Annotated in this window: 51 protein-coding genes and 3 pseudogenes (1 of these 54 cut by a window edge); 30 read left to right on the top strand and 24 right to left on the bottom strand. The window is 40.7% G+C overall.

All coding sequences use genetic code 11. The features are described from left to right. Positions 1-136 precede the first annotated feature (136 nt). The 9 genes and pseudogenes from CDC33_RS23330 to cpcF all read left to right on the top strand — a co-directional run bounded on the left by CDC33_RS23330 (position 137) and on the right by cpcF (position 9,663). Entirely contained in the window at positions 137-1,969 is a 1,833-nt protein-coding gene (locus CDC33_RS23330; protein ID WP_109010938.1) for a phospholipase D-like domain-containing protein, read from the top strand. A 296-nt stretch (positions 1,970-2,265) separates the two neighbouring features. After that, complete coding sequence (gene gshA, locus CDC33_RS23325) at positions 2,266-3,405, top strand: glutamate--cysteine ligase (RefSeq protein ID WP_109010937.1); 1,140 nt, start codon at positions 2,266-2,268, stop codon at positions 3,403-3,405. Between the two features lie 840 nt (positions 3,406-4,245). Further along, positions 4,246-4,767 (top strand): C-phycocyanin subunit beta, encoded by a 522-nt coding sequence (gene cpcB, locus CDC33_RS23320; RefSeq protein WP_109010936.1) that lies wholly within the window; start codon positions 4,246-4,248, stop codon positions 4,765-4,767. An 89-nt stretch (positions 4,768-4,856) separates the two neighbouring features. Beyond that, positions 4,857-5,345, top strand: coding sequence for a C-phycocyanin subunit alpha (gene cpcA, locus CDC33_RS23315; protein WP_109010935.1), 489 nt, complete (start codon positions 4,857-4,859; stop codon positions 5,343-5,345). A gap of 420 nt (positions 5,346-5,765) precedes the next feature. Beyond that, on the top strand, positions 5,766-6,578 hold the full coding sequence (locus tag CDC33_RS23310; protein ID WP_109010934.1) for a phycobilisome linker polypeptide: 813 nt from the start codon (positions 5,766-5,768) through the stop codon (positions 6,576-6,578). A gap of 153 nt (positions 6,579-6,731) precedes the next feature. After that, positions 6,732-7,601: a phycobilisome linker polypeptide gene (locus CDC33_RS23305; RefSeq protein WP_109010933.1), complete on the top strand. Its 870-nt coding sequence runs from the start codon at positions 6,732-6,734 to the stop codon at positions 7,599-7,601. Between the two features lie 82 nt (positions 7,602-7,683). After that, positions 7,684-7,896, top strand: a pseudogene (gene cpcD, locus CDC33_RS23300) (rod-capping linker protein CpcD); the annotation flags it as partial. 25 nt (positions 7,897-7,921) lie between these two features. Then, positions 7,922-8,764, top strand: coding sequence for a C-phycocyanin alpha-cysteine-84 phycocyanobilin lyase subunit CpcE (cpcE, locus tag CDC33_RS23295; RefSeq protein ID WP_109010931.1), 843 nt, complete (start codon positions 7,922-7,924; stop codon positions 8,762-8,764). Positions 8,765-8,934: 170 nt separating this feature from the next. Next, a complete protein-coding gene (gene cpcF, locus CDC33_RS23290) occupies positions 8,935-9,663 on the top strand; it encodes a C-phycocyanin alpha-cysteine-84 phycocyanobilin lyase subunit CpcF (protein WP_109010930.1) in 729 nt (242 codons plus the stop codon). A gap of 108 nt (positions 9,664-9,771) precedes the next feature. Here the strand turns inward: cpcF and CDC33_RS23285 are convergent, their stop codons facing one another. Continuing rightward, positions 9,772-10,422 carry an HD domain-containing protein gene (locus tag CDC33_RS23285; protein ID WP_109010929.1) on the bottom strand — a complete coding sequence of 217 codons (651 nt, stop codon included), beginning with the start codon at positions 10,420-10,422 and terminating at the stop codon, positions 9,772-9,774. A 63-nt stretch (positions 10,423-10,485) separates the two neighbouring features. After that, positions 10,486-10,650: a hypothetical protein gene (locus CDC33_RS39010; RefSeq protein WP_181374111.1), complete on the bottom strand. Its 165-nt coding sequence runs from the start codon at positions 10,648-10,650 to the stop codon at positions 10,486-10,488. 92 nt (positions 10,651-10,742) lie between these two features. Here CDC33_RS39010 and pruA point away from each other — a divergent pair, with 92 nt between their 5' ends. Beyond that, positions 10,743-13,748: an L-glutamate gamma-semialdehyde dehydrogenase gene (pruA, locus tag CDC33_RS23275; RefSeq protein WP_109010927.1), complete on the top strand. Its 3,006-nt coding sequence runs from the start codon at positions 10,743-10,745 to the stop codon at positions 13,746-13,748. Positions 13,749-13,981: 233 nt separating this feature from the next. Here the strand turns inward: pruA and CDC33_RS23270 are convergent, their stop codons facing one another. From CDC33_RS23270 to CDC33_RS23250, 5 genes are all read right to left on the bottom strand, one after another. Further along, positions 13,982-14,692, bottom strand: coding sequence for a cadmium resistance transporter (locus CDC33_RS23270; RefSeq protein ID WP_109010926.1), 711 nt, complete (start codon positions 14,690-14,692; stop codon positions 13,982-13,984). 318 nt (positions 14,693-15,010) lie between these two features. Next, on the bottom strand, positions 15,011-15,517 hold the full coding sequence (locus CDC33_RS23265; protein ID WP_109010925.1) for a hypothetical protein: 507 nt from the start codon (positions 15,515-15,517) through the stop codon (positions 15,011-15,013). 362 nt (positions 15,518-15,879) lie between these two features. Beyond that, complete coding sequence (locus tag CDC33_RS23260) at positions 15,880-16,128, bottom strand: hypothetical protein (RefSeq protein WP_109010924.1); 249 nt, start codon at positions 16,126-16,128, stop codon at positions 15,880-15,882. A gap of 72 nt (positions 16,129-16,200) precedes the next feature. Further along, positions 16,201-16,434, bottom strand: a complete 234-nt coding sequence (locus CDC33_RS23255; protein WP_109010923.1) for a hypothetical protein — start codon at positions 16,432-16,434, stop codon at positions 16,201-16,203. A 72-nt stretch (positions 16,435-16,506) separates the two neighbouring features. Next, positions 16,507-16,740: a hypothetical protein gene (locus CDC33_RS23250; protein WP_109010922.1), complete on the bottom strand. Its 234-nt coding sequence runs from the start codon at positions 16,738-16,740 to the stop codon at positions 16,507-16,509. 595 nt (positions 16,741-17,335) lie between these two features. Here CDC33_RS23250 and CDC33_RS23245 point away from each other — a divergent pair. Together CDC33_RS23245 and CDC33_RS23240 are read left to right on the top strand one after the other, a co-directional pair. Then, on the top strand, positions 17,336-17,998 hold the full coding sequence (locus tag CDC33_RS23245; RefSeq protein ID WP_109010921.1) for a cadmium resistance transporter: 663 nt from the start codon (positions 17,336-17,338) through the stop codon (positions 17,996-17,998). 292 nt (positions 17,999-18,290) lie between these two features. Next, on the top strand, positions 18,291-19,232 hold the full coding sequence (locus CDC33_RS23240) for a hypothetical protein (RefSeq protein WP_146195851.1): 942 nt from the start codon (positions 18,291-18,293) through the stop codon (positions 19,230-19,232). Between the two features lie 47 nt (positions 19,233-19,279). Here CDC33_RS23240 and CDC33_RS23235 read toward each other — a convergent pair whose 3' ends face one another. Then, complete coding sequence (locus tag CDC33_RS23235; protein WP_109010919.1) at positions 19,280-20,077, bottom strand: sulfite exporter TauE/SafE family protein; 798 nt, start codon at positions 20,075-20,077, stop codon at positions 19,280-19,282. 779 nt (positions 20,078-20,856) lie between these two features. Here CDC33_RS23235 and CDC33_RS23225 point away from each other — a divergent pair. Further along, positions 20,857-21,489 (top strand): TetR family transcriptional regulator C-terminal domain-containing protein, encoded by a 633-nt coding sequence (locus CDC33_RS23225; RefSeq protein WP_109010917.1) that lies wholly within the window; start codon positions 20,857-20,859, stop codon positions 21,487-21,489. Then, entirely contained in the window at positions 21,476-21,919 is a 444-nt protein-coding gene (locus tag CDC33_RS23220) for an acyl-CoA thioesterase (protein ID WP_109010916.1), read from the top strand. The genes CDC33_RS23225 and CDC33_RS23220 overlap by 14 nt, the downstream gene beginning before the upstream one ends. Before the next feature lie 219 nt (positions 21,920-22,138). On the opposite strand, the gene CDC33_RS23215 is transcribed toward CDC33_RS23220, so the two are convergent. Together CDC33_RS23215 and CDC33_RS23210 are read right to left on the bottom strand one after the other, a co-directional pair. Next, complete coding sequence (locus CDC33_RS23215) at positions 22,139-22,906, bottom strand: DsbA family protein (protein ID WP_109010915.1); 768 nt, start codon at positions 22,904-22,906, stop codon at positions 22,139-22,141. Between the two features lie 173 nt (positions 22,907-23,079). After that, positions 23,080-23,961, bottom strand: coding sequence for a 4-hydroxybenzoate solanesyltransferase (locus CDC33_RS23210; protein WP_109010914.1), 882 nt, complete (start codon positions 23,959-23,961; stop codon positions 23,080-23,082). A gap of 570 nt (positions 23,962-24,531) precedes the next feature. Here CDC33_RS23210 and CDC33_RS23205 point away from each other — a divergent pair. The 3 genes from CDC33_RS23205 to CDC33_RS23190 all read left to right on the top strand — a co-directional run bounded on the left by CDC33_RS23205 (position 24,532) and on the right by CDC33_RS23190 (position 29,806). Further along, positions 24,532-26,181 carry a Ppx/GppA phosphatase family protein gene (locus CDC33_RS23205; protein WP_109010913.1) on the top strand — a complete coding sequence of 550 codons (1,650 nt, stop codon included), beginning with the start codon at positions 24,532-24,534 and terminating at the stop codon, positions 26,179-26,181. A 1,058-nt stretch (positions 26,182-27,239) separates the two neighbouring features. Beyond that, the gene (locus CDC33_RS23195; protein ID WP_109010911.1) at positions 27,240-28,307 is read left to right on the top strand and encodes a DMT family transporter; all 1,068 of its coding nucleotides are present in this window, start codon (positions 27,240-27,242) and stop codon (positions 28,305-28,307) included. A 359-nt stretch (positions 28,308-28,666) separates the two neighbouring features. Then, positions 28,667-29,806 carry a peptidoglycan-binding protein gene (locus CDC33_RS23190; RefSeq protein ID WP_109010910.1) on the top strand — a complete coding sequence of 380 codons (1,140 nt, stop codon included), beginning with the start codon at positions 28,667-28,669 and terminating at the stop codon, positions 29,804-29,806. A gap of 3 nt (positions 29,807-29,809) precedes the next feature. On the opposite strand, the gene CDC33_RS23185 is transcribed toward CDC33_RS23190, so the two are convergent. The 3 genes from CDC33_RS23185 to CDC33_RS37915 all read right to left on the bottom strand — a co-directional run bounded on the left by CDC33_RS23185 (position 29,810) and on the right by CDC33_RS37915 (position 33,190). Beyond that, on the bottom strand, positions 29,810-30,265 hold the full coding sequence (locus CDC33_RS23185) for a DUF2141 domain-containing protein (protein WP_109010909.1): 456 nt from the start codon (positions 30,263-30,265) through the stop codon (positions 29,810-29,812). 380 nt (positions 30,266-30,645) lie between these two features. Beyond that, on the bottom strand, positions 30,646-32,208 hold the full coding sequence (locus tag CDC33_RS23180; RefSeq protein ID WP_109010908.1) for an ammonium transporter: 1,563 nt from the start codon (positions 32,206-32,208) through the stop codon (positions 30,646-30,648). A gap of 790 nt (positions 32,209-32,998) precedes the next feature. Then, the gene (locus CDC33_RS37915; RefSeq protein WP_146195850.1) at positions 32,999-33,190 is read right to left on the bottom strand and encodes a hypothetical protein; all 192 of its coding nucleotides are present in this window, start codon (positions 33,188-33,190) and stop codon (positions 32,999-33,001) included. Between the two features lie 366 nt (positions 33,191-33,556). Here CDC33_RS37915 and CDC33_RS23170 point away from each other — a divergent pair, with 366 nt between their 5' ends. From CDC33_RS23170 to CDC33_RS23155, 4 genes are all read left to right on the top strand, one after another. Continuing rightward, entirely contained in the window at positions 33,557-34,042 is a 486-nt protein-coding gene (locus CDC33_RS23170) for a glutathione peroxidase (RefSeq protein ID WP_109010907.1), read from the top strand. Between the two features lie 157 nt (positions 34,043-34,199). Further along, complete coding sequence (locus CDC33_RS23165; protein WP_109010906.1) at positions 34,200-35,021, top strand: SDR family oxidoreductase; 822 nt, start codon at positions 34,200-34,202, stop codon at positions 35,019-35,021. 22 nt (positions 35,022-35,043) lie between these two features. Beyond that, positions 35,044-35,997 (top strand): alpha/beta fold hydrolase, encoded by a 954-nt coding sequence (locus CDC33_RS23160; RefSeq protein WP_109010905.1) that lies wholly within the window; start codon positions 35,044-35,046, stop codon positions 35,995-35,997. A gap of 264 nt (positions 35,998-36,261) precedes the next feature. Then, positions 36,262-36,996 carry a redoxin family protein gene (locus tag CDC33_RS23155; protein WP_109010904.1) on the top strand — a complete coding sequence of 245 codons (735 nt, stop codon included), beginning with the start codon at positions 36,262-36,264 and terminating at the stop codon, positions 36,994-36,996. Positions 36,997-37,065: 69 nt separating this feature from the next. On the opposite strand, the gene CDC33_RS23150 is transcribed toward CDC33_RS23155, so the two are convergent. Further along, entirely contained in the window at positions 37,066-37,323 is a 258-nt protein-coding gene (locus CDC33_RS23150) for a hypothetical protein (protein WP_244919326.1), read from the bottom strand. Positions 37,324-37,646: 323 nt separating this feature from the next. Here CDC33_RS23150 and CDC33_RS23145 point away from each other — a divergent pair. The 4 genes and pseudogenes from CDC33_RS23145 to CDC33_RS23130 form a co-directional block, all read left to right on the top strand. Continuing rightward, positions 37,647-37,973: pseudogene (locus CDC33_RS23145) on the top strand (hypothetical protein); the annotation flags it as partial. A 92-nt stretch (positions 37,974-38,065) separates the two neighbouring features. Further along, positions 38,066-38,833, top strand: a complete 768-nt coding sequence (locus tag CDC33_RS23140; RefSeq protein ID WP_109010902.1) for a phosphatase PAP2 family protein — start codon at positions 38,066-38,068, stop codon at positions 38,831-38,833. Positions 38,834-39,347: 514 nt separating this feature from the next. After that, a complete protein-coding gene (locus tag CDC33_RS23135) occupies positions 39,348-40,184 on the top strand; it encodes a sulfite exporter TauE/SafE family protein (protein ID WP_109010901.1) in 837 nt (278 codons plus the stop codon). Position 40,185: 1 nt separating this feature from the next. After that, positions 40,186-40,740 (top strand): DUF1634 domain-containing protein, encoded by a 555-nt coding sequence (locus tag CDC33_RS23130; RefSeq protein WP_109010900.1) that lies wholly within the window; start codon positions 40,186-40,188, stop codon positions 40,738-40,740. Between the two features lie 63 nt (positions 40,741-40,803). Here the strand turns inward: CDC33_RS23130 and CDC33_RS23125 are convergent, their stop codons facing one another. Then, positions 40,804-41,076: a hypothetical protein gene (locus CDC33_RS23125; protein ID WP_244919325.1), complete on the bottom strand. Its 273-nt coding sequence runs from the start codon at positions 41,074-41,076 to the stop codon at positions 40,804-40,806. Positions 41,077-41,159: 83 nt separating this feature from the next. On the opposite strand from CDC33_RS23125, the gene CDC33_RS39005 reads away from it, so the two are divergent. After that, positions 41,160-41,333 carry a hypothetical protein gene (locus tag CDC33_RS39005; RefSeq protein WP_181374109.1) on the top strand — a complete coding sequence of 58 codons (174 nt, stop codon included), beginning with the start codon at positions 41,160-41,162 and terminating at the stop codon, positions 41,331-41,333. Positions 41,334-41,570: 237 nt separating this feature from the next. Continuing rightward, complete coding sequence (locus CDC33_RS23120; RefSeq protein ID WP_109010898.1) at positions 41,571-42,032, top strand: DUF7980 family protein; 462 nt, start codon at positions 41,571-41,573, stop codon at positions 42,030-42,032. Positions 42,033-42,281: 249 nt separating this feature from the next. Here CDC33_RS23120 and CDC33_RS23115 read toward each other — a convergent pair whose 3' ends face one another. The 4 genes from CDC33_RS23115 to CDC33_RS23100 form a co-directional block, all read right to left on the bottom strand. Then, positions 42,282-42,575, bottom strand: coding sequence for a hypothetical protein (locus CDC33_RS23115; RefSeq protein ID WP_109010897.1), 294 nt, complete (start codon positions 42,573-42,575; stop codon positions 42,282-42,284). Between the two features lie 523 nt (positions 42,576-43,098). Beyond that, positions 43,099-46,410, bottom strand: coding sequence for a GAF domain-containing protein (locus tag CDC33_RS23110; RefSeq protein WP_109010896.1), 3,312 nt, complete (start codon positions 46,408-46,410; stop codon positions 43,099-43,101). Between the two features lie 252 nt (positions 46,411-46,662). Next, on the bottom strand, positions 46,663-47,850 hold the full coding sequence (locus CDC33_RS23105) for a TRC40/GET3/ArsA family transport-energizing ATPase (protein WP_109010895.1): 1,188 nt from the start codon (positions 47,848-47,850) through the stop codon (positions 46,663-46,665). Positions 47,851-48,026: 176 nt separating this feature from the next. Further along, a complete protein-coding gene (locus tag CDC33_RS23100) occupies positions 48,027-48,857 on the bottom strand; it encodes a peptidoglycan-binding domain-containing protein (RefSeq protein WP_109010894.1) in 831 nt (276 codons plus the stop codon). Between the two features lie 341 nt (positions 48,858-49,198). On the opposite strand from CDC33_RS23100, the gene CDC33_RS23095 reads away from it, so the two are divergent. Then, positions 49,199-49,735, top strand: coding sequence for a Uma2 family endonuclease (locus CDC33_RS23095; RefSeq protein ID WP_109010893.1), 537 nt, complete (start codon positions 49,199-49,201; stop codon positions 49,733-49,735). 32 nt (positions 49,736-49,767) lie between these two features. Here CDC33_RS23095 and CDC33_RS23090 read toward each other — a convergent pair whose 3' ends face one another. From CDC33_RS23090 to CDC33_RS23080, 3 genes and pseudogenes are all read right to left on the bottom strand, one after another. Beyond that, entirely contained in the window at positions 49,768-50,316 is a 549-nt protein-coding gene (locus CDC33_RS23090) for a 2'-5' RNA ligase family protein (protein ID WP_109010892.1), read from the bottom strand. Between the two features lie 16 nt (positions 50,317-50,332). Further along, positions 50,333-53,059: a CHAT domain-containing protein gene (locus CDC33_RS23085; protein WP_109010891.1), complete on the bottom strand. Its 2,727-nt coding sequence runs from the start codon at positions 53,057-53,059 to the stop codon at positions 50,333-50,335. 681 nt (positions 53,060-53,740) lie between these two features. Further along, positions 53,741-54,007 (bottom strand): annotated as a pseudogene (locus tag CDC33_RS23080) (aldo/keto reductase); the annotation flags it as partial. 226 nt (positions 54,008-54,233) lie between these two features. Between CDC33_RS23080 and CDC33_RS23075 the strand changes: the two are divergent. After that, positions 54,234-54,830: a DUF1802 family protein gene (locus tag CDC33_RS23075; RefSeq protein WP_109010890.1), complete on the top strand. Its 597-nt coding sequence runs from the start codon at positions 54,234-54,236 to the stop codon at positions 54,828-54,830. 386 nt (positions 54,831-55,216) lie between these two features. Here the strand turns inward: CDC33_RS23075 and CDC33_RS23070 are convergent, their stop codons facing one another. Then, complete coding sequence (locus tag CDC33_RS23070) at positions 55,217-55,903, bottom strand: hypothetical protein (protein ID WP_109010889.1); 687 nt, start codon at positions 55,901-55,903, stop codon at positions 55,217-55,219. Between the two features lie 573 nt (positions 55,904-56,476). Here CDC33_RS23070 and CDC33_RS23065 point away from each other — a divergent pair. Continuing rightward, positions 56,477-56,740, top strand: a complete 264-nt coding sequence (locus CDC33_RS23065; RefSeq protein WP_109010888.1) for a hypothetical protein — start codon at positions 56,477-56,479, stop codon at positions 56,738-56,740. A gap of 69 nt (positions 56,741-56,809) precedes the next feature. Here CDC33_RS23065 and ggt read toward each other — a convergent pair whose 3' ends face one another. Next, positions 56,810-57,671, bottom strand: the final stretch of a protein-coding gene (ggt, locus tag CDC33_RS23060) for a gamma-glutamyltransferase (protein WP_109010887.1). It continues 914 nt past the right edge of the window; 862 of the gene's 1,776 nt are visible here — the last part of the coding sequence; its start codon lies beyond the right edge, outside the window; its stop codon occupies positions 56,810-56,812.

The following is a 57,671-nucleotide window of genomic DNA, read 5'->3' as shown; positions in this document are numbered from 1 at the left end:
CAGGGAATTTCTTCCACTTGACGGAAGAGGCACAGGACAGGGGGCGCTGAGACAAGAAATAAATGCTTAACTGAACTGTATTGGAGTATGTACTCCAATGTTTCAAATATCGTGCGTCTACATGGAGGTTTCGTTGATGTTTCTCGCCTCTTCTGCTAAACCGATTGATGAAAATCTCAAAAAACTGGTAGACGAAATAGAAGCGCAAAGTCCTAGTTTATCAGTTTTAGCAGCGCGTGAATTCCGTTATAGTTTGCGGCAAACTCCTGTAGAAGTAAATATCAAGGAACCCCGCCAGTTTAACGTACTTGAAGAATTTATTATCCGCGCCGCTATTGAATTTCAACCTCCGCCAACAGAGGATGAATTAGCTTCTGTACTTGGGCTTGATTCTGTATTTATAAAAACTACTACTACAACTCTTCGTTCCTTACAAACTCTATCACCAACATCACCACTTACTGTTACTGCTGAAGGTCGCTCATTTTATGAAAAAGGATCTGTACCGCAGCCGCCATATCCTATACAAATTTATGCTATTACAGACCCTTTAAGCAATAAGATAACCTTTCAATCTGAATCCTTAAACGAGACAACGATAACTTTACCTGACTTGGCAGACTTTATCACTATTGATCATACAATTGCTGATATTGCTTCCTTACCTCTTGAGGAAATTCAAAAAAGTATTCAAGCTTCAGGTTTAGCACTTCATGTACCAGAAGAGGGAAAAATTGTAACTTCCTATAGGGTACTAACTTCGACTCAAAAAATCTGGAGAAAAATATCGCTTTTCGTTATCTTTGATGCTCTTGAAGATAAATTGAGCATTCAGATAAGGAATGGAAAGCAAATTTTAGAGTCAGCATCAAATTGGTTAGAACTGCTACATACTGAAGGTAAAATATCTTTGCAAGCATTATGTGAATTATCAACCGAAACCATCAATTTTGAACGTGAAGCCATTCTCAAGCAGAAAAATACCGAAATAGAAGCTAGACTCGAAAAGATTCGCCAAAAGGCGCTAGAAGCTGCCACAAAAGCTACTAGTGATGGAGATAACTATAAAGCTTTAGGTGAAGCCGTACAGTTACGCGATGGACAAATTAGCCTAGCTTTTTCAGAAGTTTTAAATTCGGCTAAAAATCAGATTCTAATTTATTCTCCTTGGGTGAATCAGGCAGTTGTCAATGAAAAATTTATAACTTTATTACAAGAATTAGCTAATCGCGGAGTTTGGATTTTAATTGGACATGGAATTGCGCGGCGACAAGAAGATGAAGATAAACCAATTCCACCAGAACTAGAGAAAAAACTTCGAGCGATCAAAACACCTAATGGTTTACCATCTGTACAGGTTTTTTGGTTGGGAGATTCCCATGTAAAAGAAGTAATAGTTGATAAAAAAATTCATCTTTGCGGATCTCATAACTGGTTATCCTATCGCGGCGATTACCTACCACGAGGTGAGTCAGTTTATAAAGTTACAATTCCACATCAAGTTCAGGAAGCTTATCAATTTCTCGCTAATCGCTTCCAAAATCACGCTGAAAAATTATGGGGAAATGCTTTAGAAAACCGTGATTCTCAACTGGCTGTAGAGTCTTTATGTGTGTGGGGTGCGCTAAATATGGAAGATATTGCACTCAAAGAGATACAGAAAAATAATTGGTTGGAACTTCTGCCTGTATGGTTGAATGTAGCACTACAGGGGTTAAAGTCTAAAAATTTACCAGGTGAATCAGCAAGTTTTCAAGCTGCACTTTCATTGCTGAGTCAAGTTTCTATCGAAGAAGCTTTTATTGAGGAATTGCAACAGGGGTGGCGTAAAGTTATAGGCGCGATCGCAATTAATAATCCCAAAACTGCTTTAAACTTACTTAGTGATGAAGTATGGGCGCAGTTTATCCGCCTCAATATTGCCCAAAAGAGTGATTCACCTGATAAGTTTATTTCGCAACATACCTAAAATAAATCAGGAGTCAGAATACAGAATACAGAATACTCTACTCATAAAGGGATAGAGTTTTAAGGTGAGAATATTTTGATTTTTTTCCTTTTGACTTCCGCCTTGCGGTACTAGTATATTTTTCATGCTTTAGTAGGAAGTAATAATTCTCCAAAAAACAGCGAATAAATCCGTCGTCCTGATTTGGTATGAATTATTAACAAAATGATTCTTAACCTTTGATTGACTTAAAGATAGATCCAGAGATTCGTCTTATTCGATACAATTTATAGGTAGAGAGAGCCGAGGAGAACAAGGTGGTTTTATTAAAAGGCTTTGAGATTGAGATTTACACTGGCACGCCTCAAGGTGAAATCGTTGGTCTCTCCGACAAAATTGTTGCGGATTTGGATGGATTTATGCGAGAGCCAGATAGCCGCAACGTGGAATATATAACCGAACCATCCCATAATTACGAAAATTTATTATGTGCCTTGCTGCGTCCGAGGCGGGTGTTGCGAAACTACCTCAACCGTTTGGGCGATTATACCCTGATACCAGGGAGTACTTTATCTTTGGGTGGGAGCGATCGCTTTCTCCGTTCCGATCCAGCAAATCCCTATCATGACTACATTGAGAACACCTACGGCACAAAAGTAGTCACCGCCAGCGTACATATCAATGTCGGCATCAGCGACCCAGAAGTATTAATGCGGGCCTGTCGGGTAATCCGTATGGAAGCACCTCTATTTCTCGCTCTCAGCGCCTCATCTCCCTTCCTCGATGGCAAAGCTACTGGCTATCACTCCACCCGTTGGGGCCTATTTCCACAAACGCCTAGCCATGTACCGTTATTTGCCAGCCACGCTGATCATATTCAGTGGGTGGAAGATCAACTCCTTACCGGAACAATGCAAAACGTGCGGCATTTATGGGCATCAGTGCGACCAAATGGCGATCGCCGTCCTTATGATCTAAATCGCCTAGAATTGAGAATTTGCGATTTAGTTACAGATCCCATTGCCTTGCTAGCCATTACTGCCTTATTAGAAGCGCGTTTGTTGCAAATAATCGAAAATCCCAGCATCGATCCCTTAACTCAAAGTACCTTTTCTCCCCAAGAACTCGTTACCCTGACTGCTGAGAACGAAGCGGCTGCTGCTACTGGTAGTCTTGATGCTCATTTGAGGCATTGGCAAGATGGTAGAAGTATCCTAGCTAGAGATTGGATTTCTGAAATGTACCAGGATGTTTGGGCGCTCGCTAAACAACAAGGCTTTAATTGTTTCCTTTCCCCTTTGCACAAAATCCTCCGCGAAGGCAATGAAGCTCAACAGTGGTTACAACTACACGCAGTCGGTTTTGACAGCCAGCGCGTCATCACCCAGGCTATTGTCGCCACCCAAGAACGCGAAATCGAACTTGAAAATAAATTGTGTTCATCCCTACTGGCTTAACTCAAGCAGAATTGGGCATGGTGAAGAGAAAAGACATCTGGTGAAAATGAATGTAGAGACGTTGCAATGCAACGTCTCTACAAGGGTTTCAGGTAACGCATAATTAATTTCTGGAGATATTTATTGCAAATCTAGAGCTTCGGCCAGGCTAATAGTTCTAACGTGAATTTGATTGCTCATATTAATGTCTATTCTATCCAATTTGTTCAATCAAAAAACCTCTAAGAAGGTTTTACTACGCAAAACCGTCCCTCTCCGACTCAAAGAGGGACAGACTTGAACTTTAGTTCAAGGCAGGGAGAGGTTTGTCGAACTCACGTTAATTCTAAGTCTGCCGATTGCATAGTTAACTACCTCTATAGACTGCAATTCAAACGCAAACGTAATAGATAGCTTTTAACAAAGGCACGCACTAGGAAGTAGCCAATAATACAGAACTTAAATATGCAATGCCTGCGCTGGGCCACGCCTACACAGGCTTAAACCGATTTGCCAGATATTGATAATCCCATCTTTTAGGGTGTAAAAAGTGTAAAGTTATGTAAATGAAATTAACAAACATAACAATAATTTGTAATAAATAATGACGCTACAGCATTGTATAAAGGTAACTTAGAAGGAAAAAACAACATCTTAATCAGGTTTTCCAGTCGTTCACAGAAGTTTTAAGTTTTTTAACAAAAGTTTTAATCTGAAAGCCTGGAGATCGTAAACTTATTCCGTGGATGTCTGTTTTAAACCTTTCGTAACTCGTCAGGTAGTGCTGACATCAAAACTAAACTGAACTATTCAGTTTTGAGTCCAATTATTCTTAACCAAGCAAACTAGGAGACAAAAGCAATGGTTTTAGATGCATTTGCAAAAGTAATCACGCAAGCTGATGCACGCGGTGAATATCTCAGCGCTGCTCAATTGGACGCTCTAAGTGCCCTCGTTAAAGATGGCAACAAGCGTGCAGATACCGTAAACCGGATTACCAGCAACTCTTCAGCAATTGTTGCCAATGCAGCTCGCGCTTTGTTCGCAGAACAACCTCAGTTGATTGCTCCTGGTGGTAATGCTTACACTAGCCGCCGAAATGCTGCTTGCTTGCGCGACATGGAAATCATCCTACGCTATGTCACTTATGCAATCTTTGCTGGTGATGCAAGTGTATTAGATGATCGTTGTTTGAACGGTCTGCGCGAAACCTACTTGGCTCTAGGAACTCCTGGTGCTTCAGTAGCAGTTGGCGTACAAAAAATGAAGGACGCAGCTTTGGCTCTTGTTAACGACCCCAATAATATCACTAGAGGCGATTGCAGCGCTATATCATCTGAAGTTGCTAGCTACTTTGATCGTGCAGCCGCAGCAGTAGGTTAAACTAAACCCGCTTTAAGACTATTGACTGACTACTGTCAGTTAGACAAAACAAATTTCAACAAGATTGTAAATAGGGAGATACTAAACCCATGAAGACACCTCTTACCGAAGCAGTTGCAGCCGCAGATTCTCAAGGTCGCTTTCTTTCCAGCACCGAACTTCAAGTCGCTTTTGGTCGTTTCCGTCAAGCTCCTGCTAGCATGGAAGCAGCAAAAAGCTTGACTGCTAATGCCCAACGTTTGACAGAAGGCGCAGCTCAAGCGGTGTACAACAAGTTCCCCTACACCACTCAACAACAAGGTCCTAACTTCGCTTCTACCAACACTGGTAAAGAAAAGTGTGCGCGTGACATCGGCTACTACTTGCGGATTGTTACCTACTCTTTAGTTGTGGGTGGTACAGGCCCCTTGGATGACTTCTTGATTTCTGGTTTAGCTGAAATCAACCGCACCTTTGATCTATCTCCCAGCTGGTACGTTGAAGCTCTCAAGTACATCAAGGCTAACCACGGTTTAAGTGGCGACCCTGCTGTAGAAGCTAATTCCTACATCGACTACGCAATTAACGCTCTAAGCTAAAGAGTGTATTTAGCCCGGAAAGGAAAACAAGCTCTGTTAGCAAATAGCTAGGAGTTGGTTTACCTTTCTGGGCAGTTTTATTTTCAAAAGACTGTTAAAGAAGAATGCAGAATTAGGAACACAGAATTTAGAAATCTTTGAGTGTGGGATTCAGACCCACCACTACTAAAATTGACTACTAATGCATATTTAGGGTGGTGTTTCACCGTTGATTCAGACGCTTCTGGATTCTTTTATGGTGCGTTATCCACCAGTGGTCACTGAGGCTGTTGTACTACTTCCCTTCGGGACGCTACGTAGAAGTGTCGCATAGATTTAAATTCTGGCTCTTGACTCTTGAATTCTTTCTTTTTAAAAGACTAGAAAAAAAATTTTCTAAAAAGTTTTCAGTTTTCCAGTTAAAACTGAGGAGGTTTAAAGATGTCAGCTTTGGGACAAGCAGCAAGGCTAGGAATTGGAGCCTTTGAAAACTCAGGACTGGCAGAACTACGTCTTGATAGAACACAAACGGATGTGGAAGTTATCATCCGGGCAGCTTACCGTCAGGTTTTGGGTAATGAATACCTAATGGAATCAGAGCGTCTTGTCAGTGCTGAATCACTATTGCAGCAAGGCGAGATTTCAGTTAGGGGATTTGTGCTAGCCATTGCTCAGTCGGAACTCTATCGGAATAAGTTTTTCCATTCAAACTCGCAAACTCGCTTTATCGAGTTGAATTATAAGCATTTATTGGGTCGCGCCCCAGAAGATGAGTCAGAGATTTCGTACCACGTTGAGCTTTACAACTCACAAGGTTACGAAGCTGAGATTAACTCATACATTGACTCACTAGAATATCAAGAAAGCTTTGGCGAAAACATAGTACCATACTATCGTGGCTTTAATAGCCCAGTAGGGCAGAAAAACGTTGGCTATAGCCGACTTTTCCAACTGTATCGGGGTTATGCCAATAGCGATCGCGCTCAAGGCAAAAAACAAGGGCGCCTAACTTGGGAAGTAGCTAAAAATCTAGCTTCACCCATCTACCCAGTCTCTACAGGAGCCTTAACGGGCCTCTCATCAGGTGGGAGAGGAGAAACCTACCGAATTAGGGTACTACAAGCAGCTTCTCCAAACTCATCTGTAGTGCGGCGGGGTAGTGCAGAATTTCTCGTACCCTACGAACAACTTTCTAGCAAGTTGCAGCAGCTTAATCGTAAGGGCAGCAAGGTGATTAGCATCACAGCTGTATAAATTAGGGAATCGGGAATTAAGTGAGGAGTTAAGAGTTAGGAGTTAGGAGTGAGGAGTTATGAATTTTGAATTCCTAACTTTACCGCTACTTTTAACTCTTAACTACTAACTCCTAACTTTTCCCAAATACCAATTACAAAAGGAAAATTACCAATGGCTATTACAACAGCAGCATCCCGTTTGGGAACAGAAGCTTTTAGTGATAATGCTCCTGTAGAATTGCGCCCAAATGCAACTAAAGAAGATATAGAGCAGGTAATTGCTGCCGTCTATCGTCAGCTGTTGGGCAACGATTACTTAATGAAATCTGAGCGTCTTACAAGTGCTGAATCTATTCTGCGCGATGGGAAAAGTACAGTACAAGAGTTTGTGCGTCAAGTAGCTAAATCAGAACTGTACAAATCCAAGTTTTTCTACAACAGTTTTCAAACTCGCGTAATTGAACTGAACTACAAACATTTGTTGGGCCGCGCTCCCTATGATGAGTCTGAGGTAGTCTATCACTTAGACTTATATCAAACCAAGGGATATGAAGCCGATATTGATTCTTATATTGATTCGGCAGAATATCAAAGTAGCTTTGGTGAAAATATTGTGCCTTTCTATCGCGGCTTTGAAACCCAAACAGGTCAAAAAACTGTCGGATTTAGCCGGATATTCCAACTTTATCGCGGCTATGCCAGCAGCGATACCTCCCAACTTAAAGGTAATTCCTCTCGCCTTGCCGTTGAACTAGGTCGCAACAGTGCATCTGTTGTTGTTCCTCCATCTGGTGGCCCTTCCGGCTTTTCCTACGTTGCTCCTGAAAAAGGCGTTACCCCCAACAGTACTTTTGGTGGTGCAGGAACTTTTGGTCAAGAAGGCAGACTCTACCGCATTGAAGTGGCAGGCGTTTTTGGAGCTGGGTATCCTAGCACACGCCGGGTCAATCAAGCTGTGATTATACCTTATGAAGGACTATCTGCTTACTTCCAGAGAGTGGTAAAACAAGGTGGCAAAATCGCTAGTGTGAAACCACTTTAGTGTCATTAGTCATTAGTCATTGGTCATTAATTACAGACCAAGGACTAATGAAAACTTTAATTTATAAATTTGGAATTGAGTTATGCTTGGACAAATTAATGGTAGAACTAGTAACCGCACCTTCCGCTATGAAGTAGTCGGTCTGCGCCAAAGCGAAGAAACAGAAAAAGTCAGCTATCCCATTCGTTCTAGTGGCAGTGTGTTTATCACAGTACCTGAGAACCGGATGAATCAGGAAATGCAGCGCATTACTCGCTTGGGTGGCAAAATAGTCAGCATTCAGCCATTGAACGCTGATACAACACATAGCGAACACAACCATGAATCCCAGTCTGGAGAACATTAAAGATTTGTCAGTGACAGTTGACAATGCCGACGGTGGATCTTTAACTGTAGAGCAGGCTCTAGCTAATCTTGAAAGTGCAGATTTAGGCCTGCGATTTTATGCTGCCTGGTGGTTGGGCAGGTTTCGTATAAATGAACCAGCTGCGGTTACAGCACTGATCAAAGCCTTAGAGGATGAAGCCGACAGGACACCAGAAGGCGGATATCCTCTGCGACGAAACGCAGCTAGAGCATTAGGGAAACTTGGCGATCGCCAGGCAGTATCACCTCTGATTAAGTGTTTAGACTGCTCAGATTTTTATGTACGGGAAGCGGCGGTACAATCCTTAGAAATGCTGGGCGATCCGGTTTGTATTCCGGCCCTAATCAAGCTATTAGCAGTAGGTTTGCAGGGAGAGCAGCTCATATCACAGCCTGATTTATCTCAACCCTACGACGCCATCTTAGAAGCTTTAGGAACATTGAGGGCGACTGAATTTGCCCCTTTGGTAAAGGCATTCTTAGAACATCCGATTGAATTGGTGCAATATTCGGCTGCACGAGCCATGTATCAATTAACCCAAGAACCAGTTTATGGAGAACGCCTGGTAAAAGCTCTGGCGGGAGAGAAATTGCAATTGCGTCGAGCAGTGTTAGCAGATTTAGGAGCGATTGGATATCTACCCGCAGCAGATGCGATCGCACAGACTCTTGCTGAAAATAGCCTCAAGCTAATTTCTCTTAAAGGATTACTAGAACATCAAGTAAATCACATAACACCAAGCACTTTTTCAGAAGGTGCGATTAAAGTGATAAATTTGATGGACTCGCTATTGTAGTCATAAATTCTAGATAATCAGTTGTTATTAATACGTTACAACCAAATTTTTATTACACATCAACCCCCAAGCTAACTGCAAAATCAAAGCTAGGGGGTTTATGTATGATGTCAACTACGGATAGCTTAAGCTACAATTGGCTGACGACTCATTACTGAAGAAGAATTATTATGAATAACAGCGATCTGGCCCAAATATTGATCCGTGCTGTAGAAGAAGCAGATTCCTCGGATCGGTTATTAGACGCAGTTCAGGAGTTAGCAGCATGTGGTATGGAAGAAGGTGTTCCTACACTAATTGCAGCTTTGGGCTACAACAATCCGGGGGCAGCAGTGGCGGCGGTAGATGGGCTGATTGCGATCGGGGAAGCCGCAGTACAGCCACTATTACAACTAATTGATGGCTACAACTATGGTGCTAGAGCCTGGGCTATTCGTGCCTTAGCGGGAATTGGCGATGTCCGGGCGCTGGATACCTTGTTAGAGGCAGCAAAGAGCGATTTCTCTCTGAGTGTGCGGCGGGCAGCTGCTAGGGGATTAGGCACTTTGCGCTGGCAGCAAGTACCGCCAGAGAAACTAGAATCTCTTCAGACTCAGGTATTAGAGGCGCTATTACTAATTTCTCAAGATCCAGAGTGGGTAGTACGCTATGCAGCAGTGACGAGTTTAGAAACACTAGCAATTGCCATAGCAGTCACTTTACCCGATCAAGCATCGCGGATTAAAAATCAGCTTCAGCACATGCTCGATACAGATGTTGATCTTGGAGTTCGTACCCGTGTCAAGTTTGCACAGGAAAAAATTCAGCCGCAACAGTTGCAACAACATCAAGAAGTCTTTGCACCTAGAATAAAGCTACAAGACACTGATGTAGCTCATCGTGGCGATGGCAGACGGTAAGAAATTCAAAATTTCTAGCCGATTCCAATTTAAAATACAAGTTTGTCGTAGGGGTGCATAGCTGTGCGCCCCTACTGTGTTTTACATATAAATGAGAACGCTGTAAAACTAATCAGACAATAAAGACTGAATTTCCCCCTGGATATTGCCACGGGCAGATGGTTCGGCGAACTCTGACATTAAAGGCGTAAAGTAGATATGCGATCGCTGTAAAAATCGTTCTAAAACCTGCTGACGACCTGTGATATAATCCGCCTCTGCCATCCAGCCATATTCCTGGCGAATGGCATGGGCGTATTCTCTATACTGGACTTGGTTAGTAGCCAAAATCGCTAAATCGGCATCAAGTAGAACTTGGCTATCATAGTCATCCACCGCAGCTTGGTGGTCTTTAGTATTCAGAATTATACGAGTGACAATAGTTATAGTACTTTCTGGAATACCCAAATTACTCAGCAGATCAAAAGCATAGTCTGCACTTCGTTGTTCATTATCTTGAGCTTGAGTGTCATATACTACATCATGAAACCAGGCAGCTAGTTGAACAGCAGCTAGATTAGTGGTGTAGCCTTGCAAAATCTGAATTGTTTTGAAGACGCGATCGATGTGTTTCAGTGTATGGTAATAGCGACCAGGGGTAGAGTAAGCTGCAACCAAGTCATTAAAAGCTTTCTCAGCCGCTACCTGGTCAACACCAAAGGGTTGGAGTGTGTGTTGCCAGTTAGAAAATAAGATATGCGTAAGGTTTTCTGTAGGCATAAACGTAGTATTCACACTCTTAATATGACTGAGCTAATCTCTTATGTTGCAACATCTGTCTAATCAAATTAGAAATAGATCAACAAAAGGATAACACTTGTTATTGAATTGGGCATTGGGCATTGGGCATTGGGCATTGGGGAAAGAATTCTTATAACTCCAAACTCCAAACTCCAAACTCCAAACTCTTAACTCCAAACTCCAAACTCCTAACTCCCCACTCCCCACTCCCCACTCCCCAGTTGATATATGAAAGCGTCAAAATAGAAGACACAGGCTTTGTACAAAAAGCCTTGCCTTAATTAAGGAGTTTATTATCAGTGGTATTACAAGTACAGACAAGCACCTACGAAGCTAAAACCCAAGAAATTGCTAAACAACTTCTAGCAGCAACGTCCGAAAATCGTTCGTTTTTTTCTTCCCTGCGCGATCAAATGCGCTGGGATGATAAATTACTAGCTTGGGCAATGAGTAATCCTGGGTTACGGGTGCAACTATTTCGCTTTATAGATACGCTACCTGCTTTACACAGTAAATCAGAAATTGCCTCACATTTACAAGAATATTTAGGAGATGAATCTGTAGAATTACCGGCAGCTTTGAAGGGAATGCTAAACTTTGCTAACCCCGATTCGATGCCAGGACAAGTTGCTGCTACAACCGTTGGTACAGCCGTTGAAACTCTTGCTCATAAATATATTTCTGGGGAAAATATTAAACAAGTCATCAAAACAGTTGAACGATTAAGAAAAGAGAAAATGGCTTTCACCATCGATTTACTTGGTGAAGCAGTAATTACCGAAGCCGAAGCGCAGTCTTATCTAGAACGCTATCTAGAATTAATGCAACAATTGGTAGAAGCATCGAAGAATTGGGCAGCTATCCCAGCTATTGATGAGGCTGATGGCGAAGCGATACCAAAAGTTCAGGTTTCTGTTAAGTTAACGGCGTTTTATTCCCAATTTGACCCATTAGATGCTAAAGGTAGTGAAGAGCGAGTTAGCGATCGCATTCGGATTCTCTTACGTCGTGCTAAAGAATTAGGTGCAGCTGTCCATTTTGATATGGAACAGTATGCCTATAAAGACATAACTCTTAGTATCCTGAAAAAACTGCTCTTAGAAGAAGAGTTTCGGCAACGCACAGATGTTGGCATAACCATCCAAGCATATCTGCGTGATAGCGAGCAAGATACTGAAGACGTAATTTCCTGGTTGAAAGAACGTGGCTATCCCCTGACAATCCGCTTGGTAAAAGGCGCATATTGGGATCAGGAAACTATCAAAGCAGCGCAGAAGCATTGGCCACAGCCAGTTTACAACGACAAAGCGGCAACTGATGCTAACTTTGAAACCATCACTCAGTTATTGCTAGAAAATCATCAATATGTTTATTCTGCCATTGGTAGCCATAATGTGCGATCGCACTCTCGCGCCATTGCCATAGCTGAAAGTTTAAATGTCTCCCGCCGTCGCTTTGAATTACAAGTCCTCTACGGTATGGGTGATAAAGTTGCCAAGGCGTTGGTTGACAAGGGTTATCGGGTGAGAGTTTACTGTCCCTACGGTGAATTATTACCTGGAATGGCGTATTTAATTCGTCGGTTGTTGGAAAATACAGCTAATAGTTCTTTTTTACGGCAAAATCTCGAAAATCGACCGATTGAAGAATTATTAGCGCCGCCGATTGTCAAAGAGGAAAAAAACTCTTTAACTCCTAACTCCTCACTCCTAACTCCAAACTCCATTTCTAACTCTCATTTCCTCGGTGCTGCTGATACTGATTATGCTGAGGAAGAGGTGAGAACGAAGGCGACGCAAGCTTTCCAAAGCGTTCGTCAAGAACTTGGTAAAACTTATTTACCCTTAATTAATGGCGAGTATGTTAATCCGCCGGAATTTGTTAATTCTCTCAATCCTTCTAATTTCAGTGAGGTAGTTGGTAAGGTTGGGTTGATTAGCGTTGAACAAGCAGAACAAGCAATGCAAGCTGCCAAAGCTGCCTTTCCTGGGTGGCGGAAAACACCAGCTAAACAACGCGCTGATATTTTGCGGAAAGCGGGTGATTTGATGGAACTCCGCCGCGCTGAACTTTCAGCTTGGATAGTGTTGGAAGTTGGGAAACCTGTTAAGGAAGCTGATGGAGAGGTTTCGGAAGCGATAGATTTCTGTCGTTACTACGCTGATGAGATAGAAAGGTTAGATAAAGGTGTGAATTACGACATACCTGGCGAAAATAATCATTATATTTACCAACCACGCGGTATTGCTGTTGTGATTTCTCCCTGGAATTTTCCGCTAGCGATCGCTTGTGGAATGACTGTCGCAGCTTTAGTTTCAGGCAATTGCACTCTCCTAAAACCTGCGGAAACATCTTCTGTGATTGCAGCTAAACTTACAGAAATCTTAGTAGATGCTGGTTTTCCTAAAGGTGTATTTCAATACGTACCTGGCAAAGGTTCGCAAGTCGGCGCTTATTTGGTAAATCATCCAGATACTCATATAATTGCTTTTACGGGTTCCCAAGAAGTAGGCTGTAGAATTTACGCAGAGGCGGCAATCTTAAAACCCGGACAAAAGCACATGAAACGGGTGATTGCTGAAATGGGTGGCAAGAATGCCATTATTGTCGATGAAAGTGCTGATTTAGACCAAGCTGTTGTGGGGGTAGTGCAGTCGGCATTTGGTTACAGTGGACAAAAATGTTCTGCTGCTTCCAGAGTGATTGTGCTGCAACCGATTTATGATGCCTTTGTGCAACGGTTGGTGGAAGCGACAAAATCCTTGAACATTGGAGAAGCAGAGTTACCAAGTACACAAGTTGGGCCAGTAATTGATGCTAATGCCCGCGATCGCATCCGCGAGTATATTGAGAAGGGTAAGGCAGAAGCACAATTAGCCTTGGAATTACCAGCACCCAAACAAGGATATTTTGTCGGCCCAGTCATCTTTAGTGAAGTATCGCCAAATGCGGTAATTTCCCAGGAAGAAATTTTTGGCCCTGTGCTGGCGGTAATTCGAGTCAAAGATTTCCAAGAAGCGTTAGCAGTTGCCAACGGTACAAACTTTGCTTTAACTGGAGGACTTTATTCTAGAACACCTTCGCACATTCAGCAGGCGCAGGAAGAGTTTGAAGTTGGGAATTTGTACATCAACCGTAATATTACAGGAGCGATCGTAGGGCGGCAACCCTTTGGTGGATTCAAACTTTCTGGAGTCGGTTCTAAAGCAGGCGGCCCTGATTACCTCTTGCAATTCCTCGAACCACGCGCGGTGACAGAAAATATTCAACGCCAAGGTTTTGCACCAATTGAAGGTGCTGAGTGAACTAATTCGCAATGATGCTCTCTACAAGACGCTAAAAGCAAACGCAATTACGTTTTGTAATGGGGATCTAACCCCGATATAAAACTTGCTACCTGTCTTGCTGGGAACTTAGATTCCCATCACTTGTTAAAGCTTGTAAGGTGGGCAATGCCCACCTTATATTATCCAAAGAGCGATCGTTTTTCGTGAAACCGATTTTTTAGATTTTGATGAAAAATCTAAAATTGGCTTGATTATCTACTAGAATTTTCGCCAATTTCATCAATACTTTCATTATTTTTCACCAAAATCATCAAACAGAAACAACTAGCAGCTAGCTTTATTAAGTTCAAAGCTCCGCTTTTTAATACAATAAAAGCGCCTAATCCTATAAGAACAAAAGGTACAATATTATTCCCATAGCGAGTTAATACATCGGCTATTACTCTATAGTTAATTAATTTGTATGCCGCATAACACCATACTCCTAACAAAAGAAAAAATAATCCGATAATTATCACAAAACTCTCTAAATTGCTGCTAGCAAATAACGGCACATAGACACTAATATTATCACTACCATTTGCAACTGTAATAGCTGCTACGCTGTAAGTTTGAGGAGATAGGAAATTAGTAATGTTTGATGCCTCAGATTCTTCAGTTGTAGCTACAACTTCCTCCAAAGAATCTTCTTGCTTATTGACTAAACTACTGATACCTATGGCAATTGGTAGTAAACCAAGTAATCCAATCCAGCTTTTTGATAAAACTAACCCACCAAATAAACCAGAAAGACTAAGGATTAACAGAACTGTAAAACCTAGAAACTGACCGGCAACTATATGCCTACGGCGAAAATTAGCATTTATTTGAGAAAAAAGCAACAATAAAATGACAATATCATCAATGTTTGTGGCAATGAACGCAATTGACCCTGTACTAATTGCAGTAACTAACTCGTTCATATTTTAAGAGAAATATAGACATGCTTTTATTTTGCAAGGAGCATCTCACCTTAGACATTTCCAGAAATTAAATATGCGTTATTCAGAACCCTTGTACAGCCGTAGTAGTGCTACGTCTCTAGATTCTTTTTCACTCCTATGTCTAAGAAAATGTTTAAAAAGTCTTCTTTTAGTAGCAAAATGTTCTAATTACCCTAAAAAAGGGGTACTTAGAAAGGTTTTGCAACCTTTTGAAGGGAGTTGGAGGGATCAATAACTACAAAGATACAGCCAACCACTTTTCAAACAACCTCTTAATAACTACTATAGACCTTTGCTTCACTCCCAAGTATAGTTAGCTAGTTTACCTAGAAACAAAACTGTTCCCATACTATTCACGGCCAAGGCAAAACTATCGCTTAACGAGTCCAAGAAGCGCCCCATAATTTTTTTATGACGTTGTGGAGTTTCTGGTTGAATAGCTACAAAGTCTTCTATTGAAAAAGCATCTATACATTCGTATTTCTCTACTATCTCCTGTTCATAATTTCCTGGTTTGTCTTGCTCATATTGAGTTGGGGAAAACGTGGAAAAAATCTTGCCTGTTTGCTCAAGCTCACCTACAATTTGACTGACTAAAGCCTGACTATTTTCATCGAGGTCAGCTAAACTCGCCCCACTAATCACAATCTCAGGCTCAGAATCTCCTTTGAGGTGAAAAATATTTGTATCCTCTTTTTTATCCTCAGCTTGATGGCAGTTTGTAGGCGGTACTCCCAAGACTTCTATTTCGAGGTCAATAGGTACTTTTAATAGCAAAGAGATATTAAGTTTGCGTTTTTGCATGGAATCAATCACCAGATAATTGAAGAAGAATACATTCGTCAGAAATCAGCAATCTTGAGCGTGGGGTATTCAGACCACCATTGAAAAAATTAAATCCTTACTAAGAGGATGTTTGAAAAGTCCTCTTGTCGGTATTAAAAGTTCTAGACCCCTCTAAATCCCCCGATAAGTTGGGGGACTTTGATTCCGGTTTCACCCTTTTTAAGGGGAGCCAGCGCGGTTTTGGGGTTTCCCCAAGTGGAGCGACTGGCGTGGGTTAGAGGGGATCTAAAAGTGCCTATAGTGACAGTGAAACACTTTTCAAACAACTTCTAAGCAAGGGGTTATAAAATGTATTTCTTGAGAGAAATCCAGGGCTATGGCTATGGTAGTACTTGTAAAGTAGGCAACTGCTGTATGCCATATCCATTTTGAGGAACACAAACGGGTGGAGTCGCCGTTATTTCTGAGTTGAGGTAGATATCTGGTTCGAGATGAACGTGTACTTTCTCCCTCACAGGCTCGACGGGTTTGATTATCAGGGCCGGCTCGATGAAGATGGGAACGTTCAATTTAATAGCAACAGTAAATTCGCAGGCGTTAGGGTAGCATTCGGGGTTGTATGTAGACATAATTTGGAATCCTTTTGCTTGAAAAAAAATTGTGTGAATTGATTATTGCGGTTATGACTATTGCAGAGTCTATTAAACAGGCAATTGCTGTCTGGCATATCCATTTTGAGGAACACAAACAGGTGCAGCCGCCGTCACTTCTGGTCTGAGGTGAATATCTGGTTCGAGATGAACGTGTACTTTCTCCCTCACAGGCTCTACGGGTTTGATTATCAGGGCCGGCTCGATGAAGATGGGAACGTTCAATTTAATAGCAACAGTAAATTCGCAGGCGTTAGGGTAGCATTCGGGGTTGTATGTAGACATAATTTGGAATCCTTTTGCTTGAAAAAAAATTGTGTGAATTGATTATTGCGGTTATGACTATTGCAGAGTCTATTAAACAGGCAATTGCTGTCTGGCATATCCATTTTGAGGAACACAAACAGGTGTAGCTGCCGTTACTTCTGGTCTGAGGTGATAATCTGGTTCGAGATGAACGTGTACTTTCTCCCTCACAGGCTCGACGGGTTTGATTAACAGGGACGACTCGATGAAGATGAGAACGTTCAATTTAATGGGAACAGTAAATTCGCAAGCGTTAGGGTAGCATTCGGGGTTGTATGTAGACATAAGTTGTACATTACTCCTTAGATAATCGATTGTTTGTTAACCCTTTAGTTCTTTGCTCTCCTCGTTAGCACAGCAAAAGACCCTTTTAAACATCCTCTGAGGTTCCTTGAAATTGTTGAATGTTCATACTAGTTATGAATGTGTTCCTAGTTGCTCAGAAAAAAATATGTAGAACTTTTTTATTTGGCAAGGATACAAATTAATATCATCAAAGAGATAAAGCTATGCGACCTTACCTTGTCAGCTAGACTCAGCTTGATAGTTCGATAATAACCACAGCAACATTCTCTGCTATGAGATGAGTAGATATAAATTTCATAAGTGAACTTTTCTTATATTCAATATAGAATAGTTTTTCTTAAATGCAAAATCTATAAATCTCATATATTTTAATCAATATAGATTTAAAAACTCATGCAAATACTAATATCCAGGTTCCTAAAAATATTAGGATTAGCGCATCTCAAAGGCTATTGACAAGCGGACTCGCCCTTCATCGATATTACTGGTAGCAGTAACTTTGTCATTTGAAAGCTTAGTTATGCCAGAAGGTTAATTTGGTATGGTGATAAATCGTAGGTTCTAAAAATCCAGGATGACTAAGCTAGGGACAGCCTTCAGTGAAGGGATAATTGCCTTCATCGCCACTAACATAGATGACATCATTATCTTGTTAATATTTTTTTCACAGGTAGATGTTAATTTTCGGCGGCGGCATATATTACTCGGTCAATATTTAGGTTTTGCAGCCATTACCCTGGCTAGCTTACCAGGATTTTTTGGTGGCTTAGTCGTACAGCGAGAATGGATAGGATTACTAGGACTTCTACCAATAGCAATTGGAATTCAACAATTAGTATCTAGAAAAGAAGAAACTACAACAGTTCAGACAGTCAGTAGTGATTTTACGCAGTCCACACCTAGTAACCCTGTATTGTCTTTGATTTTGAGTATTTTACACCCCCAAACCTATAAAGTAGCAGCAGTAACGATCGCTAATGGTGGTGACAATATTAGTATATATATCCCTTTATTCGCTGGTCACGATCTTACCAGCTTGGGAGTCATTCTAAGTATATTTTTTATCATGGTAGGGGTTTGGTGTGCGATCGCTTATTTTTTAAGCCTTCAACCTACCATTGCTAATATTTTAAGTCGCTACGGTAAAGCTGTTGTACCTTTTGTGTTAATTGGCTTGGGTCTGTTCATTATGTATGAACGAGGTACATTCACTCTACTACCTTGGCTAAGAAGTTAATCAATGTTGGATTTTGGATGCTGGATTTGGGATTAAATGATGAAAACCCTAATCTAAAATCTAAAGTTTTTCATAGAAATACGCACAAAACTGTTCGTGTTCTTTCTTCAAAAAAAACTTTTTGTTTACTAATTCTTAACCTAGACGAGGTATGGCATCAATATAATAGTTTCACCTAATTAGAAGCTGTGTTATGCAATACTCCTTTATACATGCAATTGTGTGTAATTCTATCCATTTTCGCCCAAGCATTCAATCTGTTTTTTGTCTGATTTCAACAATCGCCCCGTTTTTGTGCTTTACTTCAGCACAAGCACAGATAATCGGACAAGATATCACTTCAATCACTACCGATACTGCTTCGTTTCCTACTATATCTATTACCAACGTTGCAGGTGACAGTGAATTTGCAGGCAAGACTTTTACTCTCAACTTCGGGGGGCAAATTCAATCAATTACAGGATTAACCACCATAGAAGGTAGCACAACATTTAAATCCATCCCTGCTGTTGTGCAGATTCGCCGTAACCCTGCTACAGATGATAGAAAGCTAGCTTACTACCAAGGCAGTTTTGACTCTTCCTCTAATACCTTTAACTTTCTCAGTTTGGGCCCACTTCCAGAAAAAACGCTGTTTAGTATCAACAATATCTTGGCAGGCCCAGATAACGTTTTTACTAACACAGGTGCAAATTTAAACGGCACACTTTACAACGGTAACGCTAGTATCGAGCGGCTTGACTTTGTACTTGTTAGACCTGTGAAGGCAAGTAATAAAATTCGCTTTACCGTCTTCGAGCGTGGATTACCTACTGGACACGATGGTTTCGGGATTGCGGCAATTACAAGTGTGGATAAACATGGAAATCCCACTTCCTACGGCCCCATTTACGTGGTCGCAGCTTCCACCTGGGGTAAAACACCGTTACAAGACCCGATTCCACAATATTATTTCCTAAATAATGCTGCCAAAAATAATAGTGGAATTCCCACAAACCCTGCACTCACTATTCCACCGAACCAAGTTTTAGGAGGTCTTCTGATTTGCACCGACGAACTCGTGTCACAGGGGAAAAAAGTCTACGGCTACTCGCTGTTTGCCCCTGATGTTACTTGCACTCCGAAAACACTGCTAAATGTCGCTAATTCTTGTTTTCCTACGAATACTGGAACGAACGGAGGAATAGATTTAGTTGCACCTAATCTGGGTGCTGTCTTTTTGGAGAATGAGTGAGCAGCGAAAAGCTTTTACAACTAAACAAACTCTATTATCAAGTCCTGTCAAACCTGATGAACTAATTTCCAACTCACCATCATTAAGATGGTATAAATGATAAACCGTAGTGGGCGTTGCGGAGCTACTTGGCAGATTTTAGCGCCTACTAACACCCCTGGAACAGAGCCTAGCCATATAGGTACTACCAGACTCCAATCAACTGTTCCCAGGCTGAGGTGTCCGAGAGCAGTAAACAGCAGTAAAATTGCTGCGTGTGAAATATCTGTACCTACTAACTTCCGTGCATCAAGCCGGAAAAATCCAATTAGCACCAGGGCAAACATTGAACCTGATGAGACGCTAGTTAAACCAACCAAACAGCCTAAAATTGCTCCCAAGGTGATTGTTACACACCGACCAGAGTTAGTTTCTAAGTCTAATTTTGGCAGTTCGGGTAAATTAAATTTGGGGAAAAAAGTTAATAGCAGCAATTGCACTAGTGCTAATACCGTGACTAGCAAAATCATCACACCAAGCAAACGCAGCAAGATGTTATCTAGGCTATACTCACCTGTACGTTTAAGAAAGTGCAAAATCCCTACGCCGAACAGTGAGCCTGGAACACTCCCAAATGCCAGCCATTTAACAACTGTTGTGTCAAGGGTTTTCTGTTCCCAATGTTTGACGCTACCAACAATCTTCATCAATGTGGCAGCCACAACATCAGAACTCACAGCGATAGAAGGCGGAACTTGAAAAACAAAAATTAACATGGGGGTGATGAGAGAGGCTCCGCCAATTCCCGTCAAACCAACGATGATACCGACAAAAAAGCTTAAGAACGGTAGTAATAAATATTCCATACTTTTCGGGGGTTTCAACAATCAGTTATGAGTTATCAAAGTCTTGTTGAGTCTCTCACTTTTATTAAGTGAGCAACATAGGGTTTAAATCTCCAAACAAAGCCTTAATAACTGTTCACTGACTTAACTACGAGCAGCTATAACCGAAAATCAGCTAAAGCTTCACTGTTAGAGAGCAGCAATTGTGCCAAACTATAGCCCAGTCGTAGACAGAGCCAGTGATGGCAAGTTATTGTGTTTCTCTAGGGATGAGTTACACAAAGGTTATCCAGCTAAAAGTTAGGGCAGACGATCCCTGGACAACTTAAAACCTGTCTGGAAGTTTTTGGTAGCATGACAACTGGCATTTAGCTGAAACAGGCTGTGATAACTGCTTATGGGTCAGTTGCTCTGCTAAATTCAACTTATAACTGGTTTTTTGCGGTTTTACATGTAAAAACCGGTAAGGCGATGCACTTACCGTATTTTACTTGTAAGCATGAACAAACGTCCAGCGTATTCGTGTTGTATCTTGCGAAATATCTGGATAAAGAGGGAGTGGGGAGTGGGGAGTGGGGAGTGGGAGTGGGGAGCAGGGGAGGTAGGGGGAGAATAATAATGCCCAATGCGTAGTTAAGAACTCAGCGCTGAAAAATACTTGACTTTAAAGCACTTATCGCGCTAAGTTTAAACAAACCATTCGGTCGGTAATATTTTATTTACAGCAATTTTCAATTCAATAAATTACCTTACTCCCCACTTCCCACTCCTCATAGTCCATTCATCTAGAAATCGCTGTAATGTCCAAAGGCGAAGAGACAAAAAGCAGAATTCTCCACCAAGCAGCCGAACTGTTTAACCAACAGGGATATGCAGGCTCATCAATGTCAGACATCATGCGTGTTACGGGATTGCAGAAAGGAGGAATTTACAATCACTTCCAAAGCAAAGATGATCTAGCGCTACAGGCTTTTGACTTTGCGATCGCTCGCATCCACCAGCATACTAGATTTGCATTACGAAGCAAACGCCACGCTGTAGAACGCCTACAAGCAATCATTGGCATATTTAGTAGCTTCACAGAAAATCCACCTATCAAGGGAGGATGTCCACTGCTGAATACTGCTGTGGAAAGTGATGATGCTCATCCGGCGTTGCGGGAACGCGCTCAACAAGCGATGAATTCTTGGCTGCATCTGATTCGTCGAATTGTTGAAACGGGAATTAAAAAGGGTGAAATTCGCTCTGAAGTGAGTGCTGATGAAATCGCTACTATCATAATTGCAACATTAGAAGGAGCAGTAATGATGAGCAAGCTTTATGGAGATTCAATTCACATGCACAGAGTCATTAATCACCTGAATGAACATTTAGAGACTCACCTGAGAATGTATGGCAAAAATCATGAGATAGAAAATAATGCTACTAAATAATAATTTGCACAGACCATTAGAAGTAGTATTAGAAATTCCTGTGAAAACATACGACATTGATTTTATGGGAATCGTAAGTAATATTGTCTATATCAGATGGCTAGAGGATTTACGTTTAAAGTTTTTAGATGAACACTGCCAACTGAATCAACAAATTGAGCAAGGATATGCGCCTGTTTTAGCTGGAACTGAAATTGAATATAAACGTCCGATAAAGATTATTGATCAAGTAATTGGACGTTTATGGGTGAGTAATTTAGGACGGTTGAAGTGGACTGTGCAAGCTGAAATTTTATCTAACAATAAGTTAGCAGCAGTAGCTACCCAAAAAGGGGCTTTTGTTAGTTTACAAAATAGTCGTCCTATTCCCATTCCAGAGGAATTACAGAAGAAATATTTCGAGCATCAAAAAGAGAATTTTAAAGACTAAAGTAATACCCTTGAGTTAAGACTTGATCATCCCTAACCCTCCTTAAAAGGAGGGAACTAGAGCAAACCCCTTTTAAGGTGATACAATAAAATCTTAGTTCGTAGTGAGCGATTCATCGCTCGTAGCAAGGCTTATCAGGACTAAAGTCCTTACTACAAACTTTAATTTATTAATGCCTAGCTATTGAAACAATGAGAGGCTATTTTCAAACACACCAATTTACTTAGCACTAGTCAATATATTTTCGATATCTGCTAGCTGCACCACTCCTGAAAAAGTTGGACTATTAATTACAAAAAAAGGTGTGCCAGAAACAGCCAATTTCTCAGCTAGTTGAATATCTTTTGTAATTGCGGGATTAGCAAGAGTAAGGTCGCGTTTAAATTTACCCAAATCTAGATTGAGTTTTTTAGCAATCTCTAAATATAACGCCTTACCTAGTTGCTTTTGATTAGTAAATAGCGCATCATGATATTCCCAGAATTTGCCTTGCTGATATGCCGCCCAAGCTGCTGTTGCAGCTGGCAATGCTTCAGCATGAATTGAAACCAACGGTAAATTCTTGTAAACTAATCTTATCTTATCTGGATATTTTGCTAACAATTCTTTCAATGTTTTATGCGCTTCAGCACAGTAGGGACATTGAAAATCTGAAAATTCTATTAGCAAAGTTTTTGATTTAGTTGAACCTGTGGTGGGAGAGTCACCAATCACGGTTTGAGGATTTGTCTTTAAATTCTGTAAAAATCCTTCCTGTTCTTGCTTGACTTTCTGTTGTTGTTGCTGTTGATAGGCTTGAACAGATTCGATAATTACCTCTGGATGTTCGCGGATAACTTGTAATACTTGCTGTTCTAACTGCGGATCAATGCGGCTAGCAGCTTGTGCAGGAAATGACCAGGTAACAACCAAAACTAGCAGACCTATTGCTGTCCAAGTACGTAGATACTGAAATAAGGAAGTAAAACAATCAAAGAATGTACGCATACAAAAACTCATAAATATTTTTTGTTTCAGTTGTAGACACGCATTTGCTTCTACTTAGAAGTAATATCATGTCCGCTTTATTACTTATTAAACCTTAATAACCCCACCCCGCCTCCGGAGAGAGGCTAGGGGTGGAGTATAACTAATTACCCGAACTTGATATAAGCTTCATTTTAAAAAGAGCCAGCAATCATCCCAGCAAGTAAAATAAAACCAATCCAGACGTTTTGCCGGAACATTTCACCATAAACAGGATTAGGTAAGTCTCGCTGTGTTAATCGCACAGACTGCCAAACCCATCCAATAGTAGCAACTGCAAGGCTAATCCAGAAGGCTAAGTGCAGATGTATGAGTACACCTAACCAAGCCAATAACAAGATTGTGCCAGCAAAGAAAATTCCAATAGCTACAGGGGCATAATTCCCAAAAAATAGGGCGCTAGAATTAATACCAATGCGGCGATCGTCTTCCTTGTCGCTCATAGCATAAACTGTATCAAATCCCAATGTCCATAGTACAGTCGCACCCCAAAGTAACCAAGTTGGTTGGGAGATGGTTTGTGTGACTGCACTCCAGCTAATCAACACGCCGAAACCCCAAGCGATGGAAAGCACCAGTTGCGGTACAGGAAACACCCGCTTTGCACCTGGATAAAGCACAATTACTGGCACTGCTGCTACGCATAACCAGAAACTCAAGGGGTTTAGATAAAATGCCAGGATAGCTGCACATGCTAAGGATACGATCGCAACTACAATCCCAACTTTCACAGATAAGGCGCGAGAAGCGAGGGGGCGATCGCGTGTTCTCTCTACTTCTGGATCAATATCCCGATCCCACAAATCATTGACTACACATCCGGCGGCACTCGTAGCCAGAGTACCTAATATAATCACACCAACCAGAGGTAAAGGCGGTTTCCCAGAAGCTGCCAAAAACACAGCCCAAAGGGCAGGAATCATTAAAATTAACCGTCCTTCTGGTTTATGCCAGCGCAAAAGCCGGACAATTACAAGCCAAACTGGTTGCTGGGGGCGTTCTGGCGTCCTTAACATAAGAGTGGGGAGTGGGGAATGGGGAGTGGGGAGTAGGGTATAGGGAGTGCGGAGAGGGTATTATATTTAGGATTGCGTATTAAGAAAACTTTTCTTTAGTTTTTATTCCCTACTCCCTACTCCCTATTCCCTAATTCACACTTCTTTACATCTATAGAATAACGTTATTTGTTATTTGTAAAAACATAACCTCAAGTGGCAACTTTAAAATATCTTTAAATAGTCAGTGCAGTTAGAAGCAGTAGGGCGAATATACTTAGCTCAGTTACCCTCGACCAAAGATGAAGAGTACTGAGTATTTTTTAATTTACTCAGTAGACCTCTTGCATAAATCAAAAACAAGAACCCCACCCTGTCAAAGCTACGCTTTGTCTCCCTCCCGAAGAGCGGGGAGGGGTTGGGGGTGGGGTGTTAGGGACTTTTGCAATAGGTCTAGTACTAAGTACGAGCTAAACCTTAGCTATCCGCTAACACTACTCAGTTTGAGTAAGTATGTTGCAACAAATATCAGTGTCAGCTACCCCGACAGACCACTGTTTGCCATCATTTCTTATAAAGAGAGAAAACTAGATGCTGAATTTAGCTTCTAGCTGGGAGAGTGTTCCAACTCAACCACCTAAGCAAGACCGGATTATTGCTGCCATTGACCTGGGAACAAATTCTCTACACATGGTAGTAGTCAAGATTGATCCCACATTACCAGCTTTCAGCATTATCGCTAGAGAAAAAGAAACTGTAAGATTAGGCGATCGCAATCTTAAGACTGGGGAACTAAAAGCAGAGATAATTGAAAAGGCGATCGCTGCTTTAGGACGCTTCCAAGAAGTTGCTAAAACTAGCAATGCTGAAAGTATCATTGCTGTGGCAACTAGCGCTGTGCGGGAAGCCCCCAATGGTAAAGATTTTTTGCACAGAGTAAAAACGGAGTTAGGTTTAAGCGTTGACTTGATTTCTGGTCAAGAAGAAGCGCGACGAATCTACCTTGGTGTGCTGTCGGGGATGGAATTTAACAACCAGCCCCATACTATTATTGATATTGGCGGTGGTTCTACAGAGTTAATTTTGGGCGATAGTCACCAAGCACGGACTCTCACCAGTACCAAAGTCGGTGCAGTGCGACTTACTAGCGAATTAATTAGCACTGATCCCATCAGCAACACTGAGTTTCAACACCTGCAAGCTTATGCACGCGGGATGTTAGAACGTTCCGTGGATGAGGTATTAGTAAACCTAGAGTTTGGGGAATCTCCCCGTTTGGTAGGTACATCTGGCACAATTGAAACCCTGGCGATGATTAATGCACGAGAAAAGTCGGGTGTTATTCCTTCGATTCTCAATGGCTACCAGTTCAGTCTTAAAGACTTGCAAGAGTTGGTCAATCGCTTGCGGAAACAGAGTTACTCAGAAAGGGCTGCGATTCCCGGTATGCCAGAGAAGCGGGCTGAAGTTATACTCGCTGGTGCAGTTATATTACAGGAAGCAATGACCCTTTTGGGTAGGGAATCGATAACAGTTTGTGAGCGTTCCTTGCGGGAAGGCGTAATCGTAGACTGGATGCTAACCCACGGTTTAATTGAAGATAAGCTGCGCTACCAAAGTTCAATTCGAGAACGGAATGTTTTAAAAATTGCTAATAAATACCACGTCAATTTAGAATACAGCGATCGCGTGGCAAAATTTGCCGGGAGTTTATTTGACCAAACTCAAGGTACGTTACACCACTGGGGATCAGATGAACGACAATTGCTGTGGGCAGCTGCGATATTACACAATTGCGGTCATTATGTCAGCCATTCGTCTCACCACAAGCACTCTTACTATCTAATTCGCAATGGTGAATTACTCGGTTATACAGAAACTGAGATTGAAATCATAGCTAATTTAGCGCGTTATCATCGCAAATCGCCGCCCAAGAAAAAACATGAAAATTCCCAAATTTTGCTGAATAAACACCAGCGACAAATGGTCAGTCAATTGAGTGCAATTTTAAGATTGGCAGTGGCATTAGATAGACGACAAATTGGTGCGATCGCACAAGTCGAATGTGAGTATTATGAACAATTTCAGCAGGTCAATTTGCTGATTTTTCCATCTCAAACTGATGATGATTGTGCTTTAGAACTTTGGAGCTTAGATTATAAAAAAGGAGTATTTGAGGAAGAATTTGGAGTGAAATTAGTAGCGAGTTTAGAAAAGTCTAGCGTTGCTAAATTGTCTTAGAAAGTAGGGTGCGTTAACGTAGTGTGATGCACCTACTAAATGTATAAACGCATATATATCCGTCACTACAAAACATGTGTATTTTACGCATTTGCCTTCAAAACTTCAGTGAATTTATGCAGCTTTCATCATACTTAAGGATGAATTTAAAACCTATCTTAAGAAATAGATTAAAAACCAAAATTAGAATGAGAATTAGGTGTATAGTTAATAGTCTATTTACTCTAGGTTATGTTGCTAATGGATATCTAAGCCGGGAAAACTTAGATATCCTTATATAAAAGAATTTTAATTAAACTGGTTAAATTGCTTAGTTTTATGCACTAGAGAATACTTAGGCTTCAGCGTAGAGCTTGTGTTCCATAATTGTGATAATTCATCGGCGTTGGGAGCTATGATCGATACCAAAGCTTGAGTAAAAAACCTGATGAATTTATTTGTGAAAGCTTCACCGACTAAAACTGTATCTAAGTTAAGTTACGATATTGCTGATTGAAAATGAACAAGATGGCAGGGTTAGTGCGACAGTGCTAAGTTTGCCAGATTTTAAAAGCTCTGATACGAGTAAAGAAGCGCTAAAGAAACTAATTCACCTTTTGCAAGAGCGAAAACCAGAAATAGTGACTTTCAAAATTGAACCTCCCCAAACCAACATCCTTAGATGAAGTTTGCAGGAATGCACAAAGATCACCTCTCTTTGGTGAAGTGCTGTAATACATAGAAGCTGAATGGGGTCAAATTGACTTCGGGAATGAGACAAAGTGAGTATTATGTGGTTATTAGATACAGACCATTTGTTCTTATTCCAAAATACTAATCTATTAGTTACACAACATAATTGAAATTTTAAAGCTATCCATCTGATTGTAATTTTCAGTCTCCTGTAACCTTAGCTACATGGAGTATTCTTTCCCTCTTTTCAAGACGCTACGCGATAGTGCAAAGCACCCGCCAGATGCGATGTCTATGATGGGCTATGGCTACACAAAACTACATAATTTCGGTAAAATTGGGTAAAGCAATTTTTGCGCTTGTTAAACAAAGGCATCAGCAAACCCATGCAACTGAAACTCAGTGCATCTAAACTTCCCTTCGCCCCTCTCCTGTTAATTGCCCCCTTTTTCCTATGGGGGACGGCAATGGTAGCCATGAAAGGAGTGATACCCCATACCACACCGCTATTCATGGCAGGTGTGCGTCTGATACCAGCAGGGATGTTAATTCTGATTGCAGCAGCATTTATGGGTAAACCCCAGCCGAAGGGTTGGGCTGCATGGCTGTGGATTGCCTTATTTGCTCTAGTAGATGGGACGCTGTTTCAAGGCTTTTTGGCAGAGGGATTAGTTAGAACCAGTGCGGGGTTAGGGTCTGTGATGATTGACTCGCAACCTTTGGCTGTTGCTTTACTATCGTTGTGGCTATTTCAAGAACACATTGGTTTTTGGGGATGGCTGGGGCTAGGTTTGGGTGTCACAGGCATTAGTTTAATCGGCTTACCTGATGAGTGGATTTTACATTTTCTCGACTCAGGCGCAAATATTACAATTGGCAATTGGCAAGATTTGTTTGCTAGTGGCGAGTGGTTGATGCTGTTAGCAGCCCTATCAATGGCAGTGGGAACAGTGTTGATTCGGTTTGTGTGCCGACATGCTGACCCAGTAACCGCTACGGGATGGCACATGATTTTGGGTGGATTGCCACTATGGGGAGTTTCATCAGTTGTGGAATCCCAGCAGTGGGAGAATCTAGGAGCATCTGATTTAGTGGCTTTGGGTTATGCTACCGTATTTGGCAGTGCGATCGCCTACGGATTATTCTTCTACTTTGCTTCTAGTGGCAGTCTCACCAGTCTTAGTTCCCTCACCTTCCTCACACCCGTCTTTGCCCTACTATTTGGCAATCTCTTTCTCTCAGAAGTCCTTAGTCCGTTGCAGTGGGTCGGTGTTTTCCTAACTTTAATCAGCATCTATCTCATTAACCAACGTGATACTTTAGCAGCGCAAAACGACACAGTTACTGTCGGCGAGATAGCTAATATACAGCAACCAGTTTTAGAAGCATCCGCTAAAAAATTAAACCCCATAACTTTAGGCGTGAGAGAATCTGAACGAGAAATTTTACCATAACTAGTGGTCTGTCCTATTAGTTATGAAGGGTTTGTAGTGAGCGATTTATCGCTCAAATCAAGGACTAAAGTCCTTACTACGAACTTTTATAACCCTTCAAAATTAATGGGACAGAGTACTAGTAATTCAAAATGACACTCGCGGACTTGCTCTAAGCGTTCGCGGTAGCGTCTCGTAGAGAAGCTATGCCGAAGGCGTTGCCTCTTGTAGAGAAGGCTTTACGCTACGCTATCCTGCCTCCTCTTTCCCAATGGCCAATAAAAAAATGACAGTTAACATTCGGTAATTTGGTAATCTTGAAGGTATTGTGGTATCGAAGAAGAATACTTCAAAAGCACCTTCAGGCTAAAACTTGCAATATGAGGCTATGCCGTTCCTCAATTTTGATATTTACCTGTTTTTCTTGCGTGGGTTTTTACCCGAATCGTGCAAGCACAGCAACACCTAACCTAGCACCTGAAACTTTAGAACTTGCACAAGCTAGTTCGACAGTTACTGCTAGTCCAACTGTTTTGAGATATGGTAGTCGAAAATCAGATGTGCAGAGATTACAAACCCAATTAAAGCAGTTGGGATACTACAGTGGCGTGGTAGATGGAGAGTACAACGCCAATACAGAAATCGCTGTAATTAAATTCCAGAAAGCACAGGGTTTAAAAGTAGATGGTCTTGCCGGTCTGGCGACTAGGGGGAGACTGCAAGCGGCAATAGTAGCCAAAAATCAGATTGTCACTTCTCCAATTATTAATTCTGCTGCTGCAACTTCCAAACCAACTACAACACCTAAACCAACCGAGAGGGGTTTTGTCTGGTGGTTAATATTTTCCATCGGAGTTCTAGGAAGTATTGGCGCACTTATTTACCTGCTGAAGTGGTTTCGTCAGGGCAAACAAGTGCAATCCGAAATATCAGAAACTAAAAGTTTGAGTGAAGCTAACAAAAACCCCATGACATCACCTTCTCCAGAGACTGTAACTAATCCACAAACAGCTACGCCACCACTCGCCACACAGTTACTGCTACCAGAAAAAACTTCCCGGCTAGCTAAACTAAATATTGTTGACGAACTAATTCAAGACTTACGCAGTGCTGACCCCACGAAGCGGCGCAAGGCTATTTGGGATTTGGGTCAACAGGGAGATTCGCGGGCAATTCAGCATCTGGTTGACCTGATGATTGATGCCGATTCTCAAGAAAGCAGTTTAATTTTGGCAGCTTTGGCAGAAATTGGCATCCGCACACTCAAACCAATGAACCGTGGCCTAGCAATTTCACTCCAAGATGAAAGTCCACAGGTGCGGCAAAATGCGATCCGTGATCTGACGCGCGTTTATGACATGATGGGTCAAATGAGTCAGATGTTGCACCATGCACTAGAAGATCCAGATGCCGAGGTGCAAGCAACAGCACGATATGCTTTAACTCAGATGAATCGAATGCGTGGTTTGCCTGAACAACAAAGTATACCAGAAGATTCACACAACGATTCACGAGAATAAACACTAAAAATATTTCAATTGGATTTGGATATCAGTTTCCGGGCCTGCTACTAAAAATGCTGCTTCGCTAAATTTGGCTGCTCTTGTGCGAATTTCTGGGTTGCTGGAAAATCCAAAGCCTTCGTTTGGTATACCAAAAACATTACTATTGAGAGTGCCGTCGCTATTTTGATCGTGGAAGACAGCAACGGCGTAACTACCTGCTTTCAAGTTCTCAAAGCTAATCGCTAAGGGAGTGCTAGTAATTTTGGTACACTGCTTTTGTAAGCTGCGATTGCGATCGCTAGGAAATCCTTCACTGCTAGCAAATATACTCACACAAACTTGTCCTTGTTTATTCTTCAAGCCATCAATTTCTACGGTGAGTTTGCCGTTAAAATTCGCCTTGGCACTAAATGACCACGCCAGATTTCCCAAAACTGCCAATAGCACCATACTAACTCTCAATCCTCTAACCATAAATTTTTCACAAGGTAAAATAAGTGTTAACTTTGATTCAGATCACGCAGACTCATGGTGGCATTATTCAGTTAATACTCGCAAGTATATTGGTATATTTAATTTTATACTTTCCTAAGTAAGTCGGCGTTAACGAAGAGACAAGGGGTTAATAATTCAAAATTAAAGATATTTCAGAAGGGGACTTTTACCCCGAGTGTAGAAAGATCCCGCAGGGTAACTGATGCTATATGTAAAAATTTGAAAAAGTAGGGGGTTTTATACCTCCTACTTTTCCCCGCTTCGATAGAGAATTTTGCGGAATCAGTTCAATCTACTAATGGTGTGTTGGTAGCTCATATTAGGAATATGCCAGAGAGTAAACCAAAGAAATATTTACCCTAATATCTGCCAATTGAGCTTTGTTCTCCAGAAAATCCAGTTCCATCACCTTCTTTGAGAAATCCACTGTAGGCTTCCATACCGTGTTCACCGATATCCAAACCTTCTAGTTCCTCTTCTTTGGATACTCTGATACCTAAAGTAGCTTTCAGCGCTAGCCAAAAGATGCTACTGAGTAAGACAGTGAAGCCGCCTACTGAGACAACGCCCAGCAACTGAATACCGAACTGTCCAAAGCCACCACCTGCAAATAAACCTTTTGCTGGGCCAAGTGTATCGCCATACCAGGAATAAACACCAGGGCCAACTGCCCAAAGACCCACTGCTAAAGTTCCCCAGATGCCACAAACTAGGTGAACTGAGGTAGCTCCTACTGGGTCATCAATGCCAAGTTTGTCAAAGAATGTTACAGAGAAAACTACTAGTACTCCGGCAATCAACCCAATGAGTAAAGAAGCAGGAATGCCTACGTAAGCACAAGGCGCTGTAATCCCAACCAAGCCAGCCAAAATACCATTGATAATCATTGACAGGTCTGGTTTACCTAAGTATAACCAAGCTGTAACGGTGGCAGCAATTCCACCGGCAGCAGCAGCCATGTTAGTGGTGACAGCAATGTGACTGATCGCACTAGGATCGGCAGCCATCACAGAACCGGGGTTGAAACCAAACCAGCCCAACCACAGGATCAGACAGCCCAAAGTGGCAATACTCATGTTGTGACCAGGCATAGCCACAACTTGCCTATCTTGATATCTACCAAGACGGGGGCCAAGAAATGCTGCTCCCATCAAAGCTGCCCAACCACCTACAGAGTGAACCACAGTAGAACCGGCAAAATCCCAAAAGCCTCTGTCTGCTAGCCAACCAGTTCCCCAAATCCAGTGTCCGGTAATGGGGTAGAGAATACCTACAAGTAAGAGGCTAAAGATTAGGAAGTCAACAAACTTAATCCGTTCGGCTACTGCACCAGAAACGATTGTTGCTGCTGTTCCAGCAAACACTAGCTGGAATAAAAACTTGGCAGCTAAAGGTACACCAGCCCAACTAATAGCACCGAAGATACCTTTATAGGTTTCTCCTGTGGCGGGACTGTTATCTGCTCCTCCTAAGAAAAACCCATTCAATCCAATGAAGTCGTTGCCATCACCGAACATTAAGCCAAAACCGAGTACCCAAAAAGCAACGCTGGACAAAGCAAATACAATCAAGTTTTTGGAAAGAACGTTAACAGCGTTTTTCTGACGACAGAAGCCGGTTTCTAACATACAAAAACCAGCATTCATGAAGAACACTAAAAAGGCTGCGATCGCAACCCACAGCGTATCAAGAGCAACTTTGAGTTCTGCTGTGGTTGGCCCTGCGGCTGGAGTTTGGGCAACTGCGGCATAACCCCAACCCAATACAATCAGACAAGCTAAAGGTAAGCAGGCTTGCCAACTGGGAGAGAGTCGCTTAATTGCTAGATTAAATAGCTTGACTTTTGAGTTTATCTGTGAATTGACGACGTAATTTCTTGCAGACAGACGCCTATTTTTTGTTTTCGATTTTTGTTTGTACATGAATTTGAACATCATCCTCAAAACTATCCTTAAAAAAGGGAAAAAACAGGTTAAGCAGAAAAAACTACCGCCCGAACTTCAATCCAGTGGTTTTTGATATTTTTCCTTTAGACCACTTGTTTAAAACCAGAAAATCAAATTACCTGAGTAGGAGTTTAGGAAACTCTTGGCACATCTGTAAGTATTTTTTTTAGATATTCTTAAGTAATTATGGTGTATTTTCTGCAACAGTCAAGTTTTCTTTACTTAATCTTTAATTTTTCACAAAGAAATTTTGTTCAGGAAATCGCCAGAAATTGTCAATATTCTGAAAGGATGCAACACAGTTACAGCTGATTTTTCCCCACGCTAAGATGGTTACAGCGACGTAAATTGAGTTTTCTAGTAAGGCCTTAACTACACCTCTTTGGCAGATAAAGCCTGCTTCTAACATGGCAAAGCCAATTTTATGAAGAATACTAAAAAACTAGTGATTAGTACACAGGTAAGATCAATAGAAATTTGCAGTTTAGATGTAGTTTCAGATAAAGACTCAATAGTGGGAGCTTTACAGAAATTATGAAACTACTTCTTATTTTACCTTTGGTAAATTTATGCTTAGACGGATAAATTTGACTGATTTTCTATTTACTAAAACCAAAAAGCTGTATCACAGAATACATTTTTTCGCTTTTTTTATGGCAAATAGCTCTTGATGCAACAAGTTAAGCATCTATATCCTTTATCGGTAGGTATTTTCTGATTTCAGGATCGGACAATTATGAATAATATTACGTTTTTATACAAAAAGTTAAATTTTTGTTACTTTAAAAGCTACATTGAAGAACAATAATTCTCCCTTAAACTGACCACTGGGTGTAATCCAGAAGCTATCATTGGTGAAATAACCGATACGATATGTCCGCACTCTCGACCATCCAATCTTGTTGATAAAAGTAACAGTTGTAGAGATAAACTCAACACGAAGATTAAGATAATTCATAATTTATCCCGGCGAAAAGATTTGTATCAAAAGTAACGCAGATTTACAAGCCTATCCTGAGAGTCTGGATTAGTGGAGGTATTTACAGAAGAGTTCTCACTCAGGTAAACTCACAGGCGATCGCTATCGTTATTGATTGGGTGCAGCAGTTGAGCGACGCTCTACCTCTTAGTTGGTCGTTAAACATCGCCTAGCCTATTCAGCATCAATCACTGAAAGAAACATTTATCGAAACTCTTATACAAGCTTACAGCCTGAATTAAATAGAATCATAGGGCTAACAAACCTAATTTCCTTAAAAAAAGAGGGTTTACAGTACCTGTAATATGGGAGACTTGGCAATATTCCCTATAAATCAGATTCAAGATGAGTAAAACGATTTCGGACATCGTAGTTAAGACTATCAACGGTGAAGATAAACAATTAAACGAGTATACCGACAAGGTACTCTTAATTGTGAATGTGGCATCCTACTGCGGTTATACTTCTCAATACGAGGGGTTAGAAAAATTGAACCAGAAGTACAGGGAAGCAGGGTTACGTATTTTAGGTTTCCCCTGTAACGATTTTGGAGCGCAGGAACCAGGAAGCAATGAAGAAATTGTGAAATTCTGCACGAGTAAATATAATGTTACCTTTGAACTATTCGATAAAGTTCATGCCAAAGGCTCGCAGCAGCATCCACTTTATGACAGACTTACCAAAGCCATTGAGCCAACTGGAACTATTGCTTGGAACTTTGAAAAATTTTTAGTTAATAAACAAGGTGAAGTGATAGCTAGATTTAATAGTAGTATCCAGCCAAATTCACCAGAAATTATTGCCATAATAGAGAAAGAATTAGCTAAATAGTTATTAGTCATTAGTCATTAGTCATTAGTCATTAGTCATTAGGCTGTACTATTGATATTCTTTTTTGGTTATGGAGTGTTAAATTTATTTACGTCCAGTCCCTTAATTGAGAATATTGTCTCAATGAGTAGTTTAATTTATTTGTGTCTAATTTGTCATGAACGTTGCAATCATTGGTTGTGGTTATGTTGGTTATAAAGTTGCTCAATATTGGCAGGAAAAGGGGAATTTTGTTGTCAGTGTAACCACAACTTCCTCTGAGCGTGTCCCTGCACTAAAATCAGTATCCCAAAGAGTTGTAGTTACCCGTGGTAATGACTTAGATAGTCTAAAATCAGTTTTGCACAATCAAGATGTTGTACTTTTGAGCGTTGGTGCAAAAGGTACAGAAGTTTATGAAGAAACTTATCTACAAACTGCCCAAACTTTAGTTTCATCCTTACAGCAGATTCCGAGTGTAAAACAATTAGTATACACAGGTAGTTATGCCGTATATGGTGACAGAAACGGTGTTTGGGTAGATGAAGAAACACCGCTTGCACCCGCTAATTTAAATGCACAAATTCTCCGAAAAACAGAGGATGTCCTGCTATCAGCATCTAGCGAAAATCTCCGCGTTTGTATCTTTCGCTTAGGAGGAATTTATGGCCCTGGTAGAGAACTGGTGAAAATATTTAGCAGATATTCTGGTACAACTCGTCCCGGCGGCGAAGATATCACAAATTGGATTCACCTGGATGATATTGTTGGTGCGATAGAATTTGCCCGTTACCGTCGTTTACAAGGGATTTATAATCTGGTAGATGATGCACATCTCACCAGTCAAGACTTGCTAGATGGCCTATTTGAAAAACATAATTTACCCAAAGTTATATGGGATACTTCTATTAAGAGTACCCGCCCATATAATGCTTGGGTATCGAATGAAAAGCTGAAAGAAGCTGGATACCAGCTAATTCATCCACAGATAATTTTTTAGCAACTATTAAAAACTAGGAATTATGCAACCATCTGCTGTAACTAACACAACCAATCTGACAGCATCTCCTAGCCAGTTTTACAGTTGGCGGAATTATCGTTGCGCCTACGAAGTTCATCAACCAACTAACACAACACCGGAGGGTATTCCCTTACTATTAATTCATCCTATTGGCGTTGGATTGTCGCGGCAATTTTGGCAGCGATTCTGTCGAGAATGGTATAATTCAGGTCAGCGTAATTCAATTTATAACCCTGATTTACTAGGGTGTGGCGAAAGTGATATGCCTCATCTTGCTTACACTCCTAGTGATTGGGCAGAACAGTTGCAGTACTTTTTACAAACAGTAGTGCAAAAACCTGTCATTGTAGTAGTACAAGGCGCTTTATTACCAGTAGCAATCGCATTAGTCCAAAAGCAATCAAACTTAATTGCCAAACTTGTACTCTCTGGGCCTCCAACGTGGGCTTTGATCACAAATAAATCACCAGAATGGCGGCAAAAATTTGCTTGGAATCTATTAGATTCTCCTTTTGGTAATGCTTTTTATCGCTATGCACGCACCCGAAAATTTTTACATTCTTTCTCAACTCGTCAACTTTTTGCTTCTGATAATGCTGTGGATGCTGAGTGGTTAAACACATTGCTTGCAGGTGCAGAAGATCCTGCTAGTCGTCATGCAGTGTTTTCTTTTCTCGCAGGGTTTTGGCGACAGGATTATACTAATTCTATCGCCTCTATTGAGCAACCAACATTAGTAGTTGTTGGCGAGACTGCATCGAGTATTAGTCAAAAAGGTAAAAAAGAAACGCCAGACGAACGCTTAACTCATTATCTCGCATGTTTGCCTCAAGGTCGAGGTATAAAAATAAATGGGCGCAATGTTTTACCCTATGAATCAACTACTGAATTTATAGCAGCGATCGCGACCTTTATCAAGGAAAATTCAGAACCCAAGAGTCAGAATTCAGCGTGAATTGGTGGAGTCCGACTGGGTAATGAATATTGGTTTAAAACCTTGCCCCTCATAGCACAACAAAATTCAAATATTCTTCCGGTTATTACTCCATCCTTAAGAGCGGGACGCTGCGCGAACATGGATAGAGGATTCTGACTTCTGAATTCTGAATCCTGAATTCTGTTTTATTAATGAAGTTTTTTAGCTGATTGATAGTTACATCATACCAGTCTTCCCATGATAGGTTATGACTGGAATTGATTACTAAAGGCAAGCAAAATTATGTTCACCAATCGCCGAGGAGAAAGAGTTCCTAATGTCACTTTTCATACTCGTGTAAACAATGAGTGGGTGGATGTGACAACCGATCAATTATTTGCTAATAAGACAGTGGTTGTCTTCTCCTTACCGGGTGCTTATACTCCAACTTGTTCATCGACTCATCTCCCTGGTTATAACGAATTGGCTGGGGTTTTCAAAGAAAATGGTGTCGATGACATTATCTGTATTTCTGTCAATGATCCCTTTGTGATGAACGAATGGGCAAAAGTTCAAGAAGCAGAAAATATCAAACTAATTCCCGATGGTAATGGTGAATTTACTGAAGGCATGGGTATGCTGGTAGACAAATCAGATTTGGGATTTGGGAAGCGATCGTGGCGCTACTCGATGCTGGTAAAAGATGGTGTAATTAACCAAATGTTTATTGAGCCAGACGAGCCAGGAGATCCCTTTAAGGTATCCGATGCTGAGACAATGCTCAGATATATCAATCCCCAAGCAGTGAAGCCCGAACTCGTTTCTCTGTTTGCCAAAGTCGGTTGTCCCTTCTGTGCGCGTGCCAAAGAGATGCTTAAGGAACATGGTATCAACTACGAGGAAATTACCTTGGGTAAAGATATCACCACACGTTCCTTACGAGCGGTTACAGGTGCAACAACAGTTCCGCAAGTATTTATCGATGGTAAATTAATTGGTGGTTCTGAAGCATTAGAAGCTTACTTCGCTGCTAAATAGTTTTCACTAGGGGCGCACAGATGTGCGTCCCCACAACGTATTCAAAGATCGCCCTTGGATGATTGAGTTTTAGTAACGGCGATCGCGTTCCAAATCATAAATCACTTTCTCTAAATACCATTCATCCGATTCACCCTGATGCCTCTGGCGTTGCTGTTTGAGCAATCGTTCGGCTGTTGTCGCATCACCATTAAGTAAAATAAGTAAACGTTTTTGCAATTTTCTGTTTTTCGGGTCACTGAAGTATGGCTTAGAACCCTTGCCCCGTGGTTGAGATGACCACAGTTTGATTAAGACAAGTGATAAGCTGATGATCACAACCACCACAATCAATCCCATACTTATTAAAATTAAGTAGTTATCATCTTATATTTTGTAAAAATTTTACCTCTGTAGCATCAGTGATTTTTTGGATGTTTTCGTAGTTAAACTAAAAACATCTAAATTGCATAGTCGAATTAAATTAAATTCTTGTGGGGTGGTTAATATGAGCGCCCTGATTATACAAGGTTATTTGCAGAACAGCTTAATTAGTAAGTCTCGATGTCGTACTTTTGGCGGTAACTTACACTATCTTTTATAGGACTAATATTTGATTCTGAAGAAACTCCGTACAGATCGAAAAGCCTTTCATTTATTCAAAATACAATATGTTTGCTAGAATCCGCCGAATTTTGAACCAACTTTTTAGTAACTCAAGGACAATCAACAACGAACCACTGAATAAAGTAAGTTTGATTGTCATTATTTTAATTGATATTTTTATCTTGATTAATGTTTTTACCGGACTCGATGATATTAGCAGATGGTATATCAGCCCGACCGAAGCTTATCCATGTTATTCAGAATGGCAAAACTACCGAACAAAAACCACTCAAGATAAAGACTATGAAATTGTTAAACTTTCATTACCAGATAATGCAAACAATCAACTCAATTTTCAGCAAAACTATCAACAAGCCGAAGCAGGACATCTGTTTGTTGATCATGAGTAAAAGGAACTAAAACTATCTAGTGATAGATGACATTGAGAAACAACTTCTACCTTAATTAATTACAATAACTTAATATGAAAAAAGTGAAAACAGCCGATAAAGAGAGTCATTCGCCTCTTTCTTTTCTCAAAAACCTGTTGATTGCCCGTTGGCGATCGCTCTTACTCCTCTTGATAGGAGTATACTTACCTTTTCAGGTTTTTGAAATTCTGACAGTGAAGATATGGGAAAATAAAGCTGGCTTCCCGTGGGATGTGCCTATTTTGTTAGCAGTTCATTCTACAGCAAACCCACAGCTTGATGTTTTAGCCGTGACGCTAGCGAAAATTGGAGATCCTTGGACGGCGGTACCAATTTTAGGTGCGATCGCACTCATATTATTACTTCAAAAACGCTGGCGATCGCTAGCTTATTTACTCACCGCCTCAGTGGGAAGTATGATCATCAACCGCACAGCAAAGGAATTAATGCATCGAGTGCGTCCACAATTGTGGCAGTCGATTGCGCCTGAGTCTAGTTTTGCCTTTCCCAGTGGTCATGCTATGACAAGTATAACTCTAGTAGCAATTTTGCTATTTTTAACTTGGGATAGTTCTCGGCGCTGGTTGGTTCTCATCTTTGGGAGCTTATATGTAATAGCTATTGGATGGTGTCGTCTCTATCTGGGGGTACATTTTCCCAGTGACGTTCTCGCGGGTTTGATGGTTGCATTAGGTTGGACAATTGGCGTCAGTCTAATTATCAAACCCTATAGAACTATAGCTAAATCGGTAGATGGCGATCGCCCTAAGGATGAAACTACTTTACTCCCTGAAGAAAGAGAGTTGATAACTAAGGAGTAATAAAGGCTTATTGTTTAGGCTGACGCACAGACACAGGCAAAAATCAAACTATAAATTTTTCTTAGTCGTCTTTAGACGACTTTCGCTATTAGACTCAAAATTCATTAAACATCTCCAAAAAAGAATGTAGAGACGTATAATTGCTACGTCTCTACAAGGGTTCTAGATAACGCATATTTAATTTCTGGAGATGTCTATTCTAAGGCGGGCTAGATGAGAATAAAATAGCCCTGCTTTTTTTAGTAGATGCATTAATTACTCATGCGTCTACAATCTCTTGCAAGAGGGATTAGTACCAGGTTGATTGAATTAAATCACCCCAATATCTAGGTTTGGCTTCCAAACTAAGTTACTTCCATTAGTAACTTTAATTACAAAATTACATTGTCTTTCTTTCTCGGAAATACTGGCGCAATCTTTTGTAAGCCAGTAGTCAACTTGACAATTAAGTTTTCAATGATACAAAAAATATATTGGCATCTTGATATACATGTAAAAAAAAGAGGAAGTAAATTTGACTATTTTAGAGTTTTCATTATTAATTTGGATTGGTTCATTTAGCGCTGGCTTGTTAGGGGCGCTAACTGGGTTAGGAGGTGGAGTAGTAATTGTTCCCTTATTAACTTCGGTATTTGGCGTTGATATTCGCTATGCCGTTGGTGCTTCACTAGTATCTGTAATTGCAACTTCTTTGGGTGCAGCGTCTACCTATATTAAAAAAGGCTATACCAATTTGCGATTGGGAATGTTTTTAGAAGTAGCTACAACCATTGGTGCGATCGCAGGAGCAATGATCGCTACTTTTGTTTCTGTGAAAGCCCTAACTATTGTACTAGCGATCGTCCTCATTTATTCAGCATACCTTTCACAACGTCCCAGAATTGAACATATTGAAGATGAAGTAGCAGATCCCATAGCAAATTATTTGAAACTGAATGGTACTTATCCAACTCCTGATGGAGTAATGTCTTATCAAGTCCATTCAGTACCAATGGGATTTGGTGTGATGTTAGTAGCTGGGGTGCTTTCTGGATTGCTTGGTATTGGTTCCGGGGGATTTAAAGTATTAGCGATGGATCAAACCATGCGGCTACCCTTTAAAGTTTCTACTACCACTAGCAATTTTATGATCGGCGTGACAGCAGCAGCATCAGCTGGAGTTTACCTAGCACGCGGCTATATCGATCCAGGATTATCCATGCCGGTAATGTTGGGGGTATTACCTGGTGCTTTCTTGGGCGCACGAGTCCTTACAGGCGCTAAAACGCAAATTTTGAGAATTATCTTCAGTGTTGTGCTAGTGGTAATGGCTTTGAAAATGGTCTACAACAGTTTAATAGGGGGGCTATAAAATGTATAAATTTAATAATACCTTTCGCTGGACATTCCTAGCACAACCTGATATTGAAGTGGTTACAATAACTTTACCGCATAAAGATATAGACTCTAATATCGAGCAATTAGAACAGTCTAGTAAGACAGTAGCACAATTGCCTAATAGCTGTGAGATTGATGTTAACAAGAATTTGACAAAAACATCAAGTGAGCAGCAATTGGAATATTTGCTCAGTAACCTGATGAAATATGGCGTTTTGATAGCTAGTGCTGTCGTTTTGCTGGGCGGTATACTCTACTTGATTCATCATGGTGCTGAACCTGCTGGATATCACTTTTTTCGGGGAGAACCATCGGAATTTCGCTCACCAGCAGGTGTAGTAAAAGCAGTTTTATCAGGTAGCGATAGCGCCATTATTCAACTCGGACTGTTACTATTAATTGCTACTCCAGTTGTGCGTGTTTTTATTTCCCTATTAACTTTTTTATTCCAGCGAGAATTTATTTATATGATTGTTACTTTATTAGTAATGACTAGTTTGATTTACAGTCTTGTAGGAGCGTATTACTAGAAATATTAAAAAAGGGGTAAAAATTTGATTTTACCCTTACAAAAAGTTAATTTCGTAAAACTGTTACGAGCCTTGTAAAAGGTCATTTATTGAATTTATACTCTGTTTAATTTGTTCTAGCAGAGAAGTTTTTAAGAAGTCAAAGTTGACTGTTGAAATATTGAAAAATCCTAAAGCATATAATAGGCTCGAAATCCCAATCAATAGAGCCAAAAATCTGCCAAAACAACCGGGATTAATTTCAATAAAACCTAGTTTAGATTGCCCGATGACGGCAATCGTTATAAAAACAATTCCTGCTATTAAAAATGTGCTATTTGGAGTTAAATCTGTCATTTTTATATTAAGATGCCTCATTAATTTTATTGTAACTATTATTAATTCAAATTTCTGCTCCAGCTATATGCAAAATAAAAATTATGCTACTCAACATCGACTTACCCCAGTCTAAGCAGGCTTTGGTTGTTGCAGTATCGGTGCTGGATTTCATCGTATGCTATGATTTAAAAGGATATAGTTTGATTTTGAAACCTATTGAGCGAGAACTTGCAGTGAGTGTCCCAATTGGCTTTAAATCCTTCTATTTAGCTTAGATATCATAGAAAAAACTCAGATTTTACGAGATGCGATGTCTACGACAGGCTACACACTCATGCATGTCTGGTATAAATCACCGCACAATAGCATCTGAGTTAAACTTCTATTTAACTGAAACTATCTAGTGGTAAAACTTTCAGCATCAAAAAGCCAAAAATTCATCACTTCTGTACTAGACTTTGGTTTAGTTTATATATTAAACTACACTAAGTCGATGAGAATAGTGGGTTTTTATGGAAAGCGTCCAAAACGTCAGCCAAGAGTTGAATTTAGCAAGAGACACAACTCTGGAGGACTCACAACAGTCAACTCCAAAAGAGTTCAAAAAAGACATTTTCAAAAAACTCAGAGGTGGGTTCTTTTTAGTACTGGGATATTTATTGTCACCACTATGTTGGTGGAATGACCTACTATTTAATGTGCCAATAGCTTATGGTTTTGGGTATGCATGTAGTTTACTTTCCCCAAAATTACTTCTGCCTTGTTCAATTATAGGATACTGGCTCTCTAATATTGTAGGAATTCTCTTAATGCAATTCGGTTCTAAAGACATTTTTCAAAAAGAACCTCAAGAGCATAATCTGAAAAAAGAATTAGTCACAGGTCTAATTTCTTCAACAGCTTATACACTGTTGATTATACTATTGATCCAGTTGAAAATTCTTGATTCTCCTATTTTATTCGCCAACGGTTAGGGAACTCCAAAAAATAAATTATCCAATTTCTGGACTTCACTACGACTTCCCGTCCTCCTGTCCCCTGCCTTTTGTCCTCTTCATTGACTTTTCACGGTATGTGGAAAAGCTCATTTTAGCGGTTTACTAAACTCTGATTTTTCCTTAGCTATTTTCATTAATTCAAAGCTATTGATAATTAGGCTGTGAAAAAAACCACGCTTTTTTTAGACTTGAGGACTTCCCGTGAAAAGTCAGATTAATACTTATCTACATCATCGCATAGGTAGCGTGACCACTACGACCACCACCGCCTCCTCCAGAAGCATGTGAAGTGTTTCCATCTTCGATGTAATCTCCTACCTTGGCGCCAGCTAAAGCACCTGGAAGAATACCACCAGGGCCACCTGTAAAAAATCCTATAACTCCACCGACAACCCCTCCAACAATCCGCCCTAACAAACCACTTCCACTAATAGCAGCAATTTCTTCTGGGGAAAGTTCACTTAAGAGTGAGTTGTCTTGTAATTCTTGAGAGAGGTCTGAAATTGTAATCGTAGCCATTTTTCAATCTCCTAATATAATTTAGATGACAATACGGTTCAGTTAAGGATTTTTGGTATTGATTTCAGCATGTAGAGACGCGAAATTTCGAGTCTCTACAGAGGATTTTGGGCTTAACTGAACGGTATTGGTTTAGACGACTAAAATAATTCCATAGCCATAATTTCAGATTAATTTGGTAATTGCAATATTTTTTTAAGTGACAAAGAGACATAAATAGTGCAATTTTTGTATTTATTTTTGTGATAAATTTGCTGAAATTTCAGTTTTTTTTAGATTGGACTTGATATTTTAAAAATAAATTTATAAAATTTTAGCTCATAATCGCTGGGCTGGATAAGTATCAGTGTCTTCACCGCTAAAAACCGGGCAGTGAAAGCCTTGATTTACCGTAGGGGCAATTCATGAATTGCTCCTACATTTCGTACTTGATGCGTAAGTCCTAGAAATAATTACCTGACTTTTTCCGTTAAGTCTCTAAATAAAACTTTTATGCCCCTAAAAAATACAAAATTTTTTGTTTCTACGATTTGGTGATTTGTTTAATCGGAATTTCAATCCAAAATTCTGTACCTAACCCTGGCTGAGAATCACATTTAAACACACCACCGTGTTTATCTACGACAATCTGATAACTTATTGACAACCCCAAGCCAGTGCCTTTCCCCACTGGCTTAGTAGTGAAAAATGGGTCGCAAATTCTTGCTTTTAGGGCTTCCGGTATTCCTGGGCCATTGTCTATTATGCGAATTACTACGCTCTTAACATTGTCTTCAAGCTCTCCAAGAGCAGTCCGAATAGTAATTTGACTGGTATCAGGATTTGATTGAGATTCTCTGTAATCTTCTAGGGCATCGATCGCATTGCTTAAAACATTCATAAATACCTGATTCAGTGGCCCAGCATAGCACTCTACTAAGGGCAGATCGCTGTACTCTTTGACTAATTTAATCGCTGGACTTTCTGGTTTTGCTTTCAAGCGATGCTGTAAAATTAGCAAGGTGCTATCAATGCCGTCGTGAATATTAACTGGCTTCATTTCCGCCTGGTCAAGGCGAGAGAAATTTCGTAAACTCAAGACAATTTGCCGGATGCGATCAATTCCAATTTTCATGGAAGATAGAGTTTTGGGCAAATCTTCGATCAGAAATTCTAAGTCTACCTCGAAGGCGCGATCGCGTATCTCAAGACTGGGATTAGGGGTACTTTGCAAATAGAGGTTTAGTATACTGAGTAAATCTTCGGCATAATCGTTGACATGATTAATGTTGCCATAGATGAAGTTTACCGGGTTATTAATTTCGTGAGCAATACCAGCTACTAGTTGACCCAGTGAGGACATTTTCTCAGTTTGGATCAGTTGGGTTTGAGTTTGCTTTAAATCATGCAGAGCTTGAGTCAGCTTTTCGGTCTGCTCTTTAGTTTGATTATGCAATTGCGCTTGTTGAAGTGCAACCCCAAGCTGATTGGCAATTTGAGTGATAAACTTAATTTCCGAAGCTTCCCAATGGCGGGGTGCAGAGTTCTGGTAAGCTGCTAGTAAGCCCCATAGCTGTTGCCCGATAAATATAGGTGCGATCGCATAGGCTCTTGCCTGTAATTGCTCCAAAGCCGCAATGTGGCACTCAGAATGACCTGCTTGATAGATGTCATCAACTGCAAAGGTTTCATTGTGACGATATCGCCCACCTTGGGTTTCCTGTAAATAGCTATCTTGCCAAACTGTATTGATATTATCATTTACTAACTTTACCCAGCCATCACTCACAAACTCGGCGATATATTCACCACTCCAATCATCATGAAAGCGGTAAACTGCAACTCGATCTGCTTGTAGTGATTTGCAGATTTCTTGGGTAGTTGTCTGAAAAATTGCATCTAGATCAAGAGATTCCCTAACTTTGGCAACAACTTCAAACAATACTCGTTGTTGTTCTGCTGCTTGTTGCAAAATTAACGTCTGTTCTCGTGTCTGAGTAAGTAAATTAGCTTGCTGGAGTGCTACGCCCATTTGACCAGCAATTTGACTAAGAAAGTTAACTTCAGAGGCTTTCCATTGCCGAGGCCCAGTGTGTTGATAAGTTGCTAACAAACCCCAAAGTTTTTGCCCAACAAAAATCGGAGCAAGCACAAAAGCGTGAATTTGAAACTGTTCTAAATTATCGATATGACACTGATTAAACCCCATCTTGTAGATGTCATCGACTGCAAATGTTTCATTGTTGCGGTAGCGTCCTCCCTGTGTATCTTGTAAGTAGGTATCATTCCAAACTGTATTAACACCTAGTTCAGACTCATTCGACCAGTAAGGACTAGCAGCCTCAAAATCCCCGACAAATTCACCACCCCAATTAGAATCAAAACGATAAACTGAAACGCGATCGGCTTTGATTAATTGACAAACTTCTTTAGTAGTTGTCTGAAAAATCGTATCTGTGTCAAGAGATTCCCGAATCTCAGCAATAACTCTAAAAACAGCCTGTTCTTGCTCAGATGTCCGTTGTAACTCAACTGTGCGTCTTTTAACTTGTTTTTCTAAATTTTCATTAAAGGTTTGGACTTGTTGGTATAGTTCATACTGCTGAATTGCTGAAGCAAAATGTTTACCGATGTCTGTAGCTAGATCAATTTCTTCGACTGTCCATTTTTGAGCTTGTGCTTTTTTAGATTCGCGCCAAACCTCAAACGATAAACGGGGGTAAATCTGCCTTTGGTCGCTGTCATACTGCCCCGCCCATAACGTTTCTGTATCTATTTCGTTACGGAAAATACTTAAATAGCCCAGCAATTGCTGACGATACTGAAGTGGGATCATCAACATGCTACGAATTTTAGTTGCTTGAAAAGCGGGTTGCAAACTTCGCAAGCTAGGAGTTTGATATATATCTGAAATCGCCCAAGTATCGTATATCCCAGACTTGTAGTGTTCCTGCCAGACGCTATACTGCTCTATCAATGGATATATGGTTTGTTCTGGCATCACAGGCTGTTGTCCACAGATATAAAGCTTGGCACAAGTATTTCCTGGTATTAAACATTCTGTTAAGCTGCTCATGTTGCCATTATGGGAATCAAAAGCTGCATTTCTAATGCAAAGCCTGCCACCAACGCCATTAAAGGCAGCAACAGCCGCTTCTAGGGCTGGTTGTAATACAATTGTCGGTAATGAATGTAGTAAAGTAGCAATGCGGTTAATGATCGCTTCCCGTTCCCCTGTTTTGCGGACTTGAGTGAGCAGCATACTTTGAGCGATCGCCACTGAGAGCTGCTCGACTACCATCTGTACTGCTTCTAGTTCATATTCTGAAATCAAACGCGCTTGGGAATTATGAGACACTAATAGCCCCCAAAGTTGATCTTGATAGATAATGGGCGCTACTACAGAAGACTTTACCCCCATTGCCGTCAAATATTCAAGATGACATGGGTCTACAGGGCGGTAACGGATCTCCTCTGATATAGTTTCTCCATTTTCCAAGTCATGGAGGGGACTTTGACCAATCTTTTGAGTATCAACATTAACAACAGAACGCACCCGTGATTTAATAAATAGTTCACGAGCAGTGGGTGGAATATCATCAGCAGGGAAATTTAGCCCCAGTAGCGATGGCAAGCGATTGTTATAAATTGACTCAGCAATAACCTGACCACTGCCATCGGCATGAAATTTGTAAATCATCACTCGGTCAGTTTTTAGGAGCGATCGCACTTCTGCCGTCGTCACTGTGATAATTTCTTCAAACTCTAAGCTTCGCCGGATACGGTTTGTAATGCGGCGTAGTAAACTTTCTTCATGACGACATAAGGGTAAATCTGGTTCAGGGTTGGAGGTCATTGCTTATAGCAAAATCAATTAATAATTTGCAAAGTGACATAATTAAATCTAAAGCCATTTTGAAATTTGTTTAATCAATTTGTCTTCAGTAAAACTACGGGCAAATGATTAATAAAAATATTTATTTACCTTTTATATAAATTCAACCACACATCATAGAAACAGACGCTAAAAAATGGCGTCTGTATTAGCTACAACAAAAAAATCTTACTTCTTATTCTTGACTTTTTGTCAAACATTGCCGTAGCAACATTAAACTTTTATATTGTCAGCAAAGCGAATTTTAAGATAGTCGTCTTCCATCTTTGCCCCTCCTGGCTGTAGTGCTGCTAAGGCTTGCGGTAAAACTAAGTTACGACGGTGGTTGCCAATAGTAATGTTTAATTCGTCTCCATTTTTACTTAGTTGAACTTGGTTTTTCGGAATCCCAGGTAAATAAATTTCTAAGCTGTATTGGTTTTGCTCTTGTACGACTCTCATAGTCGTTTCTTTGTAATAAACCTGAGTTGGATCTTCATCTTTATAAAGAGTTTCTTTCAGGCGTTCTAAGGCAGCTAAACCACACATTTCCTCGGAAAATAGTGGAACTTCTTTCACTGGTAGAGGGTGGAAATTATCATGAATCTCCTGGCGATATTGCTCCTGACTTTCCTTCCAACGTTGGAAAAATGGGTCTTGGACTTCGCGGGGAATAATTCGATTAGCCACAATTAAATCTGTTGCCACATTATACAAACTTAGATAAGCATGGGCACGCAAAGACTCTTTAATCACCATTTTTTCGGGATTAGTTACCAAACGCACTGAAGTTTGAGTATTGTCTGTTAATACTTTTTCCAGAGCTTCAATTTGTTCATAAAACTCATAAGGTGCATCCATCACCTCTTTATCTGGTAACGAAAAACCAGCAATTGGTCTAAAAAGAGGTTCAACCAGAGGGCGAAGTGCTACCGAGATGTTTTGGAATGGTTTGTAAAAACGGCGCATATACCAGCCACCAACTTCAGGTAAACTCAGCAAGCGTAGTGCAGTACCCGTGGGGGCTGAGTCGATAATTAAAACATCAAACTCACCTTCATCGTAATGACGTTTCATCCTTACCAAGCCAAAAATCTCATCCATACCTGGTAAAATTGCCAATTCTTCTGCCTGTATGCCGTCTAAACCCCTTGCCTGTAAAACTTGGGTAATGTAACGTTTCACCGCACCCCAGTTTCCCTCAAGTTCTTGCAGAGCATCCAATTCTGCACCCCACAGATTTGGGCGAATTTTTTGGGGTGCATGTCCCAGTTCTATGTCAAAACTGTCTGCCAGCGAATGCGCGGGGTCTGTACTTAAAACCAATGTCTGATAGCCTAGTTCAGCACAACGCAGTCCAGTTGCAGCAGCAACGGAAGTTTTGCCCACGCCGCCTTTACCGGTCATTAAAATTACACGCATAGATGCTTTTGTCCTGCTTGAGGATTTTATTACATTTATTTACATTATCGACTGTTTAAGAAAATAAATGCTGCTTCACTTCGTCGAGGCGTGAACAGTTTGAATAGCTTAACTGAAGGCTTGACTCACCCGCCTAGAACTTTAATTCCAGGCGGGACATGATTTTTACGGTTAGTTTACTTCTTATTCCAGAGATTAATAAATTCTTTATAGATAGCTGGGGTGATCTGACTTTGTAAGTGATTTAGTGCATCACGATGGTTTTGATTGTTGTCATCATAATAAGTGAATAGATTCGTCAGCTTGACAATCTCAGGATTTTGATCGTTTGTCCCCCTCCATTTGTTAGTAACTTTGTGCAAAACGTCTTTGGGTAGATTTTGTTGTAAGTTATTTAGGGCTGTACTGTAAGAAGGATTTTTAGGATTCTTTTTGAATTGAGCCAATAAATCTATCAGCTTAATCTGTGACTGTGGCTGCGACTGCGGCTTGTTTGTAAGAGTAGATTGCTGTAAAATTTGACGCTGTTCAATAGTGGCAATGCCATTTTCAGTGAAACCCTGAGATTTCTGAAATTTCTTGACTGCTGTATAAGTGGCTGGCCCATAAAAAGGCCTGTCTGGAGGAATTTCGGCATTGGTTGCAAAACCGTGAAACTTCAATCTATTTTGAAGTCCGATGACTATTTCTTCCATTACACTTCGAGTTTGGGCATCAGCGTTACCATTAACCTCAAGTTTTTGTGGATACTGTTTCTGAAACTTTTTAATCGCTTCTTCAGTAGGATCATCGGTCAAAGAGTTGTTATTGAGCTTCCAGGGAGCAAATTTAGTCAGATCCGGTTTAGGGTCTATTTCAGGAGCTAAATATCCCAGCCCAATCAATATATGACGGATGACTTCAGGACTACTAACAGCCATACTTTTTGGTTCCTTTGGTACTAAACTACCATTTAATGTATCTTGGTTGACAAAAATTACGTAAGTATAAATAAATAAATCTAACATGTTTGTTTACAAGGTGTTCCAAACTTTAAGCGATGCGTGACCCAAGGTGCAACTCTTTGAAACGTTTAACTTTGATGGGCGATCGCTTCGGGTTGTTTCTAAATAGCGATCGCATATATTACATGCCATTATAACGACAATACTCCAGACAAAATTACGCAGCAATAACGCCGTAAAATCGTCATTTTAGTAGTTTAAGTAGCGCGATCGCACTTGGAGAATTAGTGGGAAAGCATATATAGCTGAAGTCTTAAACTTGATAGTAGTGCGATATATTACTAAGTTGAAACTAGTTTAATATTAAAGTGCGGCAAGAATCTATGCTCTCATAAGTGTTCAAAATGAAGTCAGTTGCAAAGATCCCTTTAGCCGAGTTTCTCTCTCAACCTAACATTGAGGCTTCGCCCGCATGGGAGTTAATTAACGGGCAAGCACTGGAAAAACCAATGCCAACCCTTTTTCACTCGCGCCTACAACGCAATTTAGTGAATTACATAAATAGTCATACTGAGCGGTTTGAAGCCGTGCAAGAACTGCGTTGTATTGTACCTCCCTACTCTCCAGTACCGGATATTTCCGTTATTGCTTGCGATCGCCTTGGCGATAAAGATGGCCCTCTAGAGGGAGCGCCTGACTGGTTAATTGAAATTCGCTCTCCTGACCAAAGCACCCTAGACTTGCAAAACAAAATTCTCCACTGTCTTAGCAACGGAACGCAATTAGCTTGGCTAATAGATATAACTCGTCAACAGATTTGGGTATGGCTTGGAGATGATCTGCCACTGGTTTGCTCCGCAGAAGACATTTTACCAACTTTGGGAGATTTGCCAAAGCTTATGGTTAACGCGGTGATGGCTATGACTCCCAGGCAAAGCTAAAGTAAAAGTAATGTAACCATACACTTTAAACGTTATTCATTGCTCAGAAAACCAAACTCTGATTCAATATTCCACCGCTTACCGTCGTGAAGCAGTAATGTTAATTTGTCGGCAGTAAACTCAAAATGCAACTGACGCTTTTCAAATTCTGGCCAAGCAACTCTAAAGTTTTGCTTTGTTAAATCTCGAAATGCAACCGTTATATGGGGAGCAAAAGGGCGAGTTTTAGAAACCTTGTCAACGATTCCCAAGTTGCTTTCTACATAAGCCATTAAATCTGCTTGCAAAGTTAAAAGTTCTTGACTTATGACTACATTAATGTATATGACACGAGGCGCAAAGGCATCAAATCCCTTGAGGGTAATAGCTACTGGCTGTTGTCTACTAGCAAATTCCTTCAAGGATGCTTCTAGCAGTGGCAAGTTATCATCTGCCCATTCAAAGGGTGGTTGCAGGGTAATATGAGGCGGAGATTTTAGCGCTCCGCTACTAGCATAGCGATCAGCGAAGTATTGCTTAATCTGGTTGGCGTAGTCTTGAATGTCTTGTGGTGGTAAAAGGGCGACAAAAAAACGGCTCATCTAGTTTATCTCCAAATTACAACCAATTCCCAATCAACACATAAGCAGACCAAAAGCTTGGTGCTTTGTAGTTAGGATGTTTCAGCAGTTCTAGCTGGGCCCGGTGAACAGCTTCGGCTTTGCTAGTTTTGCCCTTCTTGAGTTCTCGATAGAAGGCACTAACAAACATTGCTGTGGAGCGATCGTCGATTTGCCACAGGGATGCTATAGTACTGCGTGCCCCAGCTCGTACAGCTGCTCCTGCAAGACCCAGTGCTGCACGTTTGTCTCCTGTTGCTGTCTGGCAAGCACTCAAAACTAATAACTCTACTATGGTTTTACCCTGACTGCGGAAGAGAGTATCAAAATCTTTGACGTTGATCTGACCATCGAAATCTAAAATAAAAGTGTCTTCAAGGCGGGAACTAAACTGACCGTGGGTTGCTAAATGCACTATATTGAATGAAGTATCAGCAATTTCACTCTCTAAATTCTTTTTCTTAAAATCTCTATCTATTAGGCTAGTGGTCGAGACTCCTGCTTTAATAATGCCGTCGAATTCAGATTTGATCGCAAGCAACGGTGCAAACTTAGAAAAACCTGGTGGCGGCTGAGTCAGTCCTGCGGTTAGCGCCCTTAATTGCTGTTGTACTAGCGGTTTAGGGTCGAAGATTTGCAGACCCACGCTCAGAGCAATTGCATATTTCTCTACTAAATATTGCTTACCATCATAGAGAGCCGCCATTGGTAAATTGCGTAACGCGCCATCCAAAACAAACACTAAGGTATTTACCCCACTTTTTTGCAATTGTGACTCAATGGGTTTGAGCAGCCAGTCGTAAACTAGGTGTGCTTGGGTTTGAACTGCGTTGGTAGCGGTGGGATTGACAAGATTTTTTCGCAGTTCTACTAACAGTTTCTCTACATCTGCTTGGGATATCTTGTTACTGTAGTTTTGTAGGGGTTGTTTGGGAATTTTGACAATTACCTGGAGTTCGTCAGGAAGAATAATCGGATAAAGAATAGCAGCCGTGGGATTATCTTTATCTACCACTTGATCGAGGGATACTCTCTGACCTTGTAAGCAAGCTTGCTGGAAGAAATTGTTCAATTCTGCTATTTGGAGTGCTTCAATGCGCTCTCGTGCTTTCTCTAATATTTTTTCATCTGGTGATTTTCCTGCTTGGGATTTCAGCAGTAACTCTACTGACTCTCGGTAGACGGGTTCCACGCTGTCCCGGAAGTTGAATTGTACATCTTGGTTTACTACGTCTTTATTGGCTACTAAATCTCTGCGAAGAGACTGGAGAGTGGCCACAGCAGCATCATAAGCTGCGATCGCACCATTAATATCTTTTTGTGCCCACAGCAATCTACCTAATTGCCACTCTAAGGTATAGGTAATTTCTGGTGCATTGCTGCTCTGTGCCAACGCTAATCCTTGCCGGGTAAGCTCTTGCGCTTCTGGCCACTGTTTGGTTTCTTCGTACAAGCCCCCTAAACTCTTTAGTGCATAGGCTTCTGCTTGCTTGTCCCCTAAACTACGGGATTGCTGGATGGCGCTGGCGAGTAATACTGCTGAGTCTTGGTTACTGGATGCTTTGTAGTAATTCTGACTGGATGCGTGCAATATGTCACTTTTGACTTTTGCTAGACTTTGAGAAAAGTTTACTTGGGCGTAAATACTCGCACGGCTGAGGGGGAGTTGGTCGATTTGGGACTTAATCAACGGCAAGAGAGCTTGAATCTCTGCGGCTCGTTGATCTTCAATGAGTATTCTTAAGTAATTTAGTTGCGCTTGGACTTTTGTAATGGGTGAGGGAGATGCTGCAACTGTTTGTTGATAATAAGCGATCGCCTTTGGTTTGTCTTGTTGTTTAAGAGCATTATTCCCCAAGCTGAACAGACTGGCCCCAATATCAACGCTTGATTGCAGATTTCGAGCAATCGTCAGACTTTCTTCTAGCGCCTGATGTGACTTTTCCAAATCGCCCACTACTAAAAGCGCATCACCGAGCGATCGCAAACTCACTGTCTTTTCTATAGAGTCTGGCTGAGATTTTAAAGTCTGACTAACATGATCGAGTGTTTTGAGAGCGCGAGGGTAAAATCCTTGGGTTTGCCACGCCTGTGCTTGATTGATTAGCGATCGCACCACGCCGTTTTGATTATTTGCTTGCCTGTAAATTTTTTCTGTCTGCTGCCAAGTTGCTAAAGCCGCCTCCGCCTGTCCCATTGTCAGTTGGAGACGACCTTGAATATCCAGTGATTGGGCAAATATTTGCAGATTTTGGTTTTCATCCTGTACTTTGAGCAAATTTAAGCTCTCTGTAATTGCCTGCTGTGCCTGATCCCATGCACCGAGTTGTTGGTAAGCTAAAGAAAGATTACTCAGTGTTGCTGCCAGTCTGATCCTCTCCCCTTGCTGCTTATATACTTGGACAGCCTGTTGTAACACTTCTACCGCCTTGGTAAAGTTTCCGTTATTGTATAAAACTTTGCCTTGCTCTACTAATGAGGCTGGGTCAGCGACCACAGCCAGCGACGTAAGATTGTGAATTGGTGGTTGAGATGATAAATTAATTGAGCTAGAAACTTTTGCCAGCACGGGTGAACTAAGAATGCATAGCAGAGCTATTAGGAAGTACAAAGACAAGCCTAAAAACTGAGCAAGTGTGGTTTTCTGCCAATTCCCTGGCTGCTTTTGCTTTTTAACTTTTACAGAATTCGCACCAAAAACCCTAGTTTTTATAGCCATAAGCATGACAGAGGTAACTAATAACCAGGAACGCACAGGATTAACTGTAGGTATTTAGGCTACCAGGGTAATGTTACCATTTGCATCCATTGCTCACGCCCTAGCTCTCACAATCTTATGTGAGTTGATATTGCAAAAAATCAGCCTACTTAGTGGGCTGATTTTTATAAGTAAAATAAGTCAAGTACTTTAACCAAAAGCTTCAGTGCTGGAATCAAAATTCCCTTCTGCCCTCTGCCTTTCTTGATAAAATGCCAAAAACCTGGTCGAGGTTAACCAGGTTTTATCGAGTTTACAGGGTTCAAATTGTTAAACTAAGTTAAGTAATTGAAACTTAATAACTAAGGTTGACTAAACGACGAACAAACTCAGCATTATTGCGTTTTTCTGCTTTAGGATTTGGGTTTGCCTTCTATATTCGGCTTTTTACCACTTCATTTGATATGCTGAAATTTGCTTGGGTTGATGACAGGGGACACTAAGTCATTTACCCTTTTAGTTTGGTTTTTTGTTTGGTGTCCTACTATTTAATTTATCACTTAATTTCTGGGTTGCAACCCCTAGTTTACTAAAGTTGACATTTTGTTAGATTTTGCAATTTAACTCCAGAGATTTGATCCCCGACTATCTTTTTAAGAGAGTTGAGGGGATCTTGGGGAGATAAGCATGACTAACCAAAATGCATTGTCACCAATTCCACATAATTGGGCTGTTATCCAGATGGTCGGTAACAATACGTCCAATTGCATCAATTTCTGCCAATTGGGCGGCTAATGCATTGTCTTGTGCTTGTTCGGGATAACGCGCCCCGGCAATAGCATTTGTTTGGGGTTGAGCAATTAACCACGCTAAAGCTAACTGAGCAAGTGTACAATTATGAAGAAGGGCTATCGGACGCAGTTGTTGTAGCGCCTGTTGAGCACGTTCAAAGTTTTCGCCTTGAAACATGCGGTGATACCAGCTTCATAAGCGGCTCGGATCGTTTTAATCGAGTCTGCATCTTTAACTCCCACCCACATTCTTTTACCCGCTTGCCAAGTTCCCATAAGGATGGGTGTGATTTGGACTTTAGAAGTACCTAGTAAACGCTTTTCCATAACTGCTTGCTTTCTAATTCATTCCCCTAGATAGTTTCACACGTTATCGGTCTTAGCTTGAAATTAAACCAGAGTTACAGTAGATGCTGATGGAATTGACTACAACTTTTCATGCTCTCAAAGAATGGGCAGTCGCCATAAATGCCTTGGAAAGTGGCAAAACAATTATGTTGCTCCGCAAAGGCGGTATCCATGAACGAAATGGACATTTCCAAGTTGCCCACAAGCAAATTTTGCTTTACCCTACTTATGAACATCAACAAGCTTTCATGCTGAAAGCTGAGTACGCGGATCGTGTTTATCCAGTTACATCAGGTTGGCATCCAGAGACAGTTCCTATCGGTAGTTGGGCTGAAATTACAGATATTTTGCCAGTTAGCGATGAGTCTATTGTCAATACATTGCTTCCCTTTCATATTTGGAACGAGCATTTTATTAGCGATCGCCTCAAATGGAAACCACGCCAGCCGCTTTATATTCTGCTCCTGCGGACATATAAACTACCCCAACAAGAAATTCCCTATCAGCCTAAATACGGCGGTTGCAAGTCTTGGATTGATTTAGATCAACCAATTAACTTGCAAGGAGCAAAACCAGTTTTATCTGACTTTGCATACACTCAACTAGTAGAGACAATTCGCCAGATTGTCGGCGATAAGTTGTATGCTCCCTCTTTGTAATAACCCAAGTTACGGGTTATCAAAGACTAATATCTTATTGAATGCAAGGGCACACTAGGAGACGGCGGTTGCGCTAGGCGCAACCGCCGTCTTCGGTTTAATCAAAAGACATCTCCAGAAATTAATTATGCATTACCTGAAACCCTTGTAGAGACGTTGCAATGCAACGTCTCTACAATCATTTTCGGAGATGTCTAAAGGTATTTTTCAAACTTTCTCTTAGGCACTGAACTGATATGATGTTTTTGTACTATAGCAATCCTAAATCATTTGTAAAAATCAAGAGGCTCAGATACCCGACTTATCAAAGAAGTCGGGGATTTTATTGTTCACGAATGATTTAGGAATACTATAAATATATATTGATATATAGTTTACGCTCTCTATTAACTTACCAAAACTTTAACCTGGCTCCGTTTGCCCAATAACAGCTTAAAACCATCAAACATAATTGTGAAAGCTTGGTACACACGGTCAACAATCTCGCAAATTCTTTTCTCTTCATCTTCAGAAAGATAAATACTATTTAAAAATTTTTGCATTTCTTGCTCAAAAATTTCGTGATTATTTTCCACATCTAAATGATGTATTGAGAAGTACTTGAGTTTACTAGAATAACCAACTCGTTTCACCAAACTCGCAGTGTACTCAAAAAAGATGTGACCTGTAGACTCAAGACTCATTATTAGAGCAACTCTTTCAATATCACTACTGGCTCGAAAAACTTCCGATATTATGGAATATGTAGCATCACGGGTAAAAAGATAATCCCGACTATATAGCAGTTTAAGATTAGGTTCTTCAACTTTCATCTCTTGAAGATCGCTTAAAAACCATTGCTCATGCCCCATATCCTCGACTAAATGATGATGAGCAACTTTACGGATTTTACTATCAGTAATTTGCATCTCGTTTATTCGGATTATGTCCTGAAAAGACATAACCCAAAAGCTCAAGTATTGAGCCAACAATTTTATATTCTCTAGAGAATTTTCTCTAGTAATTTGCATGAAAAGTGGGTGTTTAGCTAGTTGAATTTGCTTTTGAATTATATATTTATCAATGGTTTTCATCTTAAATCCAATATTTTCTTCAAGAATATACTAGTGATCGACAATACCTTCGCCAAAAAAAGAGGACGAAGAGAGAGGGTGGATATAAAGTAAGTCTGAGTTAAAAAATCAAGCTATGTGACGAAACGTCAAATCACCCAATAGCTTATGCATTGGTTATTCCAAAGTTTTGACAAAACTAAATATACACGGATTTTATTATGCCGACTTATCTAGTTTTATAAGTAATTTCCGAAATTGGCAATAGTCTTTATGTATCTAATCAGAAAAACAAATCGTCTAATTGCGAACTTCAGCGAAAATAGTAGTTATTGTTACACACAATCCCAAAAAACGCGGATACATTAGAAAAATCTCACCCGATAAATAAGGTGAGGCAAAGCTGTTTATCTTCGTGTTCCTCTAGCAGATGTCTTTCAAGCTATGACTTATTAAGTAATTATCCTGTAATGGATAAAACTTAATTACGCTTTGTCTAAAGTGTTAGACAAAAAAGTATCCCAGAAGGGTGATAAATAGCTTGACAATATTCTGCTATTATGCATTATTAGCTAAAAGTACAAGGAGTTTGCAATGCATCGACAAATGTGCTGGTTACCTAAGTCTGGTGGCGACGGAGAGAAAATTTTGTATTTGCAGACAGAACCTAATCAACCTTGGCGTCCTTATACAGCTTTTAGAGGTTTTACAGTACCAGATTATCAAATACCAGGTGGTTCTAAAGGTTGGGCAACTTATCAAAAACTTCTCAAAGCAGGTTGGACACTAGTACCTAGCGCACGGGCAAATGAGTTTGGCAGCAGCAGCTACGTAGAGTCAACAGCCCAAAATCAATAGTGATTAGTCATTAGTCATTGGTCATTTATTATTTTTAGTGTCTCTGCGTCTTTCTAGTCTCTGACTCGCTCACAAACCTCTGGGAGAACCTTCACCGCGAGGATCAGCGGCCCCTTCTAGAGTTCCATCAGATGTTACGACGATCGCATTACCATTACCCCAAGGAATAGTTTCTTTTATTTTGTGTCCCCGACGGCGTAAGTCTTCCACAGTGAGAGCATCTAAGCCCCAGGATTCCACACGCAACTGATCTGGAAGCCATTGATGATGTATGCGTGGAACAGAAACAGCCGCACCAACATCCATGTTATATTCCAGCACATTTAGGATCACTTGCAAAACCTGGGTGATGATAGTGCTACCACCAGGCGCACCTGCTGCCATGCGGAAATGACCGTTTTCTGTGACTATTGTCGGAGTCATGCTGGATAAAGGAGTCTTACGAGGTGCGATCGCATTGGCATCGTTACCAACCAAACCAAAGGCATTAGGCACTCCTGGCGCAGAAGCAAAGTCATCCATCTCATTATTGAGGACAATTCCAGTCCCCGGTGTCACGACACCAGCACCAAAACCAAGGTTAATCGTGAAAGTCAGACTTACGGCGTTGCGTTCTTCATCCACAACTGTAAGATGACTGGTTTGGGGAGATTCATAGTGAGGACAAGGGGATGAGGGGAGATAGAGACATTTTGAATTTTGAATTTTGAATTTTGAATTCAAATCTCCTGGCTTGATCTCGGTCGAAGGTCTAGCCACTTGCATATTAATTTCTTGACGGCGTTTTTTGGCGTAACCTGGACTGAGCAGTTCTTGCACAGGAACTTTGACAAAATCAGGATCGCCTAAATATTCTGAGCGATCGGCGTAAGCAATCTTCATTGCTTCGACCATTAAATGTATAGCGTCGGGATGATGCCATCCCAAAGAT

Origin of the sequence: Nostoc commune NIES-4072, from assembly GCF_003113895.1 — a bacterium.
In the GTDB taxonomy this organism is placed as follows: Bacteria; Cyanobacteriota; Cyanobacteriia; order Cyanobacteriales; family Nostocaceae; genus Nostoc; species Nostoc commune.
This window is presented reverse-complemented; position numbering and strand designations above follow the sequence as displayed.

What these genes read in the sequence shown, in the direction of transcription:
- CDC33_RS23330 (WP_109010938.1), top strand. Translation starts at nt 137, where the DNA reads ATGTTTCTCGCCTCTTCTGCTAAACCGATTGATGAAAATCTCAAAAAA.
- cpcB (WP_109010936.1), top strand. Translation starts at nt 4,246, where the DNA reads ATGGTTTTAGATGCATTTGCAAAAGTAATCACGCAAGCTGATGCACGC.
- cpcA (WP_109010935.1), top strand. Translation starts at nt 4,857, where the DNA reads ATGAAGACACCTCTTACCGAAGCAGTTGCAGCCGCAGATTCTCAAGGT.
- CDC33_RS23310 (WP_109010934.1), top strand. Translation starts at nt 5,766, where the DNA reads ATGTCAGCTTTGGGACAAGCAGCAAGGCTAGGAATTGGAGCCTTTGAA.
- CDC33_RS23305 (WP_109010933.1), top strand. Translation starts at nt 6,732, where the DNA reads ATGGCTATTACAACAGCAGCATCCCGTTTGGGAACAGAAGCTTTTAGT.
- cpcE (WP_109010931.1), top strand. Translation starts at nt 7,922, where the DNA reads ATGAATCCCAGTCTGGAGAACATTAAAGATTTGTCAGTGACAGTTGAC.
- cpcF (WP_109010930.1), top strand. Translation starts at nt 8,935, where the DNA reads ATGAATAACAGCGATCTGGCCCAAATATTGATCCGTGCTGTAGAAGAA.
- CDC33_RS23285 (WP_109010929.1), bottom strand. Translation starts at nt 10,422, where the DNA reads ATGCCTACAGAAAACCTTACGCATATCTTATTTTCTAACTGGCAACAC.
- CDC33_RS23270 (WP_109010926.1), bottom strand. Translation starts at nt 14,692, where the DNA reads ATGAACGAGTTAGTTACTGCAATTAGTACAGGGTCAATTGCGTTCATT.
- CDC33_RS23265 (WP_109010925.1), bottom strand. Translation starts at nt 15,517, where the DNA reads ATGCAAAAACGCAAACTTAATATCTCTTTGCTATTAAAAGTACCTATT.
- CDC33_RS23260 (WP_109010924.1), bottom strand. Translation starts at nt 16,128, where the DNA reads ATGTCTACATACAACCCCGAATGCTACCCTAACGCCTGCGAATTTACT.
- CDC33_RS23255 (WP_109010923.1), bottom strand. Translation starts at nt 16,434, where the DNA reads ATGTCTACATACAACCCCGAATGCTACCCTAACGCCTGCGAATTTACT.
- CDC33_RS23250 (WP_109010922.1), bottom strand. Translation starts at nt 16,740, where the DNA reads ATGTCTACATACAACCCCGAATGCTACCCTAACGCTTGCGAATTTACT.
- CDC33_RS23245 (WP_109010921.1), top strand. Translation starts at nt 17,336, where the DNA reads ATGACTAAGCTAGGGACAGCCTTCAGTGAAGGGATAATTGCCTTCATC.
- CDC33_RS23235 (WP_109010919.1), bottom strand. Translation starts at nt 20,077, where the DNA reads ATGGAATATTTATTACTACCGTTCTTAAGCTTTTTTGTCGGTATCATC.
- CDC33_RS23225 (WP_109010917.1), top strand. Translation starts at nt 20,857, where the DNA reads ATGTCCAAAGGCGAAGAGACAAAAAGCAGAATTCTCCACCAAGCAGCC.
- CDC33_RS23220 (WP_109010916.1), top strand. Translation starts at nt 21,476, where the DNA reads ATGCTACTAAATAATAATTTGCACAGACCATTAGAAGTAGTATTAGAA.
- CDC33_RS23215 (WP_109010915.1), bottom strand. Translation starts at nt 22,906, where the DNA reads ATGCGTACATTCTTTGATTGTTTTACTTCCTTATTTCAGTATCTACGT.
- CDC33_RS23210 (WP_109010914.1), bottom strand. Translation starts at nt 23,961, where the DNA reads ATGTTAAGGACGCCAGAACGCCCCCAGCAACCAGTTTGGCTTGTAATT.
- CDC33_RS23205 (WP_109010913.1), top strand. Translation starts at nt 24,532, where the DNA reads ATGCTGAATTTAGCTTCTAGCTGGGAGAGTGTTCCAACTCAACCACCT.
- CDC33_RS23195 (WP_109010911.1), top strand. Translation starts at nt 27,240, where the DNA reads ATGCAACTGAAACTCAGTGCATCTAAACTTCCCTTCGCCCCTCTCCTG.
- CDC33_RS23190 (WP_109010910.1), top strand. Translation starts at nt 28,667, where the DNA reads ATGAGGCTATGCCGTTCCTCAATTTTGATATTTACCTGTTTTTCTTGC.
- CDC33_RS23185 (WP_109010909.1), bottom strand. Translation starts at nt 30,265, where the DNA reads ATGGTTAGAGGATTGAGAGTTAGTATGGTGCTATTGGCAGTTTTGGGA.
- CDC33_RS23180 (WP_109010908.1), bottom strand. Translation starts at nt 32,208, where the DNA reads ATGTACAAACAAAAATCGAAAACAAAAAATAGGCGTCTGTCTGCAAGA.
- CDC33_RS37915 (WP_146195850.1), bottom strand. Translation starts at nt 33,190, where the DNA reads ATGAATTATCTTAATCTTCGTGTTGAGTTTATCTCTACAACTGTTACT.
- CDC33_RS23170 (WP_109010907.1), top strand. Translation starts at nt 33,557, where the DNA reads ATGAGTAAAACGATTTCGGACATCGTAGTTAAGACTATCAACGGTGAA.
- CDC33_RS23165 (WP_109010906.1), top strand. Translation starts at nt 34,200, where the DNA reads ATGAACGTTGCAATCATTGGTTGTGGTTATGTTGGTTATAAAGTTGCT.
- CDC33_RS23160 (WP_109010905.1), top strand. Translation starts at nt 35,044, where the DNA reads ATGCAACCATCTGCTGTAACTAACACAACCAATCTGACAGCATCTCCT.
- CDC33_RS23155 (WP_109010904.1), top strand. Translation starts at nt 36,262, where the DNA reads ATGTTCACCAATCGCCGAGGAGAAAGAGTTCCTAATGTCACTTTTCAT.
- CDC33_RS23140 (WP_109010902.1), top strand. Translation starts at nt 38,066, where the DNA reads ATGAAAAAAGTGAAAACAGCCGATAAAGAGAGTCATTCGCCTCTTTCT.
- CDC33_RS23130 (WP_109010900.1), top strand. Translation starts at nt 40,186, where the DNA reads ATGTATAAATTTAATAATACCTTTCGCTGGACATTCCTAGCACAACCT.
- CDC33_RS23125 (WP_244919325.1), bottom strand. Translation starts at nt 41,076, where the DNA reads ATGACAGATTTAACTCCAAATAGCACATTTTTAATAGCAGGAATTGTT.
- CDC33_RS39005 (WP_181374109.1), top strand. Translation starts at nt 41,160, where the DNA reads ATGCTACTCAACATCGACTTACCCCAGTCTAAGCAGGCTTTGGTTGTT.
- CDC33_RS23120 (WP_109010898.1), top strand. Translation starts at nt 41,571, where the DNA reads ATGGAAAGCGTCCAAAACGTCAGCCAAGAGTTGAATTTAGCAAGAGAC.
- CDC33_RS23115 (WP_109010897.1), bottom strand. Translation starts at nt 42,575, where the DNA reads ATGGCTACGATTACAATTTCAGACCTCTCTCAAGAATTACAAGACAAC.
- CDC33_RS23110 (WP_109010896.1), bottom strand. Translation starts at nt 46,410, where the DNA reads ATGACCTCCAACCCTGAACCAGATTTACCCTTATGTCGTCATGAAGAA.
- CDC33_RS23105 (WP_109010895.1), bottom strand. Translation starts at nt 47,850, where the DNA reads ATGCGTGTAATTTTAATGACCGGTAAAGGCGGCGTGGGCAAAACTTCC.
- CDC33_RS23100 (WP_109010894.1), bottom strand. Translation starts at nt 48,857, where the DNA reads ATGTTAGATTTATTTATTTATACTTACGTAATTTTTGTCAACCAAGAT.
- CDC33_RS23095 (WP_109010893.1), top strand. Translation starts at nt 49,199, where the DNA reads ATGAAGTCAGTTGCAAAGATCCCTTTAGCCGAGTTTCTCTCTCAACCT.
- CDC33_RS23090 (WP_109010892.1), bottom strand. Translation starts at nt 50,316, where the DNA reads ATGAGCCGTTTTTTTGTCGCCCTTTTACCACCACAAGACATTCAAGAC.
- CDC33_RS23085 (WP_109010891.1), bottom strand. Translation starts at nt 53,059, where the DNA reads ATGCTTATGGCTATAAAAACTAGGGTTTTTGGTGCGAATTCTGTAAAA.
- CDC33_RS23075 (WP_109010890.1), top strand. Translation starts at nt 54,234, where the DNA reads ATGCTGATGGAATTGACTACAACTTTTCATGCTCTCAAAGAATGGGCA.
- CDC33_RS23070 (WP_109010889.1), bottom strand. Translation starts at nt 55,903, where the DNA reads ATGAAAACCATTGATAAATATATAATTCAAAAGCAAATTCAACTAGCT.
- CDC33_RS23065 (WP_109010888.1), top strand. Translation starts at nt 56,477, where the DNA reads ATGCATCGACAAATGTGCTGGTTACCTAAGTCTGGTGGCGACGGAGAG.